This window comes from Actinopolymorpha sp. B9G3, assembly GCF_040120725.1.
Classification (GTDB): Bacteria; Actinomycetota; Actinomycetes; order Propionibacteriales; family Actinopolymorphaceae; genus Thermasporomyces.
The window spans coordinates 112,655-170,325 of record NZ_JBEEAB010000015.1; the positions used below are offsets into that span (position 1 = coordinate 112,655).

Genomic DNA, 57,671 nt, shown 5'->3' on the forward strand with positions numbered 1-57,671 from the left:
GAGCAGCCGCGCCCGGCCGCGGGTCGAATGCTTCTCCTCCTTCGTGACCCGGTAGCTCGGGCACATCACACCACCCTGCGACGCGAGGCACTTGCCGACTCCCATGCAGCGCCTCGTCGCGCCGAAGAAGCCGTCGACGTCATGGGCGAAGGCGAGCGTCGTCTCGGCGGGTCGCACCGTCGGCGGCGCCACGAAGACCCGCAGATCGTCGTCGAGCTTCGCCGGATCGACGATGCGGTGCGGGTTCATCAGCCCGTCGGGATCCCATGCGGCCTTGAACTCTCCGAATGCCGTACGGATGTCGTCGGGGTACATCCGGTCGAGGAGTTCGGCGCGCGCCTGACCGTCACCGTGCTCGCCGGACAGTGAGCCGCCGTGCTCCACAACGAGATCGGCGGCCTCCTCCATGAACCTCCGGAAGCCCGCGACGCCGGGTCTACTCAACAGGTCGAAGTCGATCCGGACGTGGATGCACCCGTCGCCGAAGTGGCCGTAGTAGATGCCGCGCCGGCCGTGCGTACGCATCAATGCGTCGAATCCGCGCAGGTAACTGCCGAGCCGGTGCGGCGGCACCGCGGCGTCCTCCCAACCGGGCCAGGCCTCGCCGCCGTCGGTGAGCCGCGTGGTGCTTCCGGCACCTTCTTCCCGCACCCGCCACAATGCCCGCATGTGCGCGGGATCGGACACGACGAGGTTCGTCGCGCCGACGCCCGCCATCACGCGGGCGACGGCCTCTGCTTGCTGACGGGCGTGTGCGGGTGTTTCGCCGCCGGTCTCGACGTACAGCCAGGCGCCGCCGGCGGGCAAGGTGTCGAGCACCGGGTTGGCGGGGTTCCGGCTGCGGACGATCTCGACGATCGCCGCGTCGACGCTCTCGATCGTGAGGGGAGCGAGATCGAGGAGTGGTAGGACGTTGTCGGCGGCCACGAACTGGTCCGGAAAACCCAACACCGCAAGGGCGCGTGCCGGCGGTGCCTCCACGAGCGTGACCTCGGCCTCGAGCAGGGTGGCGCAGGTACCCTCGGTGCCGACCAGCGCCTTGGCGAGGTCGAATCCGTGTGCGGGCAGGAGTTGGTCGAGGTTGTACCCGGACACCCTCCGAGTGAGCGCCGGTGTCGGTGTCGTCGGGCTGGAGGGCCGACCGGCCAGGTTTCCGCCGTACAGCTGGTCGATCCGGGTGCCGTGGCGGTCGCGGATGGCGGCGAGATCGCGGTAGAGCCGCCCGATCCGTCCGTCGGCGGAGGTGAGGCGGGCGAGGTCGGCGTCCGAGGTGGGGCCAACGGTGAGCTGCGTACCGTCGAGCAGGGCGACCCGCAGCGTGGCCACGTTGTCGACGGTCTTGCCCCACGCCACCGAGTGGGCCCCGCAGGCGTTGTTGCCGATCATGCCGCCGAGCGTGCACCGGCTGTGCGTCGACGGGTCGGGCCCGAACGTCAGCCCATGCGGCCGCGCGGCGGCCCGCAGGTCGTCGAGGACGACGCCGGGCTGGACGCGTGCCTTTCGGGTGTCGGGGTCGATGTCGACTATGGCGTTCAGGTGCCGGCTGAAGTCCAGCACCACGGCCGTGTTGACCGCCTGCCCGCCGATGCTGGTGCCGGCGCCACGGGGGAGTACGGGGATGCGGAGGCGGTGGCAGACGTCGAGAGTGGCGAGGACGTCGTCGGTGTCGTACGGCTGGACCACACCGATCGGCACGTGCCGGTAGTTGGACGCATCGGCGGACCACATCGCCCGGCTGCCCGCGTCGAAGCGCACCGCTCCTCGGACAACCTTCGCGAGCGCGGCATGGACGGCTTCGGCCGGGATGTCGCTGCCGGACGGGTGGTCGCTACCGGTTGGGTGGCCTTGAGGGTGGGACGTACGCGGGTCAGGCGGCACAGCATCGAGCCTTCCACGCCGGCTCTGTTCAGCGCCCACCACCCCAGGGCGCGACAGTACGGCGGGGGCGCGGCCACAGTACGGCGGCGGCGCGGCCACAGTACGGCGGCGGCGCGGCCACAGGACGGCGGGGGCGCGGCGACAGGACGGCGGGGGCGCGGCGACAGGACCGGGGACGCCAGCCCGCGCACACCCGTCGCCGGCGTCCCCTGGACCATGATCATGCGTGGATAAACGGGGCCATTGTGCGGCTCATCAGCCCAGTTTCTGACGCATGATCATGGGAAGGCACCCATGCATGATCATGGGAAGGCACCCATTCAGATCACAGTGATCGTCGCGCGACTCCGGCACATCGTGAGCACGTTGCCGACCACCTGGTGACCCGCGCGGCCGGTCGCCGTCAGGATCGACTCCGGGTGGAACTGCACCGCCCAGCGACGGCGGACCGGATCCTCGATCGCCATCGCGACGGCCGCTGTCCCACCCGAACCAGTCTGGTTCGCGGTCGTCGCCGTCACCGCGAACCCACCGCCAGCACCGCCTCGTACGGTCGTGGCGCGAACCTGGTCGGGCGTGGCGAACAGCGAGTGGTACCGCCCGGCCGTGAAGCTCGCGCCCATGCCGGCCAGCAGTTTGCCACCCAGCACGTGGACCTCGGCCGGCTTGCCGTGCGCGGGATAGGGCAGCAGGTCGAGCGCACCGCCGTCGTACTCCACCATCGCCTGCAGCCCCAGGCACACCCCGAACGCCGGCAGGCCGCGTGCGTCCAGCGCTCCCAGTAGCGACGCACAGTCGAAGTCGGTCGGGCGTCCCGGACCGGGGGAGAGCACGACGAGATCCGGCGCGAGTTCGTCCAGCATCGCCTCGGCGAACCCGTACCGCAGCGTCGTCACGCCGGCACCCTGCTGCCGGAAGTAGTCGCCGAGCGTGTGGACGAACGAGTCCTGGTGATCGACGACCAGGACCCGCATCCCGTTATCAGGAAGGGATTCGACCGCCGCGGGGGCGACACCCCCGGAACCAGCGCCACCCGATCCTGCGCTACCGGACCCTGCGCCACCGGACCCTGCGCCACCAGATCCTGCGGCACCAGATCCTGCGCCACCAGACGGCGCTTCCGCCGCGCCACGGTCGACGTCACCCGGCGTCGCGAGGGCGTCAAGAAGCGCTTGCGCCTTGAGGTGGGTCTCGCGCTCCTCCTCCTCCGGATCCGAGTCGTACAACAGCGTCGCCCCCACCCGCACCGACGCGACACCGCTGGAGATGTGTGCCGTCCGCAGCATGAGCCCGGTGTTCATCGATCCGTCGAAGCCGGCGACGCCGATCGCTCCGCCGTACCACCGGCGCGGCGCGTCCTCGTGGTCCTCGATGAACTGCATCGCCCACTGCTTCGGCGCGCCCGTCACCGTCACCGCCCACATGTGGGTGAGGAACGCGTCGAACGCATCGAGCCCGGGCCGCAGTGTCCCCTCGATGTGGTCGACCGTGTGGATCAGTCTGCTGTAGAGCTCGATCTGGCGACGGCCGATGACCCGGACGCTGCCGGGTACGCAGACGCGGGACTTGTCGTTGCGGTCGACGTCGGTACACATGGTGAGCTCGGCCTCGTCCTTGGTGGAGTTGAGCAGCGTACGAATCTGCTCGGCGTCCTCCAGCGGGTCGGCACCACGGCGGATCGTCCCCGCGATCGGACAGGTCTCGACCCGGGAGCCGGTCACGCGGACGTACATCTCCGGCGACGCGCCGACGAGATACTCACCCTCGCCCAGGTTGAAGAAGAACTCGTACGGCGCCGGATTCCGTTCCCGCAGCCGCGAGTAGAACGCCGCCGGCGACGCGCACGGTCCGTGGACGACATGGCTGGGCGTCACCTCGAACAGGTCGCCCCGGAAGAACCGCTCCTTCGCGTCGCGGACGATCTGCGCGTACCTGCCGGGAACGGGAGCGGGCGGCACCTCCTGGCTGCGTACCACTGGCGTCGGTTCGGTGTGCCGGGGCAGGCCGGCCGTGCTCACGCCGTCGACGATGAAGTCGTACGCATATCGCACGGAAGTCTCGCGCTTCCGGTCGACGACGAGGATCTCGTCCGGGAGGTGCAGCACCAGGTCGCGATGGGCGGCGGCCCCGCGATCGTGCACCAGGCGCAGCGGCTCGAACTGGTGGGCGAGGTCGTAGCCGTACGCACCGTAGAGCCCGAGCTGGTGGTCGCCGTCGTAGGAGAAGAGCGCCACGATCGCCCGCAGGGTCGTGAACACGGTCGGTTGCCGGCTGCGCTCCTCCTCAGCGAACCCGTCACCGGCCGCAGCCGGGACCTCGACCTCGAGGTGATCCGCCGCCGTCGCCACGACCTCGCCGGTGCGACTCATCACGGCCGCGACAGCGGACAGCAGGACCTCACCCCGCGCGTTGAGCGCCGTCGCGGTGACCCTGCGACCGCGCGCCGCGATCTCCAGCGGCGGGTCGACGTAACCAAGATGCCAGCGGCTGTAGCGGCCTGGATAGTCGATGCCGGAGCTGAGGATCCCGCCCCGCCGCGTCTCGACACCGGAGGCGAACTCCTCGAGCTGGTCGCGGATGCCGCGCTCGGCGTAGTCGGTCCGGTCGGGCCGGTCGACGCGGCCGGCGCGGTCGGTGGGGTCGACGGGGTGGTTGGGGTCGGCGCGGTCGACCAGGTCCATACGGTCGGCGCGGCTGGTGGTGCGCGTCACGGCGATCCCGCCGGCGGTGCGGTAGCAGGTCGTGTCGTCCACGGTGGTCGCCCTTTCAGGTGGGCCCGCACCGGTGGGTTGTTCCTGCGTAGGACACAAGAAAGCGACCGCCGGTGAGGGCGGTCGCATCGTTCGATCGTCAGTTGCGTTACGGAACGAGGGCTGCCGCCTAGAGGCGGCGCCACCACTGAAGCTGGAGTGCGTTCCGTCTGCGCATGGGCCGCACCTTAGCACGGGGCGAGGGACATCTCGTTGGTACGAGGGAACCCCGTCGAGGGTGCACCGCTTGGATGAGGGGACCCTTGCGACGGGCCTGGCCTGGGTGAGGGGACCCTTCACACGAACCTATTGGATCAGGGGCACCCTCATGCGAACCGCCATTGGATCAGGGGGCCCCTCATCCAATGGGGAACCCGTCGCCACCCGCGCCGGGGGAGCTGGGGCCGATCGGCGGAGCTACTCGATCGTGAAGCCGAACACGCTGACCAGCGTGTAGAGCCCGAGCAGCCCGATCGCGGCGCTGCTGACGACCAGGACCACGTGGAACGCCCGGCCGCCGTACAGCCGTGGGTCCACATCGACCTTCCGCAGGTACCACACCGCGACGACCACGCCGAGCAGGAAGACGCCGGTCATGACGCCGCCGATCTGCACCATGATCACCGGCGAGCTGATCAGAAGGTACGCGGCACCCCACACGATGGGCAGCACCACGATGAACAGCCGGATCCACCGCTGCCGCGCGAACGGCTCGCGCCAGTCGAGGGCGCCGAGAGTCGCGAGGACGTTGGTGTACATCCGCGCCCAACTCGGCACGGCCGCCCACAGGGTCGAGCCGAGCACGGCGATCGCGCCGATGAGGAATGCGATGGTGGCCCATTCGCCGAGGGTGTCGGTGTACATCCGGGAGAGGGTTGTCAACATGTCGTTGCCCTCGGGTGAGAGCCCTTGCGGATGCAGAACAGCCGCCCCCATGATGAAGAACGCCAGCGTCGAGAAGGTGTAGACCACCCACGAGACAAGGGCATCCTTGTACATCACCTTGATCCAGCCGTTGGCCCGGCGTACCCACGCCTCGCTGCCGTCGTTGGGGCCAACCCAGCGGGCGTACCCCTTCTCCACACACCAGTACGTGTAGAAGGTGATCTCGTCCGCGCCGACGCCGGTGATGCCGAACATCGCCACCGCCGCCCCGACCGCGCCGGCCGGAATGCGGAACGCCAACCCGCCAAGGATCTCGCTGCTGTCGTAGGCGAATGGCGTGAAGGGTAGACCGAAGGCGATCACCACGGTGAGGACCGAGAACACGACGACGAGCACGAACGCGCCACGCTCGATCAGGCTGTAGCGATTGGAATACAGCAGCGTGACCGTGCCCAGGACGATGATCACGGTCCAGATCGCCAGCGACGTCGTACCCAATGGGTCGCCGAACGGCATGAGGATGCTCAAGGCGACCGCGACACCACCGACGATGCCACCCAACTGCAGCACCTTCGACAGGGCGAGCAGGACCCACAGGACGTTGATCCAGCCGATCCGGCCGAACCGTGGCGGGACGCGGTTGTAGCCCGACAGCGCAGGCTCGCCGGTCGAGATCGTCCAGCGCGCCAGCTCGACCTGCAAGGCGACCTTGACAGTGGTCGAGATGATGACCATCCACAGCAGCGCGAAGCCCGCCTGGGCGCCGAGCGTCGTGGTGGCGATGAGCTCACCCGATCCCACGATCGAGGCGCTGACAATGAGTCCGGGGCCGAGGTAGCGCAGGCTCGCGCCCCAACCCGTGGGTGGTTCCTTGATCCCGTCGGCCGTCAGCTTGTACGGATCTGCGGCGAGCCTGGCGTCGATGGCCATCGCTGGTGCTCCTCTCGGAACGCTGGAGACCCGGTGCGTAGTCAGCGTTCGGGTTGTCCCGGTGGATGCGTCGTGCGTGGTGCGTCGGCGGGTCGAGCCTAGGGCGGGTGAACGAACGGCCGTGGTGCCGTTGTCCGGACTCGGACGCCCTTTCGAAACATGGCTTCCGGCACCCGGAAACCATCAGCTCCTGCGTGACTGCTCTGACGCCCCGCGTCGCCGGATCGGTACGCCCGAGCACCGAGTCAGTCTGGGCCCCGGGTCAGTCTGGGCCCCGGGTCAGCCTGGGCCCCGAGTCAGCCTGGGCCCCGAGTCAGCCAGGCCGTCACCTCGGCATCGGTGGGTACGCCGGAACGTCCGTCGACGGCGCGGCACGACAGAGCGGCGACGCCGTTCGCGTACCGCAAGGCGGTTGGGAGGTCGAGCCCGCGGTCGACAGCGACCAGGAGAGCGCCGTGGAACACGTCACCGGCGCCGAGCGTGCTCACCACGTCAACCGTGAAGCCGGGAACGTGCACCGGCTCGTCCCGCGTGTCACCCTGGCGATCTCCATTGGCACTCGCCGGTTCGCTGGCGTACGGATCTCCGGCGGCAAAGGCACCCCTCGCACCATCGGTGGCGACCACACAACGGGCGCCGTCGTCGAGCGCCCGGGCGAGCAGGTCCGGCACGGGAAGATCGCCGTACGCACGTCGCAGCGACACCACTGTCGGCCCGTAGAGGTCGACTCCGGAGGGTGCGAACCCGGGGATCGGGTTGCCCGCATCGACAGACAGCCGTGGTCCGTCCGCCGCGGAAGGGTCGAGGAGCGGACGGACTGCCGCCCACCCGATGTGATCACAGTGCACCCACCCCGCACCGGTGATGAGGTCGCGGGCAGAGCGCTGAGTGTCCGGAATGCCGAATGCCGGGAGCGGCCGCGTACAGATCGCCCGGGTACCCGCCGACCGGTCCACCAGCACGACGCTCGCACCGCCCGTGCCTGCGGGGACAGGGACCAGTCCGCTGGTGTCCACGCCTTCACGAACGAGGTCGGCCCGGATCCGTTCGCCCTGCTCGTCCGCGGCAACCGGCCCGATGAATGCCACGTCACCGCCCAGCCGCGCCGCCGTGACCGCCGCAGTGGCCGAGTTTCCTCCTCCGGCATGGATGACGGCGTCGGCGAGGAGTCGTTCGTCCGAACCGGGGAGTCGGGGCACGACGGCGATGGTGTCGGCGTTCACGGATCCGACGAAGACCAACCTGCTCACGGCCGGTACGCAAGCAGAGCGTGTACCCGCCGGTCAAGCAGCGCCGGGCCAAGCTGCCGGTCACCCAGCATGCGAATGCCCGCCCGCGCCGACGCCCCGCGCCGAGGTGCGCCGTAGGCCCGCGCGACCGCCCCGCGCGACCGCCCCGCGCGGCAGTGCCGGCGCCGACATGTGCCCGGTAGGCCGGTGACCGACTCCGGCGTACCACTCGTCCATGTCCGTTTCCTCAACAAGGATGTCTGTCGAGGCCCCGCGACCTGAACGCCGTGCGCGCCTACGGTCGGGACGTCGGCACGTAGCACGACGTCACCACCTCCGAGACGAGGTGGGAGAGCCGGGAGGAACCATGGTCGACGATGCACAGCTCGCGTCCTATGCCGCGTCCTACGCCGAGGAGGGCTTCGTCCTCGTCAAGGGCCTGCTCGACAAGGCCGAGGCGGCGCAGTACCGCGAGGAGTCCCACGCCCTGATCAAGCGTCTCAACCGGGACGCGGACCCCACCTGGGGCAGCGCCCGAGAGCTGGCGATGGGCAACCAGACGGAGCTCAAGCACTGCCACGACGTGCAGTTCTACGCGGCGGCGTTCGCGAAGCTGATCATCGATCCGCGGTTCACCGACGTGGCCGCGGCGGTGATGGGCACCCCGAATGTGCAGCTCCACCACACGAAGCTGTTCATCAAGCCACCGGAGAAGGGGTCGCCCTTCCCGCTGCATCAGGACCACCCGTTCTTCCCGCACGCGAAGCACTCGATGGGTGCCGCGATCTTCCACTTCGACGACGCTCCGCTGGCGAAGGGCTGCGTCCGGGTGGTGCCGGGTAGCCACAAGAACGGCCCACTGGCGCACGCGTCCGAGGGCAGTTTCCACCTGCCGTTCTCGGAGTGGCCGCTGGAGAAGTCGGTGCCCTGTGAGGCGGAGGCGGGCGACGTCCTCTTCTTCACCTACCTCACGGTGCACGGGTCGGGCGTGAACACGACCGACCAGGCGCGGACGACGCTGCTCGTGCAGTACCGCGATCCCGAGGACCCGCCGACCACGGACATGCACACCGGCTCGCTCGGCCAAGGCATGATCCTCCGCGGTGTGGACCCGACCTGTCGGAGCGAAGCCTCGCCGTGAGTGCGGTTCCGGTTGGCGACACCGTCAACTCCCTGACACCGGACCTTCCGGTCCCGGACCGGTCGGCGACGCACCTGCCGGCCCGGGAGCCGGACGGTCCGGTATTGGCGTACGACGGGCGAGATATCGAATTCCTACATTCTGTACGAATTGGGATGGATGTCGCAGATCACCGCGCCGAATTCCTCTACTGGGGTTTCTACGAACCGCGCCCGTGGCGAAACTTTCTGCATACGCATTCATTCTTCGAGATCTGTTATGCGTACTCCGGAAGCGGGCTCTTCCGTACCGGCGAGCGGGAGTACACCGTCGATTCCGGCACATTGTTCGTTGCCCGGCCTGGAGATGTCCACGAGATCATCTCGAGTACGGATGATCCACTCTGCCTGCACTTCTGGTCCTACACCCTCATTCCCGCGCCCGTTCGAACCACGCAGCGGCACGCCCGTCCCCGTCTCGATCCCGGTCCCGGCGCCGGGTTGACCGCTCACGACTCTGAAATGACCGATCACGGACGCCGGCTGCTCGAAACCTTCGCGAGTCCGGCGACGCCGGTCCTTTCCGGATCCGCCGTACGGGTACCCGCGTTACTCGAACTCCTTGCCCGCGAGGCGACCCAGCCGGGTCCGGCGTTCGGTGAAATCGTCAACCGGCTTGCCGGGATGCTGGTGATCGACACGGCGCGCGCGGTCGTGGACGACCCGACCCTCATCCCGAGTCCCGAGGCGGCGTTGCCGGCCCGCGACGAACAGGTGGCGCGCACGATGGTGCGGTACCTGCAGGACAACTATGACCGGCCGGTCGCGGTCCGCGATGTGGCGGCACAGGTGCATCTGAGCGAGCGCCACGCCGGCCGTGTCTTTCGTGCGTTCACTGGTACGACGGTCCACGGATTTCTCGTCCGGCTCCGGTTGGAGATCGCCGCACAGCGACTCCTGGAACGGGCGGTACCGAAAAGGCCGCCGTCGATTACGGAGATTGCGCGTTCGTGCGGATATCCCGATGTGCGCCACTTCACCACCGCGTTCCGCCGGCACTGGGGTGTCACGCCTGGTGTATTCCGGGCCGGTAATGGCACCGCACACGTCGAGCGCGGACCAGATATGAGGGGCGACGCGCCGACTCCATACTGAAGCGTTGTTGACGCTCCTGCCGAACACTGGCTACGGTCCGTTGATATTCCTTGCGCGCGGGACTCCCGACGCGTGTTTCCTGACCCGCGACTGGTCGCGGTTCGCTCGTTGGGAGGTGGCGTGACCCACGCGAAGCGGCGTACCACCGCAGGGTCAGATGTCCCGGCTCGGATCACCCTCGCCGATGTCGCCGCGCATGCCGGCGTGTCACGTTCGACCGCGTCGCGTGCACTGACCGGTCGTGGCTATGCGGCGCCCGACGTGAAATCCCGGGTGGACGCGGCCGCCGAGGAGTTGGGCTATGTTCCCGACGCCAACGCGCGGAGCCTGAAGGCGCGCCGCACTCCCACGGTCGGCCTGCTGGTGTCGGATCTGCGCAATCCGTTCTATGCGGAGGTCGCGGCAGGGGCCGGCGGTGTCCTGCGCGCGCAGGGCTACACGATCCTCCTGGTCGACGACGCCGGCAGCGAGTTGGAGGAGATGGACGCGGCACGGACGTTCCTCGCCATGCGGGTGGCGGGAGTTCTGCTGACGCCTGTCTCGGCCGCGGCGACGCAGTTCATCGTGCGGCAGGGGGTACCGGTGGTCGAGATCGACCGGCAGTACTGCCGGGGCGAGTGCGACGCCGTCCTCGTCGACAACGTCACGGCCGCGCGTGACCTCACCCGGCACCTGATCAAGCTGGGTCACCGGCGGATCACCCTGATCGCCGACGAGTTGGGGTGGACGACGGGTGCGGGCCGCGCGAAGGGTTACCTGCAGGCGTTGGCCGAGGCGGATCGGCCTGCCGGCGACGACGCGGTGGTGTCGTGCGGCTTCGATCCCGAACGCATCGAGAAGGAAGTTACCGAGCTGTTGTCGAAGCGGCGCCGCCCCACGGCCGTGTTCGCGGCCAACAACCTGGTCGCGGAGATCGTGTGGCGGCAGGCGACCCGGCTCGGGCTGCGGATTCCGGACGACCTGTCCTTCGTGGCGTTCGACGACTCGCCGTGGATGAGCATGGTCCAGCCCGGCATCACCACGGTGGGCCAGCCGTCGGTTGAGGTCGGGGCCCGGGCCGCGCGTCAGCTGGTGAACCGGATCGGCAAGCCTGGCAGGCCGCGTACCATCCGCCTCGACTGTCCGCTGATCGAGCGCGGCTCCACCGCCCGGCTCGGCCGCCGCCGCGCGTCGAGCCGCACGAGTTCCTGACCTACGTCCGGCCGGCCCTGGTTGCCCGCTGACCTGTGCCGCCGCTGCAAATGACCACGCTGAGCATGCCTGTGAACCAAATCCAGGCATCGACGCCTTGTCACCATGACATTCACCTGCCCAGCGTGGTCATTCGCGGTGCTCAGCGTGGTCATTCGCGGTGCTCAGCGTGGTCATTCGCGGGCTGTCCCGGGTGCAAGGCCGCCCCGCGAGCTCTGCTGCAGCGTTTGACGGTGAGCGACAGGCGCCCGTACCTTCAACGTGGTAACGATTCCAGATCGCCACGCCGTCGGGCAGACGGGATCCGCAGCCATGAAGGAGGAGTGCCAGTCCATGCCGAGGCCCGCCGCCGCACCGCACCGGATCCTGCACATGATCGGCAACGCCCACATCGATCCCGTGTGGCTCTGGCAGTGGCCCGAGGGCTTCGCCGAGGCGCGCGCGACGTTCGCCTCGGCGATCGACCGGATGGCCGAGCATCCCCGCTTCGTCTTCACCTGCGACCAGGTTGCCCTGCTCGCCTGGGTCGAGGAGAGCGATCCCACCCTTTTCGAGGCGATCCGCAAGCGCGTCGCCGAAGGCCGCTGGGTCAACGTCGGCGGCTGGTGGGTGGAGCCCGACTGCAACCTGCCGACCGGCGAGTCGTTCGTACGACAAGGGCTCTACGGTCAGCGTTACCTGCGGGAGAAGTTCGGCGTCGCAGCAACCGTCGGCCTCAACGCCGACCCGTTCGGCCACCACGCCAACCTTCCGCAGATCCTGCGCCAACAGGGCATGGAGGCCTACTGCTTCCTCCGCCCGGGACCGCATGAGGCGGAGCTGCCGGGTAACCCGTTCTGGTGGGAGTCGCCGGACGGGTCGCGGGTTCTGGCGTACCGCATCCCCCACGAATACTGCAGTCCCCGCGCCGACATCGCCTACCACACGGACAAGGCGATCGCACAACTGCCGCCCGGACTCACCACGGCGATGGTGTTCTACGGCGTCGGCAACCATGGCGGCGGGCCGACCAAGGCCAACCTCGCCAGCATCCGCCGGCTCGACGAGCTCGGTGCGTATGGCGAACTGCGCCTGTCCAGCCCGCCCGCCTACGTCGAGGATGTCAAGAACTCCGGTGCCGAGATCCCGACCTGGCGCGGCGACCTTCAGCACCACGCGGCCGGCTGCTACGCCGCGCACTCGGGCATCAAGGCGTGGGTACGCAGTGCCGAGCACGCCCTGATGACGGCCGAGAAGTGGGCGACCGTCGCGGCTCACGTCGCCGGCACGCGTTACCCCCACGAGGAACTCACGCACGCCTGGAAGCAGGTGCTGTTCAACCAGTTCCACGACATCCTGCCCGGCACGTCGATCGAGCCGGCGTACGACGATGCCCGCGACCAACTCGGCGAGGCCCGCTCGATCGCCCGGCGTACTGTCAACCTCGCCTTGCAGACGATCGCGCGCGACGTGGACATCCCCTTCGGGGAGGGCGACCAGCCGGTCATGGTCTTCAACCCGCACCCGTGGGCGGTGCGTACGTACGTCGAGTGTGAGTTCGGCCTGAGCGGTGAACGCGGGCGCGTCGAGGACGCGGAGGGTCGTCCGGTGCCGGTGCAGTACGCCCAGGCGCTCGCCACCACGTCCAACCCCCGCCGACTGGTCTTCCCTGTCGACCTGCCGCCGCTCGGGTACCGCCTCTACCGGATCTGCCCCGGCGACGCTCCGACCAGCGCCGCCGGTCCCAGTGCCGCCAGCCCCAGTGCCGCCAGTCCCAGCGATCCGGGCTCGCAGACCGTCGTGGAAAACGCGCACCTTCGCGTCGAGGTCGACCCGACCACCGGCTGGCTGCGCAGCCTCGTCGACAAGAGCACCGGGCGTGACCTGGCCCACGGCGTCAACCGCCCGCACACCGTCGTCACCGACGACCCGACCGACACCTGGGGACACCGCGTCGTGTCCTACGCCAAGCCGGGCACGCCGTTCACCGCTCGGTCGGTACGCCTCGTCGAGCACGGCCCGGTCCGCTCGATCGTGCGGATCGAGAGCACGTACGGCGCCTCCACTCTTGTCGAGGAGCTGGTCCTCGCAGCGGACGCCCGACATCTCGAGGTTCGCGTCACCCTTGACTGGCACGAACGCCTGAAGCTCCTCAAGCTGCGCTTTCCCACCGCGCTGCGCCGGCCGACCGCGACCTACGAGATCCCGTACGGCCATCTCGAACGCCCCGCCGACGGCGCCGAGGAACCCGGGCAGACGTGGGTCGACGTCACCGGTGAGCTGCCGGACGGCTCCCGCGCCGGGCTGACGGTGATCAACGACGCGAAGTCCGCGTACGACGTGAGCACGTCCGCCGGCGCGGTCCCCGATACGTCCGGCGCGGTCCCCGATACGTCCGGCGCGGTCCCCGATACGTCCGACGCAGCCGAGGGCACCGGCGACATCGGCATCACCGCGGCCCGCAGCCCGGTGTACGCCTGGCACGAGCCGCGGGAGCTCGACGCCGACCAGCTCGGCCCGGCCAGTCCGTACAGCTTCCAGGACCAGGGTCGCCAACAGTTCCGGTACCTGCTGGTGCCGCATGCCGGTGACTGGGGGGCGGCCGGCGTTGTTCGGCTCGCCGCCGAACTGGCGCAGCGTCCGGTCGCGATGTACGAGTCGTTCCACGCCGGCACGCGCCCGCCGACGGCGTCGTTCGTGGCGGTGTCCGACGGTCCGGTGGTCCCCACCGTGGTCAAGCGTGCCGAGGAGGGCGGCGGCCACGTCGTGGTGCGGGCGTACGAGTCGACCGGGGTGGCGGGAACGATGCGGCTGGACCTGCCCTTCCTCGGGCGTACGGTCGAGGCGGATTTCGGGCCGCACGAGATCAGGACCTTCCTCGTCCCCACGGCCGCGGGCGAGCCGGTCGTCGCGGCCAACCTGCTCGAGGACCCGAGCGAGCCGAGTGGGCCGTGACCGACACGATGACCGAGACCGAGACCGAGACGAGCTGAACCGATCAAACTGTCCAGTTATGGGCGGGGCGATCCGTTTGGACGTGGACGCGGAGGTAGGTCGGGTCCCTGCGCGATAGCCTCCAGAAGCCGGGCACCACTGCCCGCAGAAACGTTGTGGAAGGTGCGAGATGCGTGATCTGCTTGCCCGGCAGGTTGCTGACCATCTGGAGACCGCTCGAGCTGTCGAAGCTCTGCTTCCCTCGGTCGAGGACGTCGGCCGGCAGCTGTGCCAGGCGTTCGAGAGTGGTAACCGGGCATACACGTTCGGCAATGGTGGCAGTGCGGCCGACGCACAGCATCTTGTCGCCGAACTCATCGGTCGCTACCGCCGTGAGCGTCGGCCACTGCCCGCTGTCGCGCTGACGGTCGATCCCTCGGTGGTCACCTGCATCGGCAACGACTACACGTTCGACGAGGTGTTCGCCCGCCAGGTGACGGCGCTGGCCGGTCCCGGGGACGTGGTCGTCGGATTCACCACCAGCGGTCGCTCGGTCAACGTCGTCAAGGGCCTGGAGGCGGCGCGGACCGCCGGTGCGACGACGGTCCTGTTCGCGGCGGGTGACGGTGGTGAAGCAGTCCAGTACGCGGACCTGGCGCTGCTGGCTACGTCCATGACGACGGCGCGTACGCAGGAGATGCACCTGTTCCTGCTGCATCTGGTGAGCGAGTGGGTCGATGCCTGGGCTGCCGGCGAGGTGGACGAGGACGGCAACTACCTGGCGGCCGACGTCGGCTGACGTGCTCGGGCGGACCGCGCCCGTGGAACTCCGGAGGTCGACCCGTGGTGACGATCGTGTTGACCTGCCTCGCTGTCGTCATGTTCGGCGTACTCGCCCTTCTCGGCCGGTCGGCCGGGTGGCGTCGCCGGGCGGGAGGCGTGAGCTGGTGGCTGCGGATCGTCGCCCTCGGCTACGTCGTGGTCATGACGGTCGTGGCAGGGCTGGCGCTCATGGGCGGGACGGTCGACCTCGGCGTCGGTGTGGTCGGTACGGCCGTCGTCCTGGGCACGCCGGTCGTCGTGACTGTTCTTGCCGTGGCGACGTCCCTTCTTCCCACGGCGCTTCACGTGCCGGTGCTGTGGACGATCGCCGTCCTGGCGCTGGCCGGCGTCGTCATCACCGGGCTGAGCGTCGGGCTGTTCTACTCACCGGCGGCGCTGTGCCTGCTGGCGGCGGCGTTCGCCGCTGGCCAGGCCACGCCGGTTCGGGGTGGTCGTTCGCCTGAGCCGTCGTACGACCATGATGGGTGACATGCGGACAACCACTCTTGGCGCAGACGGCGTACCAGTCGGTTGGATCGGCCTCGGCTGCATGGGCATGTCCTGGGCGTACGACGAGGCGGGTCGCGACGATGCGACCTCCCTCGACGTCATCCACCGGGCCATCGACCTCGGCGTCACGCTGATCGACACCGCCGACGTCTACGGCCCCTACTCGAACGAACAGCTGGTCGGCCGAGGGCTGGCTGGTCGCCGCGACGAGGTCGTGCTCGCCACGAAGGTGGGGTTGCTCACCGACGGCGCCCGCGCGATGCACCGCAACGGCCGGCCGGAGTACGTCAGGGGCGCCATCGACGGCAGCCTCGCCCGGCTCGGTGTCGACCACGTGGACCTCTACCAGCTCCACCGGATCGACCCGGCCGTACCGCTCGCCGAAACCTGGGGCGCGATGGCCGAGGTCGTCGCGGCGGGCAAGGCGCGGGCGATCGGACTGTCCGAGGTCGACGTCGACGACATCAAACAGGCGCAGGCGATCAACCCGGTGGCGAGTGTGCAGTCCGAGCTGTCGTTGTGGACGCGGGGCCAGCTCGCCGATGTCGTGCCGTACTGCGAGGAGCAGGGCATCGCGTTCCTGCCGTTCTCGCCGCTGGGGCGAGGGTTCCTCACTGGTGCGATCGCCTCGGCGGAGGATCTGCCGGAGGGCGACATGCGGCGCCAGATGCCGCGCTTCCAGGCCGACGCGGCAGAGGCCAACCAGGCGATCGTCGCGGGTGTCCGTGCGGTCGCCGAACGCGTCGGTGCCACGCCGGCGCAGGTGGCGCTGGCCTGGGTTGTCGCGCAGGGCCGCTATGTCGTGCCGATCCCGGGGACCAAGCGGCTGCGCTACCTCGAGGACAACGCCGGGGCCGGCGACCTCGAGCTGCCGGCCGACGCGCTGGCGGAGCTCGACGGTCTCCCGGAGCCGGTGGGCGACCGGTACGGCACCTCGCTTCCTGGGGTTACCGGCCGCTGAGGTCGTCGAGGATGCGCGCGAGCTGCTCCGGTTCGGAGAACATCGGCCAGTGACCGGTCGGCAGTTCGGCGTACGACCAGTCCTGGTCGGCGGTGAAGGCGGCGAAGAACGGATGCTTCGCCGCGATCATGGCCCGCACCTGTTCCAGCGGGAACAGGCAGGTGATGAGGGTGTGGGGGATCGCGTTCCGGCGCTTGTCGTCGACCAGGTGGAGCGGTTGCGCGTTGGCGCCGAGTGGTTGGGCAGTGGCGCGGGCCGCGATCCGCGCCCACGCGGCCTCGTCGAGTCCGCCGCCGGTGCCGTCCGCCTCGACCGCTGCCCAGGTCGGAAGCGGCTCGCGCCAACCGTCGTCGGGGTCCGCTCCCATCCGCGCGAGGATGGCGTCTCGTCCCTCGGGCCCGAGCGTGTCCAGCTGTGACGACCCGTCCGGTAGCGGGCCACTGTCGACGTAGACCACCCGCGCCAGCCGGTCGGGCACCTTGTCGGCCGCGCCGGTCACCGGGAACCCGCCGTAGCTGTGCCCGACCAGGATCACGTCGTGCAGGTTTTCGTACTCCATCGTGTGGACGACATCGCTGATGTGCGTGTCCAGGTCGACCGTGGACGACGCCAGATGCACCCGGTCGCCGACCCCGGTCAGCGTGACGGGATGGGCGTCGTGGCCGGCGGCGCGCAGGTGGCGGGTCACGTCGGCCCAGGCCCAGCCGCCGAGCCAGTTGCCGGCAACGAGGACGTATGTAGCCATGTCGGGCTTCCCTTCCGGTTTGTCGCCCCTTGGCGGACGGTCTGTACGTACCGTAGGAGTTAATCCGGACCGACTCCGCCCGCATTGCACGGCATTCTTGTCTCCGTGTCCACGATCGAGAGCCAGCACCCGACGACCCGGATCCTCGCCCTGCTCGAACTACTCCAGGCCCACCACCGGCTGACCGGGGTCGACCTGGCCGAGCGGCTGGGCGTGGATCCGCGAACGGTCCGGCGGTACGCCACCCGGCTCGCCGACCTCGGGATCCCGGTGGAGGCCGATCGCGGGAGGTACGGCGGCTACCGGCTGCGACCTGGCTACAAGCTGCCGCCGCTGATGTTCACCGACGACGAGGCGACCGCGGTGGTGCTCGGGCTGCTCGCGGCGCGGGCGGCCGGTGTCGCGACCACGACCAGCGCCGTCGCCACCGAGAGCGCGCTGGCGAAGATCACCAGGGTGCTGCCCGACGCGCTGCGGGACCAGATCACCGCGGTGCCCGACACACTGGGATTCGGGCTCACACCGCGCCCCGGTCACGCCCCGCCGACGGCTGTCGTGTTGCGGCTCGCCACCGCCGCGCACCAGCGACACCGGGTGCGGATGTCGTACGCATCGAGAGCCGGCGAACGCAGCGTCCGCGACCTCGACCCCTACGGCCTGGTTGTTCAGGGTGGCCGGTGGTACGTCACGGGCCACGATCACCGGCGGGGCGAGATCCGTACCTTCCGGGTCGATCGGATCGCGGACGTCGAGGTCCGCGCCGAGGGATTTACGCCGCCGGCCGACTTCGACGCCGTCGACCATGTCCACCGGTCGCTGGCGCGGGTGCCCTGGACCCACGAGGTGGAGGTGGTCGTGCGGGCACCGCTCGCGGAGGTCCGCCGCCGACTCCCGCCGTCGATGGCCACCCTCACCGAACTGGCGGGCGGGCCCGATGTGGCCCGACCTGGTGTGGGTGGTGACGCTCCAGTGGACGACTCCGGCGCGGCTGGTGGCGTGGTCGTGACGCTCCGGGCGGAGCGGCTGGATGGCGTGGCCCAGATGCTGGCCGGGCTCGGCTGGCCGTTCGTGATCAGGCGGCCGGCGGAACTACGGGACGCGGTCCGGGCCCTGGCGGGCTCCCTCCACACGTATGCAGGGGATACGCCTCATGAGCCCGAGTAGCCTCCCCGGTCAGGCGTTCCGGCGGCGACGGCTGCGATAGGCGGGCACCGCGACGAGCAGGACACCTGCCACCCCCATCGAGGCCAGGAAGCCGTAGCCGAACATCTCGGCCAGCCTTCCGCTTTTCCGGGCGGGCACTGCTGCCGGCCGCTCACTGGCCATCGACCTGATGCCCGCGAGTACGTACGTCGGCTCGGGATGCGGGTTGCTTCGGACCTTGTGCGTGACCACGACCGTGAAGGAATCCGAAACCGAGGGGGCGCAGCCGTCACCGTGGTAGCTCGCCGTGAAGGTGTGTTCGCCCGCTGCTGGGCCGGCCCTCTGCTGGGCGGCCTGGCGCTCCGGCGGCTCGATGGTGCCGGGCGCCTCTGGCGTTCCAGCGAGAAGGAACAACGGAGCCAAGCCAATGGCGACGACATTGAAGAGCTGCTTCATTTCCGCGCCCTGATTCTGATGATCGGCGAGAGATCCCGCCACGGCACATTGGGTGGCGCAGACTTCGTTTCCGGCCAAGACGCAGGAGTTTGGCTGTCGCACCCGAAGTGTGGCCTTACCGGAAAGGTCTCGCCGGAAACCTGGGCCTCACCGTCGCGGGTCGTGACCATCAGGTGCGTCGCCGCGCGGCCGGGAGGGCCCTCGCGCTCGTGCCAGGACGTGCCGGCTAGTCTCACGGACATGTCCGATGCTTCTGTCGTACGCCCTGTGCACGTGACCATCAGCGGAGCGGCCGGCAACGTCGCCTACCCGCTGCTCTTCCGGATCGCCTCCGGCGAGGTCTTCGGGCCACGGACTCCGGTGGTGCTGCGCCTGCTCGAGATCGAGCCGGCCATGCCCGCGCTCGAGGGCGTGGCGATGGAACTCGAGGACTCGGCGTTCCCACTGCTGCACGACATCGTGGCGACGGCGGACCGGGACACGGCGTTCGACGGTACGTCGTGGGCGTTGCTGGTCGGCGCGATGCCGCGCAAGCAGGGCATGGAGCGCGGCGACCTGCTCGGCGCCAACGCCGGCATCTTCGGACCGATCGGGACCGCGCTGGCGTCACAGGCCGCCGACGACGTACGCATCCTCGTCGTCGGCAACCCCTGCAACACCAACTGTCTGATCGCGCGTGCGCACGCGCCGGAGATCCCCGACGACCGGTGGTTCGCGATGACCCGGCTGGACGAGAACCGCGCGAAGGCGCAGCTCGCGAAGAAGGCCGGCGTGCGGATCGCGGACGTCAGCAACGTCACGATCTGGGGCAACCACTCGGCGACGCAGTACCCCGACGCGTTCAACGCCCGGATCGGCGGCCGCCCAGCGCACGAGGTGATCGACGACCACGCCTGGCTGCGTGGGGAGTTCATCGAGACGGTCCAGAAGCGTGGTGCGGCGATCATCGCGGCACGGGGTGCGTCCTCGGCCGCGTCGGCGGCGAACGCGATCGTCCACTCGGTGCAGGCCCTGCACGGCGGTACGCCGGCCGGCGACTGGACGTCGATGGCCGTGCTGAGTCGTGGAGAGTACGGCGTACCGGAAGGGTTGTCGTTCAGCTTCCCGGTCACGTCCGACGGCACGAAGTGGCGGGTCGTCGAGGGCCTGACACACGACGCGGAGGCCCAGGAGCGGCTGCGCGTGACGACCGAGGAGTTGGAGCAGGAGCGCTCTCTCGTCGCCGACTGGCTCCCCAAGCCCTGACGTCTCGACGGAGCCGATGGTCTCCGCTGGGCTTCCGCCCGCCACCCGAGTTGTTGGAGGTTTTCCGGCTTCTATGCCGAAAGACCTCCAACAACTCGGGCCAGACCGTCGAGCCGCTTGAGCATGCTCCTCGGCTGGCGCGGGCTCAGTCGAACCTCCGTCGCGTGAGGTGTTGCAGGTCGAGGTGGTCGAGCACGTGGCCGCCCGGTGTCCGGCACCACTCGCCGACGCCTGCCGCGCAGGTCGGACATACGCGGGACAGGACGCGGCTGGTCGTCTCCAGGTCGAGGTCGGTGTAGCCCTGCTCGCCTAGCTCACCGTTCCAGATCCAGTCCAGTCGTCCCGAGTCGATCGGTTCGCGGGTCATCGGACCACCGCCGTCAGCAGCAGGCCGAGCGTCACGCACACCAGCCACAGGCAGATTCGCCAGCCCACTCGTATCGCCTCCCCGTATCGAAGGAACGCGGGCGGCCCGCCTCCAGGTCGCCCGCCCTCCTGCCGAGGATTCGAACTGTAACGCCTTCAGTAGTCGTACGTCTAGACCAGTAGCGACCGGTAGCGCTCATGGTCGCTCGGTAGCGCATGGGAGTACGACAGGGCGCGATACGTAGGTTCATCGAATGGATCCTGACGCCACCATCGATCACGGCGCACCGCTCACGCCGTATAAGCAGCTGGCCGGGATCATCGTCGCGAGGATCGATCGCGGTGACTGGACTCCGGGCCGAGCGATCCCGGCGGAGGAGCGACTCGCCTCGGAGTACGGTGTGGCGCGGACCACCGTGCACAGAGCTATTCGCATGCTCGTCGCTGACGGAGTTCTTTTCGTCGTTCCGGGCCGCGGCACCTATGTCGCCGAGGAAGACGGCGGTCCAGAGGCGACCTGAGGGAGTCGGCGGCGGCTGGGTGAGCTCCGCGGTGGTGGACGACGTCCGGCTTCTCCGCGGGCGTATTTCCGAAGCTCTGCTACCGCAGGTATGGACGGACACGCGGGGACGTAGAGGGGGCGTCATGACGCAGGGATCAACTGGTCGCCACCCGGAACTCCTGGATGTCCTCGCCCGGCACCGGCCTGCCGCAACGCATCGCGAGGTGTGGGGCGCCGGGACGCTTCCGTTGGAGTTCTCGGCGTATCTCACGACGGCGCGGGTGCCTGACGAGCTCGTGACGTCCGTACGCTGCATCGTCACCGCCCCCGGCGGCATCGTCGTCTGCGAGAACCGCCGGGAACAGCACGTCCTGCCCGGCGGTCGACTCGAGTCGGGCGAGACCATGACCGAGGCCGTCGTCCGCGAGATCGCGGAAGAGACCGCCTGGCAGCTCGATCCGCAGACGCTCACTTACCTAGGCTTCGTCCACCTCGCCCACCTCGGCCCGCGCCCGGACGGCTATGCGTACCCCTATCCCGACGGCGTCCAGCTGATCTTCGGTGGCACCGCCCGCAGCCGATCGGTCGGCGTCGACGCCGCCTGGACCGACACGGAGGGGTGGGAGCTCGCCAGCCGGGTCGTCCCACCGGCGGAGCTCGACGAGAGCGTCCTGTCGCCGATCCAGATCCCGTTCCTCCGCCGGCATCTCGACGGCCAGCGCAGGCCATAACTGCCTACGCTACGTACGTCTGCCAGCCACGCATGGTGAGCATCGAGGCGTACGCACGACAGGGGTGGGAGCAGACCTCTACCACTACCGCCGAACCAGGGCCTCGCCCGGTTGGCGTTCATGGGGGCTCGCCCGGTTGGATGGCCCGCATGGATGGCATCGCGCCAGGGAACGCGCCTCGTCCCCGTCCGGGCCTGCCCGCATCATCCGGGACACCGCCGTGGCCCGAGCCTGGTCCAGGGTCCCCGCCGTGGCCCGAGCCCGAGCCTGGGCAGACGCCATGGCCCGAGCCCGAGCCTGGGCAGACGCCGTGGCCGGAGCCTGGGCAGACGCCGTGGCCAGCGCCCGCCCCCACGCCCGGGCCCGAGCCAGCCGCCCCCACCCGACGACCTGGGCAGGAGCCGACGCCACCACCTGGAGCCGAGCCTCCTCCCGGGCCTCCGCCGTGGCCCGAACCCGAGCCCACCCCACAACCCACGCCAACGCCCTCGCCCACACCCACGCCGAAGCCCGCCCCTGGGCCTCCACCGGAGTCCGCGAGCCGGGTGATCGGCCTCATGTCCGGCACGTCGTACGACGGGATCGACGTCGCGGTGGCGGACCTGAGTGTCAACGGCGAGGAGGTCGTTCTCACGCCACTCGGTGCGTTGGAGCACCCGCACACCGCCGAGACGCGGGAGCTCATCGACCGCGTACTCCCTCCCGCCAAGGTGACCCTCGACGACGTCTGCCGGCTGGACACGCTGCTCGGCCAGACGTTCGCCGCCGCCGCCGCACGGGGGATCGACGAGCTGGCCGGTGGACACGCCGATCTGGTGGTCTCCCACGGCCAGACCGTCTTCCACTGGATCGAGAACGGCGCCGCCAAGGGCACGCTCCAGCTCGGCCAGCCGGCCTGGATCGCCGAACGCACCGGCGCACCCGTCGTGTCCGACCTCCGCGCCCGCGACATCGCGAAAGGCGGCCAGGGCGCACCCCTGGTGAGCATCCTCGACGTCCTCCTGATGCCGCCCGGTACGGCACCCAAGGCCGCGCTGAACCTGGGCGGCATCGCCAACATGACTGTCGTACGACCGGACGGCGGCGTCCTCGCCTACGACATCGGCCCGGCCAACGCGCTCATGGACCTGGTGGCGCGGCGGCACTTCAACCAGCCGTACGACCTGGGCGGCCGGCACGCCGCCAGCGGTCAGGTGGTCGTGGAGCTGCTCGGTGCCCTGCTCGAGGAGCCGTACTACGGGAGACCGGCGCCGAAGTCGACCGGCAAGGAACTGTTCCACGGCGGCTACCTCGACGCGAAGCTGTCGGCGTTCCCCGACGTCTCCCCACCCGACCTCATGACGACGCTGGCGGAGCTCACGGCGATCGTGGTTGCCGAGGAGTGCGAGGAACACGGCGTGGGCGAGTTGCTCGTGTCCGGTGGCGGCGTACGCAACACGTGGTTGATGCGGCGCATCGGCATCCTGGCCGATCCCGGCATGTCCTTACGCCCGATCGACGACCTCGGGCTGCCCGCCGATGCGAAGGAGGCGTACGCGTTCGCGTTGCTCGGATTCCTTACGTCGAAGGGGATTCCGGCGACGGTGCCGGCGTGTACGGGTGCGAGCGCTCCTTCGATCCTCGGCAGCATCACTCCGGGTACAGACCCGATCACTCTCGACCAGCGGCCCGGTGTCGCGCCGACCCGACTACGCATCCAGGCCTAGAAGGCGAGAGGATCGTGGCATGACGGAGACGACGGAGACGACGACCGAGTCCCCCGAGGTGGCGAGCAGCGGCGGCGAGGCGGCCGCCTCGCAGGGGGATCAGCTGGCCGACATCGCGGTCACCGGGCTCGCCACGATGGGCCGTAACCTCGCGCGCAACCTGGCACGTCACGGCCACGCCGTTGCCGTTCACAACCGGACGAAGACGCGCACGGACACGCTGGTCGCGGAGTACGGCGACGAGGGGCGGTTCGTTCCGGCCGCCTCCCTCGACGAGTTGGTGGCCTCCCTGAAGCGGCCGCGCACGGTGATCGTCATGGTGCAGGCCGGCGCCGGCACCGACGATGTGATCGACCAGCTCGCCGACCTTCTCGAGCCCGGCGACATCGTGGTCGACGGCGGCAACGCGCACTTCATCGACACCAGGCGGCGCGAGTCCGCGCTGCGGGAACGCGGCCTGCACTTCGTCGGCACCGGCATCTCCGGCGGCGAGGAAGGCGCGCTCAACGGCCCGAGCATCATGCCGGGTGGCACACCCGAGTCCTACGAAACGCTCGGCCCGATCCTCGAGTCCATCGCGGCCAACGTCGACGGCACACCGTGCTGCGTCCACGTCGGCCCCGACGGTGCCGGGCACTTCGTCAAGATGGTCCACAACGGCATCGAGTACGCCGACATGCAGCTCATCGCCGAGGCCTACGACCTGCTGCGTACCGTCCTCGACCGGTCGCCTCAGGAGCTGGCCGAGGTGTTCCGGAGCTGGAACGAAGGCGACCTCGAGTCGTTCCTCATCGAGATCACCGCCGAGGTCCTCGCCACGTCCGACCCGCGCACCGGCGGACCCCTGGTCGACGCGATCCTCGACGAGGCCGAGCAGAAGGGCACCGGTCGCTGGACCGTGCAGATCGCCCTCGACCTCGGCACGCCCGTGTCGGGCATCGCCGAAGCGGTCTTCGCGCGGTCGCTGTCCGCCCACGCCGAGCAGCGGGCAGCCGCCCGGGAGGCGCTTGCGCCACCGCCCGCGCGGAAGCCGACCAACCGCAAGCCGGAAAGCTTCATCGACGACGTACGCCGCGCGTTGTACGCCTCCAAGGTCGTCGCCTACGCGCAGGGCTTCGACATGATCCGGGCGGGATCGCAGACCTACGACTGGGAGATCGACCTCGGCGACATGGCCACGATCTGGCGCGGCGGCTGCATCATCCGGGCGCGGTTCCTCGACCGGATCCGCGAGGCGTACGGAAAGAACCCGAACCTGCCGTCGCTGCTGGTCGACCCGTACTTCGCGAAGACGGTCAGCGACGGGCAGGAGTCCTGGCGCCGGGTGGTGTCGGTCGCGGCGACCGCGGGGGTCCCGGTGCCGGGCTTCAGCGCCGCGCTGGCCTACTACGACGGCCTGCGACGTGACCGGCTGCCGGCGGCGTTGGTGCAGGGGCTGCGGGACCTGTTCGGCGCCCATACGTACCGTCGGGTCGACGCGGACGGCACCTTCCACCTCGACTGGTCCGGGAACAAGACCGAGTCCGAGGCCTGACGAGCGGCCCTGCTGATTCCGGCGTCCGGGGTAGCGTCGTACACATGCGAATCTCGGTGTCGTCCGACATGTCCGCAGGTGTTGCGGTCCGCCTCGCCGACGAGCTGCGCCGCCGCGGCCACCAGGTCGTCGCGCACGGGGCGCTGAACCCCGACGAACGCGATGACTGGGCGTGGGCCAGCGAGGCGGCGGCGCGTGACGTGGCCGAGGGGCGGGCCGACCAGGCGGTCGTGTGCTGCTGGACCGGTACCGGTGCGTCGATCGCGGCGAACAAGGTGCCGCGCGTGCGGGCCGCCTTGTGTGCCGACGCCTACACCGCCGACGGCGCTCGGCGCTGGAACGACGCCAACGTCCTGGCGCTGAGTCTGCGGGTCGTGTCCGAACCGCTGCTGGGCGAGATCCTCGACGCGTGGTTCGCGGGAAGCGCGAGCGAGGACGCCGACAACCGGGCCAACGTCACCCACGTCGACGAGATCGCCGCTCGCTGAACGACGGCGTTTCCCTTTCGGCGGCGCTGGGCGAGCCTGGCCGGCCGCGCCCGGCCCGGGCCCGCGCGGCTGTTCTTTTGGGATGAGGGGCACCTTCTGGCAATCGGCGTCTGGGTGCGGGGCGCCATCGCGCAACGGGCGTTCGGGTGAGGGGCGCCTTGATCCAATCGGCGTTGCGATGAGGGGCGCCTTGATCCAATAGGTTCGTGTGAGGGGTCCCTCGTGAGACCGGCGTGAGGATTCCGGGCGCGCTAGGGACGCTTTGGTGCGTACGCCTGAGCTGATCAGGCGCCTGTGAGCCAGGCCAATCGTGTGGCGACACGACGAGGTACGAGGGCGGGTCGATGCGGGCGCGGCTCGCGGCTGGCTCTACGCTCGACAGCGTGACCGGAACCCCATCGCCGCGCTACGCCTACCTCGGGCCCGAGGGCACCTTCACCGAGGCCGCCCTGCGGACCCTGCCGGAGATCGCGCGGGTGGATCCCATCCCCCTCGCCACCGTGCCCGCCGCGCTTGACGCCGTACGCAACGGAGAGGCAGAAGGGGCCGTCGTCCCCATCGAGAACTCCGTCGAGGGCGCGGTGTCGGTCACCCTCGACACCCTCGCCGGCGGTCACCTCGTGATCACCCGCGAGATCCTGCTGCCCGTGTCGTTCGCTCTGCTCGCCCGCCCTGGCACGCAGCTCGCCGACTGCAAGCGGATCACGACGCACCCGCACTCCGCGGCCCAGTGCCGCAGGTGGCTGGCGGCGCACCTGCCGCAGGCCGAGGTGATGCTCGCGTCGTCCAATGCCGTCGCGGCTGCCGCCGTCGCCGAACCGGGCTCGGAGTTCGACGCCGCGATCGCGTCGCCGATCGCCGCCGAGCACTATCCGCTGGTGGTGCTCGCCGAGGAGATCGAGGATGTGCGGGACGCCGTGACCCGGTTCGTTCTCGTCGCTCGGCCCGGCCCGCTACCGTCGCCCACCGGGTCGGACAAGACGTCCATGGTGGCGTTCATCCGCGACGACCACCCGGGCGCGTTGCTGGAGATTCTGGAGGAGTTCGCCGTACGCGGGGTGAACCTGACCCGGATCGAGTCCCGGCCGACCGGCGACGGCCTCGGGCGCTACTGCTTCTCGATCGACTGCGAGGGGCACGTTGCCGAAGCGCGGGTCGGAGAGGCGTTGATGGGATTGCGTCGGGTGTGCGCCGATGTTCGCTTCCTCGGGTCCTATCCTCGCGCCGACGGCGCTCGACCCAACCTGCGGGTGGGAACGACCGACGCCGACTTCGAGAGCGCGGCTTCATGGCTCGCCCAACTCAAGGAAGGCCGGTAACCCCGAACCACACAACCGCCGCCGCGGACACGGCGAGGAAAGGTGGCCCGGTCACCTGGGGGCGCGCAGGCGATGCGCAAATGACCACGCTGAGCAGGCGTGTGGTATCCGAGCTAGGCATCGACGCCCCGCCGGATACCAAAGACCTGCTCAGCGTGGTCATTCGCCGTCAGGCTCGGCGGGCTCGTCAGGCTCGGCGGGCCGGGTGAGGCGGGTCGGGATCAGTTCTTGCGGAGCACGGCCCGCGACTCGACCACTGTGAGGTCGACGGACGGGCTGTCCTGCGCCTGGATCGGGTTGGCGATCGTCTGCCAGCCGTCCCCGCCGAACTGCCAGTCGACCTGGTAGTGCACAGTCACCGACACCTGGTAGGTCCCCGTCGTGTCGTACGTGTGCAGGACGGTCCCGTCCGGGTACGGCGCGCCCGGCGTCGACGTGGTCCGGGACTCACCACCGCCGAAGTGCCATTCGTAGGACTCCGGTGTCGCTCTGACCTGGACCGTGAACGGGCCGACGGGAAGGTTGAATGGATCGATGGCACCGCGGGTGGTGTAGAAGTTGGTCGGCAGGTTGATCAGCGTGCGCCCGCCCGGCGGGTTCAGCTCGGTCCGGCCGCCCGGCAGCCCGAACTCCACGATTGCGTCGATGACCTGCTGCTCGGTCGGCCGGGCAGGCTCCTGGTCCGGCATACAGACCGGCGGCGGTTGCAGCTGCCACGGACCCTGCGGGACCCAGGCGCTTCCGTTCCACATCTCCTGGCGTACGTAGTGGTTGTAACGCACCGGGTCGTCACCTGGACATGGTGCGAGAACACCGCAACCGACGCCGACCTCGTCGCAGGGATTGCGGTAGTCGTGGGCCGTCTTCGTCTGACCCGGGGTCGGTTCGGGAGCCGGCTCGCCGCCGGGTTCCGGGTCGGGATCGGGGTCGGGCGTGGGGATCCCGATCTGGCACTGTCCGGTCACCGGGTCGCGGCCGTTCTCGCAGACCTCGGCGGCGGCTGGGCCGGTGACGAGACCGCTCAGCACGAGGACCAGAGCCGTGAGGAGGCCGGTCGCCAGCGCACCCGCCCGGACCGAGTGGGTCCCGTGTGATCGGGACGCTTGTGAGCGGGAACCCAGCGTGCGAGACCGCCGCAACCGGGACCCGCGAGCGCGCGCGAGCGAGGTGAACCCGAAGCTGAAGGCTGTGAACGAGGTGCGGTCACCTAGCCCTGGGTGATCTGCGCGACGGTCCACGAGTCCCCTCTTTTCTCCAGTTCGAACGTCAGGAACAACCGTCTGGCCTTCTGTGGCTCCGGCTTGGCGCCGGCGCGTGGCACGAGGTCGAAAGCGCTGAGGCTGCTCTCGGCCTGGACGACCGGGCGGTCGCCCTCCGACACGAGGGCGATCTTGTCGATCTTCTGCTCGAAGCCGTCGTAGCGGCCGCCGGCCTTGTCGAGCTTGGTGATGACGTCGGCCGTCCCCTGGCAGCTCGTACAGTCAGGGCTCGCGGCGGCCAGGAGCGGATCGGGATCGAGGGTGGCGAAGGCGCGGTTGAAGACGTCGTTGTAGTGACGGACCGCTTCGATCTCGGCGCCCTTGGACGTGGCGTCGGCCGATGGTGCGGGTGAGGACGGAGTAGAGGTCGCCTTCGGCGTCTTCTCGGACGTCGACGAGCCGGGAGTGATCGGGGTGTTCGCGCAGCCGGTCAGCGGCGCGCTCGCCACCACCAGAATCAACGCTCCCAGCACGATCCGCCGTACCACGCGTCATCTCCCTCGTCGGCCGGTGCGTTCCACCGGAGGATATCGCCTCCTGATGACGTACGACTGTCACCGATGTCCGCCTGCGGGCAGCCGGCCGAAATGGCTCGCTGAGCGGTTCTGGGAGCATCGCCGGTGTGGATGACTCCCGATCATGCCCGACCAGCGGTCTCCAGACCGGGTTTCTCGAGCGGGTGGCCCGCGAGTTCGAGCTCGGTACGCCGGTCGCCGCCGAGCCGCTCCGCGGCGGGGGTGCGGAGGTCGTCAAACTCACCACCCCGCAGGGGAGCTTCGTCGTCAAGCCGGTCTACCGGGTGCCCGACTGGGAGCTGTACGCCGTGGTCGAGCGGGCCCTCAACGCTCGGGGCGTGAGACAGGCGCGGCTCTTCCGCACTCCCTCCGGCGCAGTCGCGAGCGCGTCGGGCCACTGCGTCCAGGAGTTCCTGACCGCAGTGATGACCGAACGGCCGAATCGCCGGCAGACCGACCGGGCGATGCGCCACCTCGCGGCGTACGACGAAGCGCTGGCGACGATTCCGCTGACCGCCGATCACGTGCCGGTCGATCAGGTGCTCGTCGATCCGGTCCCCGTCGATCCGGCCCCCGTCGCCTGGCTGACCGCCGACACTCTCTGGACGCGCGTCGTGTCGCCGACGTACCTGGGCGAGAACCTGCCTCGGCTGGTACGGGACCACGCGCCGAGGTGGGTCGATCCGAACACAGTCGCGGAAGGGTTGGCCCTGCTCGCGGCCGCCGCGCCGGAGATCGCCGCCCTGCCTCGGCAGCTCGTCCACGGCGACATCGGACCCGACAACGTGCTCTATGACGGCGACGAGGTGGTGGCGATCGTGGACTTCACGCCGTACCACGAGTCCGCGTTGTTCGGGTTGGGGTCGGCGTTGTACTGGTTCCACGTCCATCCGGGTGGTTCCGACCAATCTGGTGGCCCCGTCCATCCTGGTGGCCACCGCCGTTCCGGTGGCCTCGACGTCGACCAGGTCCGGGCGAGTGTGGCGGCGTACGACGAAGGCCGAGCGCTGACCTCGACCGAACGTACGCTGGTCGTCCCGATGCTTCTCCGCGAAGCGCTGCGCCGGTTCGCCACACCGCTCGCGGGCGCGGAGGCACTCGGTGGACCGGTGCCCGAGGGCGCGACCCACCAGCGGTACGACGCCCTGCTGGAGGTCCTCGCTCTCGCCCGCGATTGCCCATTCATCAGCGGAGATAGGGTCCACGACACAGACGGCGACCTGCGTCCCGAAAAGGAGCACTGATGCGGGAAGAGAGGGCGCGGGACGAGGCGTGGCAGGCACGGACCGCGGATCTGCGACAGGCGCTGGCCACGAGCGACGTGCCGTTCGTCGTCGCCCTGGCGCATGGCTCGATGCGGGTGGAGCTGTTCGCGCCGCGTGGCGTCGACACGCAGAGCCCGCATCCCCAGGACGAGCTCTACCTCGTCAGTCGCGGCACGAGTCGGTTCGTCAACGACGGTGTGGAGACGCTCTGCCAGGCGGGCGACGTGCTGTTCGTCAAGGCGGGCGTGGAGCATCGCTTCGTCGACTTCAGCGCCGACTTCGAGACCTGGGTGATCTTCTGGGGACCCGACGGCGGCGAGTGCCGGTCTGATGGCTAGTAGAACGGCCCGGGTGCGACGCCGCATGGGCGGTGCGGTCCCCTGATCCGCAGCGCGCCGACCCCTGCTGGCCAGCGATAGACGGGCGCGAATCCGCCAAAGGTTCAATAATCACCCGGGTGACTGATCCCTTCGCGACGGCAGCTACCCGCGACCGGGTGCTCGCTGCCTGGTCGGCTTCGCCGGTCCGGTTCCGGGAGGACGCCAATGCCGAGGAGGACCTGGCGCTGGGCGGTTACCGCGACCGGCTCGTCGTCGAGCTCGCCCAGAACGCCGCCGACGCGGCCGCACGCGCCGGCGTACCCGGTCGGATGAGGCTCACGCTTCGTGACGATCCGCAGACGCGTGCCGAGTCGGGCGGTCCGGTCCTCATCGCGGCGAACACCGGTGCGCCTCTGAGCACCGCCGGTGTCGAGGCGCTGGCCACCCTCCGGGCTTCCGCGAAGCGGGACGAGTCCCCGACGCCGGGGCCCGACTCGACCCCTCCGACGTCCGGTCTGGATCTGACCGTGGGTCGCTTCGGCGTGGGCTTCGCGGCGGTGTTGGCCGTGACGGACGAACCGACGATCGTCTCCCGTACCGGAGGCGTCCGCTTCTCCCGCGACGACACCGCGGCCCTCGTCGCCGAGGCCGGGGAGGCCGCCCCAGGGTTGGCGGCCGAGCAGCGCCGCCGGGACGGGCACGTCCCCGTGCTGAGGCTGCCGTTTGCCGCGGACGGCGAGCCGCCGGAGGGCTTCGACACCGCCGTGCTGTTGCCGTTGCGCGACGAGGCGGCCGCTGACCTGGTACGCCGGTTGCTGGCCGAGGCCGACGACGCGCTGCTCCTCGCGTTGCCGCACCTGGACCGGATCGAGATCGACCCCGGCGAGACCGGTCGTGCGGATGCCGGTCGTGCGGATGCCCGTGGTGGGGGTGAGGACGGCGACGGCGTGCGGGTGCTCACCGGCGTCGGCGAGCGGTGGCACGCCCACCGCGCCAGCGGCGTCTGGACGCCGGCTGAACGTGCGGAGCTGCTGGCCGACCGCCCGACCGAGGAGCGGAGCCGGCCGTCGTGGACCGTGCTGTGGGCTCTTTCGCGTACGCCCACGACCGTGGATCCCTTCGGCGGCCCGAGCGTGACCGGCCCGAGCGCCGGTGGAGCGGGCATCGGCGCGCGCTCCGGCGATCTGCCCGCAGTCGTCCACGCGCCCACACCGACCGACGAGCCGCTGTCGCTGCCCGCGATGCTGCTGGCGTCGTTCCCGCTCGACCCGACCCGGCGCCATGTCGCGGAGGGCCCGCTCACCGACCGGCTGGTGGAGGAGGCGGCGCGCGCCTACGCGGACCTGGCCCACACCCGCGCCGAGGCAGGCGAGAGCGTGATCCACCTCGTGCCCGTGGGCCTGCCGGCCGGGCGGCTCGACGGCGCCATTCGCGAGGCGATACTGCGCCGGCTTCCCGACACCCCGCTGCTGCGTACCGTCGAGGACCACACGCTGATCCGGGCCCGAGACGCGGTCGTCGTGGAGGGTGCCGACGACGAGGTGGTCCGGGCGCTGGCGCCGCTCATGGCGGGGCTGGTGGCCGAGCGCCGCGGTGACCGGGCGGCCCACGACGCCCTCGGCGTACGACGGCTCTCCCTGGCCGACATCGTGGAGGAGCTCTCCGGTGTCGCGGCCGCGCATCCGCCGGAGTGGTGGCGGGACTTCTACGCCGCGTTGGGGTCGACCGTCGCCGATCCGGTACGCCGGGAGGCTCTCGGCGCGCTGTCGGTACCACTGGCCGACGGCCGCATCGTCCGGGGTGCGCGCGGGCTGCTCCTGCCGGACGAGGCGCTCGGCCTGGACACCCATCGCACCGCGGCCGACGGCGGCCTGTCGGATGACGCGCTCGGCCTGCTGGCGTCGTCGGGACTCCGACTCGTCCATCCGCAGGCGGCGACGGGTACGGCAGCGGGCGTCCTCGAACGCCTGGGTGCCCAGCGGGCCGGCCCGCGCGTCCTCCTCGAGGACGGTGCCGTGCAGGCGGCGGTCCATGACGCGGCCGAGTCCGACGACCCGACCGTCGCCGAGGGCGTACTCGCCTTGGTGGCCGCCGCGACCTCCGCCGGTGAACTGTCCCCGGGGGAGTTGCCGTGGTTGGGGGAGCTGCTTCTGTCCGACGCGGGCGGCCACCTGGCGGCGGCGAACGCGCTGGTCCTGCCCGGCTCCGAGGCCGAGGCGGTGCTGGACCCGGAGGAGTTCACGCCGGTCGCGGCAGAACTCCTCGACCGGTGGGGTCCTGACGTCCTCGAGGCCGTCGGGGTGGCGAGGACGCTCGGCGTGGTGACCGCGTCCGACGTCCATCTCGACGTCCTCCCCGATGAGCTCGCCGAACTCGACGACATCGATGCATGGGCCGGCGAGACCCTGGAGGCCGCGTCGAGCGCTGGCGATGACCGGGGCCCGGGAGAGGGAGGCGGACCCGCCGCCGCGCGGATCGACGAGGTGGTCGCCGTCCGGGACCTGGACTTCGTACGCGACGACGCCTGGCCGCGGACCCTGCGGCTGCTCGCCGGTGAACGCGCCACCCGACGGGCCCTGACCGAGCAGGTCCGCGTGCACGCAGTCGCCCGGCCGGATCGGGCCGCGACCCCCGCGCTGTCCTACACGGCCTGGTGGTTACGCCGCCACGTCCGCATCGACGGCGTACCGCTGACCGACTTCGCCGATCCGGACGCCGACCCGGCCGTTGCCGCCCTGCTGACCCCGCCGCCGGGGTGGGTTGCCGAGTTGGACACCGGTGTCCGGCGCGCGCTCGGCCTGGTGGGCCGGATCGCCGACCTGGATCCCACCGGTATACACACGCTCCTGGATCGGCTCAGCGATCCGTCGCTCGAGGTGTCGGCGACCACCATGCTGGCGCTCTGGGCGCAGTTCGCCGACCTGGCGCCGCCGACGGACGACGCGCGCCCGACCCCGCCACGACAGGTCCGCGTCCTCACCGACCCGGCAACCGGCGCGAGCGGCACGCGGGTGGTCGACAGTTCCGCCGCCGTTGTCGTCGACGGTCCGATGTGGATGCAGCGGACCGATCTGGGTGGCCAGGTCGTCGCGCCGGGCGCGGCCGCCGAACGGCTCGCCGACCTGCTCGACCTGCCACTGGCGTCCGAGGCGGCGGCCGGTGCGGTCGACGACGATGACGAGCGCGCCGAACGGGAAGTACCCGAGGCGGCACGCATCCTGGTTCCGGGCGTACCGACTCGATGGTGGGAACACGACGACCTCCGGGTCGACGGCCAGGAGGTCGACTGGTGGGTCGACGAAGGCGGGGCCGCCCACGCCGCGACAGGCGAAGGTCTCGCCCGCGCCCTCGCCCACGCCGCCGCCCGTTGGGACCAGCGGCACGCGCTGACGGTGATCCTCCTCGAGCCCGACCGCCTGGCCGAGCTCCTCACCGAGTCCGCGTACGACGAGGCTCGGCAGGTCCTGCGGGATCCCTAGAAGTTTGCGCGCCTGGGAACACGGACCAGGAGGACGCCGGGTTCCACCTCGCACCGCAGCTCGTGACCGGTCGAGATGACGTCTCCGTCCAGCTGCCGCGGACACGCCTCGACCGAACGTACGACGACCCGTTCACCGCGCCAGGTTCGCAGCCGGTCGTCCTGGGCGGCTGACCTGGAGACGACGCGCCACGCGAGCCCCGGCCAGTCGGTCAGCCGGCGAGGCGCCACGGCCACCACGTCGAGCATCCCGTCGTCCGGCCGGGCGTCGGGCAGCAGCGACAGCCCGGCATGCAGGGTGCCGACGTTGCCGATCAGGACCGTACGGACCCGCAGCCGGACCGGCGACTCGTCATCGACGGAGATCTCGGCGCGCACCGCCGGGAACGACAGGTTCCGCGCGATCGATACGACGTAGGCCCCCCACCCCATCCGCGCCTTGAGCTTCGGCGGTGCCTCACCCACGACCGCGGCGTCGAGGCCGAGCCCGGCCATCACCGCGAACCGGTCGGTCGGTACGCCGTCGCCTTCGACGCGGACCAGGTCCAGCTGCCGGTCCTGCCCGGTGAACGCCACCCGGAGCGCGGCCGCTCGGTCCAGCGGCAGGCCGAGGTTGCGGACGAGCAGGTTGCCGGTGCCGACCGGCACGATCCCGAGGGGTACGCCGGTACCTGCGAGCCCGGCGCACACCACGCGGACCGTCCCGTCGCCGCCCGCCGCGATCACCAGCTTGACGTCGGCGTCGACGGCGGCGCGGATCATCTCCTGGCCCGGGTCGTCGCGGGTGGTCTCGAACCACAGCGGTGTCGCCCATCCTTCGCGGGTGGCGTGGCGTTCGACCTGTGCGCGGAAGGCCGCGGCGTCGTCGATCTTGGACGGGTTGACGATCACGGCGACCCGCTGTCGCGAGCGTCCGCGCCGGCGCGTCATCCGCGTACGGGCCCGGCCGATCCCGAACGCCGCGGTCGTCGCCCCCAGCAGAGCCGCCGCCAGGCACCAACCCGCCAGGACGTCGGAGACGTGATGGACACCCAGGACTACCCGGTCGAAGCCGACGAGGACGACCACGCAGGCGCCCGAGGTCCAGAGGGTGATCAGCAGGCGGCGGGTCACGTTGAGCTGCGACACGACGATGAGGAGTGCGCCGACCAACAGTGCCGAACCCAACGCATGCCCGGACGGGAAGCCGTGCCCGCCGATCTCGACGAGTCGGTCGGAGACCTGCGGGCGTGGACGCGCGACGGCGCGCTTGAAGACGTACTCCGCACCGGCGCCGGCGATGACGACGGCGACGAGCCACCAGCCGAGCCGGATGAGGTCCTGCCGGACGAAGGCCTGCGGGGTGAGGCCCCGGTCGATGGTGTCCTGGTGGGCGCGCCCTCGCCGGATGAGGAGTGCGGCAACGATCACGACGGTTCCGCGCAGCACCCACGGCTGCGTCAGCTCCTGGACCACGACGAACAGCCCGACCAGCGCAGGATGCGCGGCGAGATCGGCGGGAAGCTCGGCCGCGACATTCCGGTCGAACCCCACGAGCGGCGCCCATCCGGACTGGACGAGGACCAGGAGAACGACGAAACCGACGCCGCCCACACAGATCGCCACCGGCGCACCAATGCCACTCAGGCCACCGCCGGCCAGGTCAATGCCGGACAAGCCATGGCGGGTCGGGCCACCGCGATGAGTCGCGACATGCGGCGGTCTCATGACCTCTCCCAGTCACCGCGACGTCCGACACCCGCGTCCACGGAAGCAATGTCTACCCTCCGGTAGGCAGTGCGGCCACGCCGGGTCGCACCTGGCGTACACGCACTTCGCCGCCCCGAGAGGAAACCGGTGGCGGACCCTCCCGTACTCCCGGTTAATCTCGAGGCGTGATCGACCCCAAGGTGCTCCGTGAAGACCCTGACCGCGTACGCGAGAGTCAGCGGCGCCGTGGCGCCTCCGTCGAGCTGGTCGACGAGGTGCTCGCCGCGGAGGAGCGCCGGCGGTCGTCGATCGCCGCGTTCGAGCAGCTCCGGTCCGAACAGAAGACACTCGGCAAACAGATCCCGCGTGCTGCCGGTGAGGAGAAGCAGGCCCTGCTGGCGCGCGCGAAGCAGCTCGCCGCCGACGTCAAGGCCGCCGAGGCCGCGCAGGACGAGGCCGCCCAGGCGTACGACCGGCTCATGCTCCAGATCGACAACCTCGTCGAACCGGAGGTGCCGGCCGGCGGCGAGGACGACTACGTCGTGCTCGACGAGGTCGGCCAGCCGCGCGACTTCACCGCGGAGGGGTTCGAGCCGCGGGACCACGTGGAGCTGGGGCGGGTGCTGGGCGCGATCGACATCGAACGCGGCGCGAAGGTCTCGGGCTCGCGGTTCTACTACCTCACCGGCGTGGGCGCCCTCCTCGAGCTGGCCCTGATCAACATGGCGGTCGACCAGGCCATGAGCTACGGGTGTACGCCGATGATCCCGCCGTCCCTGGTGAAGCCGCGGGCGATGCAGGGCACCGGCTACCTCGGCCAGGCTGCCGAGGACGTCTACAAGCTCGAACGCGACGACCTGTATCTCGTCGGCACGTCGGAGGTCCCGCTGGCGGCGTACCACATGGACGAGATCCTCGCCGCCGACCAGCTCCCGCTGCGTTACGCGGGTTTCAGCCCGTCGTTCCGTCGTGAGGCTGGGTCCCACGGCAAGGACACCCGGGGCATCATCCGCGTGCACTGGTTCGACAAGGTGGAGATGTTCTCGTTCGTCCATCCCGACGAGGCACGTGCCGAGCACCAGCGGATCCTCGCCTGGGAACGCGAGTTCTGGGACAGGCTCGAGGTGCCCTACCGCGTCATCGACACCGCCGCCGGCGATCTCGGCGCGAGTGCCGCCCGCAAGTTCGACATCGAGGCGTGGATCCCGACACAGGGCAGGTACCGCGAGGTCACGTCGACGTCGAACTGCACGGAGTTCCAGGCCCGTCGGCTCGGCGTCCGGTTCCGTACCGACGACGGCACCCGGCACGTGGCGACGCTCAACGGCACCGCGATGGCGACCACCCGGACGATCGTGGCGATCCTGGAGAACCACCAGGACGCCGACGGAGGCGTACGCGTCCCGAAGGCGCTGCAGCCGTTCCTCGGTGGGCGGAGCCACCTGGAGCCGCTCGCGTGACGGCCCGCGTGACGAGCGACCGTGACCCGGACCACTCGCCCGGGGCGTGGCGACCGCGCCTGGTGGCGCTCGACATCGACGGGACGCTCGTCGACGTGCAGGACCAGATCACGCCCGCCGTCGACGCTGCCGTACGTCATGCGGCCGAGGCTGGTGCGTACGTCGTTCTGTCGACCGGGCGCGGGCTCACGGCGACGAGGCCGCTCGCGCTGCACTTCGACCTGTCGCTGCCGTACCTCGTGTGCAGCAACGGTGCGGTGACGGTACGTCTGCACCCGGACGGCGCTCCCGCTGCCGGGCCCGATGGGCGCCCTCACCCGATCGAGCGGGGCAACCCGGGCCTGGCCGCCGGCCCGGACGTCGAACTCGTCGACGTCGTGACCTTCGACGCGGCGCCGGTCCTGCGGATGCTGCTCTCCCACCTCCCGGACGTGCTGGTGGCCGTCGAGGAGCTGGGCGTGGGATACCGGGTCAACGCGCCGTTCCCGCCGGGTGAACTCACCGGTGAGCTCAGCGTCGAACCTCTGGAACGCCTGATTGCCGACCCGGTGACCCGCGTGATCCTGCGGGAGCCGTCGATCGAGGCCGAGCACTTCCTCGAGGTGATCGAACGGGTCGGCGTCCACGGTGTGGCGTACTACATCGGCTTCACGGCCTGGCTCGACCTCGCGCCCGAGGGTGTCAGCAAGGCGACGGGCCTTGCGAAGGTGGCCGAACGGCTCGGGGTCCGGCGCGAGGACGTGCTCGCCATCGGCGACGGGACGAACGACGTCGAGATGCTGCGATGGGCCGGGCGTGGGGTCGCGATGGGCAACGCCGCGACCGAGGCGTTGGCGGCCGCCGACCACGTGACCGCGCCCCTGGACGAGGACGGAGTGGCCGTCGAGCTGCGCCGTTGGTTCGCCGACGTCCCCACTCCCTGAAGCGTGAAGGGCTTCGGCCTCCGAGGGGCCTGAGGCGGACCAGATGTCGGCGTAGCTGAACCATGATCATGCGCGGGAAGTCGGGGAATTTCGTCGCCTGAACCGCCCGCTTGTCCGCGCATGATCATGGTCGCCCCTGGCGGCCGGCGTTGGTCAGGAATGTCGCCAGCTTCCAGCGCACTGCTCGGCCTCCTCGCGGCGTGGGTTGGTACGGCGGCCGGGACCGAGGGCCGGGGTCGGGGTCGGGCAGGTCAACCAGCCGCCGCACCGATAGCGAGCACCGTAAGCTGCGCTGAGCTAGCCACGTCTAGGCACGTGGATGGAGGGGGAGCATCGTGGCCAGACGCCTAACTTCTGCAGGCATGGATTTCGGACCGGACGCCGAGATCGACCATGGCCACATGGTGCCGCCGTACCGACAGCTTGCATCGATCCTGCGGGCGCGGATCGACCGCGGGGACTATCGGCCGGGCCGTGCGATCCCGTCGGAGGCCAGGCTGGTGCAGGAGTTCGGCCTCGCCCGAGACACCGTGCGGAAGGCGGTCCGCCTTCTCGCGGACGACGGGCTGGTGATCATTGTGCCGCAGCGCGGAGTCTTCGTCGCCGAACACCCGTCGCACGGCAAAGGTGACCGGAGCGAGTGACGGGGATAGGTGACCCCATGTCTGCGCGGCGGCAGCGGGTCGGTGCGTACGCCCTGTCCATCGACGAGGCGGGCGGCGTGCTGTTGTGTCGGATGTCGCGACGGTCGCGTACGCCCGGGACTCTGACCCTCCCCGGCGGCGGGGTCCGGCACGGTGAGGACCCGGGCGACGCGGTACTCCGGGAGCTGGCCGAGGAGACCGGTCTCACCGGACGGGTCGAGGCGCTGCTCGGCGTCCATGCCAACGTCTACGACAGCGACGGGGTCTCGATCCATGGCGTACGTCTGCTCTACCAGGTGACGATCGTCGGCGGAACACTCCGGGCCGAGCAGGGGGACGCCAGCACCGACGGAGCGACCTGGGTCGCCCCGGAAGACCTCGGTGGAGTGACCCTGTCCGCGCACGCGCGGCACGCCCTGGAGCTCCTCGCTGCCGCAAGTGCCGGAACGTCGCGCTCCTGACTGCCCGTACGCTCCTCTCGAGGAGGCACGTACGGCACCGGTGGGGCGAGGAGAGCGAGGAGAGCACAAGCGATGGCGGTGAGTCGGCGGGAGGCGGACGAGGCTGCGGAGCCGCAGTCCCCGCGCCGGGTGGTGGTTTTGGGTACCACCGGTACCGGGAAGTCCACACTTGCCGGTGAGGTCGCCCCACTCATCGGCGCCGATCATGTGGAGCTCGACAGTCTCGCCCACGGACCGAACTGGTCACCGCGGCCGGTTGAGGAGTTCACCAGCGCGGTCGAGGAGCTCGCCCGGCGGCCGCGATGGGTGTTCGACGGCAACTACATCGATCGGGTGAGCGGAAGCCTGTGGCCCCAGGCCGACGTCGTGGTCTGGCTGGACCTGCCGCTGTGGGTGATCGTCCCCAGAATCGTCCGGCGGACGGCCGTACGCATCGTTCGCCGGACCGAGCTGTGGAACGGCAACCGGGAGCACTGGGCCGCGCTGTTCGGCCGGAACTCGCTTCTGGTGTGGGCGGTCAAGTCACACCGCCGGCATCGCCGTGAACTGCCGGGCCGGCTGTCGGAGCTCAGCGCGTCCGGGGTGCGGGTCGTGCGACTGCGCTCGGCGGCGGACTCCAAGCGTTGGTTGGCCGACCTCGCCCGATCGCTGTCGTGACGCAGCCCAGGCGCGGGTTGCCGTCCCCATGCCCTCGCTCCGTCCGCTGGACCAGCGGGCGAACCCTCAGCCGGCTGGTATTCTCACCCCATGACCATCCGGCACCACAGTCCACGCCCGGCGCGCATCGCCGGTGCCGAGGAGATGATGCGGCCCCGCTAGGGGCCGCCTACGTGCCGTACTCACTGCCCGAAGGCCCCTCGCGGAGGGGCCTTTTCTCATGTCACCGCAAAGTCTGTGGCCGGCGCCCTCTCGCGAGCACCACCCGTGAAAGGAAGCCCGATGCCCACCGCACTGAAGCGGTACTACGTCACCACGTCGATTCCGTACGTCAATGCCGACCCGCATCTCGGGCACGCCCTGGAGCTGGTCCAGGCGGACGTCCTCGCTCGACATCGCCGCCTGCGCGGTGAGCAGGTCCGGCTCCAGTCCGGGACCGACGACAACGCCCTCAAGAACGTCCAGGCTGCCGAGCAGGCCGGCGTTCCCGTGCAGGAGTTCGTCGACGACCACGCGGCGGTGTTCGAGTCGCTTCGCGATGCCCTGAACCTGTCGTACGACGACTTCATCCGTACCAGCCGCGACCCGCGTCATCGTCCCGGCGCCGAGCGGCTGTGGCGGGCGTGTGCGGAGGCGGGCGATCTCTACCGGCGCCACTACGAAGGGCTCTACTGCGTCGGCTGCGAGCAGTTCTACACGCCCGACGAACTGGTCGACGGCCTTTGCCCCGACCATGAGCGCGCGCCGCAGCTGGTCAGCGAGGAGAACTGGTTCTTCCGCCTGTCCCGCTACCAGGACCAGCTGGCGGATCTCCTCGGCAGCGGGCGGCTCCGCATCGAGCCAGCCGTGCGCGCCAACGAGGTCAGGGCGTTCGTCGCCGCCAGTCTGGAGGACTTCTCGATCTCGCGTTCGGCCGAACGCACCCGTGGCTGGGGCGTTCCGGTGCCCGACGATCCGACCCAGGTGATGTACGTCTGGTGGGACGCGCTCGGCAACTACATCACCTCGCTCGACTACGGCACCGGTCCCGACGCGGACGCGTTTCGTACCTGGTGGCGCGAGAGCGACCGGCGCGTCCACGTGATCGGCAAGAACATCCTGCGCTTCCACGCGGTCTACTGGCCGGCGATGCTGCTGTCGGCCGGACTGCCGCTGCCGCACGAGATCTTCGTCCACGACTTCCTCACCGCGAACGGGCGCCGGCTCAGCAAGACGCTCGGCAACATCGTCGACCCCGCGCAGCTCGCCGCCGACTTCGGTACGGATGCGGTGCGCTGGTGGCTCGTCGCGAAGGTACCGAAGGTCGGCGACACCGACTTCACGGTTCAACGCCTGGTCGACGCTGCCAACCGCGACCTGGCGGGCGGGATCGGCAACCTTTCCCAGCGGGTGGTGAGCATGGTGCACCGCTACCGGCAGGGGGTCGTCCCGCCGCCTGCTGAGGGCGGGTACGCCGACACCGACGCGAAGCCGCTGCTGTCCGCGTGTACCGAACTACCGGCGCGGATCGACGCCGCGCTGGAGCGGTTCGACCTGCGCGGTGCGGCCGCTGCGGTGACCACGGTGGTCAATGCGGCCAACCGGTACGTCGAGCAGGCCGCACCGTGGCTGCTGGCCAAAGCCGAACGCGGCGGCGACGGCGACGCGGGACTACGGCTCGACACGGTGCTCGGAGTTCTGGTGGCGGCGCTTCGGGCCCTCGCCGTCGAACTCCAACCGTTCACGCCGGGGATCGCCGGACGCCTGGTGGCGCAGACCAGGATCGTCGGTCCGGGCGGGGACCTGCCGACGCCCGAGCCCGTGTTTCCTCGTGTGGAGGCCCATGGCTCACCGTGACAGTGCGTACGCGCTTCGCAGGAGAGCCGCGCATGACCACGCTGGGTATGCCTTTGGTCGTTGGACAGGTACCGACACCTGTTCCGGCTTGCACAGGCATGGGTAGCGTGGTCATTTGCACCGCGGGCGGCCCGGGCCTGTCGGCGCTCGGCGGATCTTCGTTAGAGTGCCGACCCGTGCCTAGAACCCGATATGTCCTTTCCGTGCTCGCGGTCGGCGTGTTGATGCTGGCCGGCTGCAGCTCGGACGAGCAGGGGTCTCCCGAGACCGCCTCCCGGTCCGACAAGCCAGCGGCGAAGCCGGTCGGTGACAAGCCGAAGCCCGAACGGAAGATGACCGCGGCGGAGCTGAAGGCCGCGATAGGTGTCATCGTGCTGGGCGAAGGTGACGTCGGCCGCGAGGTGGAGGTCCAGGACCAGGACGACTCCCTCGACGCACCGACCAACGACATCTGCGCGCGGAAGTCGGCGGCCGATGGTGACCGGCTCGCCCGCAACCAGGACTTCTTCTGGAAGTCGGCGAACGTGGCCGAGCTCGTGGTGAGCAACGAAGCGGTCGCCTACCAGCCCGGCAAGGGCAAGGCGGCGTTCGCGGAGATCAAGAAGGCGGTCGGGGGCTGCGACGGTTGGGAGCACAGCCAGGGCGAGATGGCGGACGTCGAGGTGGTCGATCCGCCGACCGGTACCCTCGGCGACGCGTTCGCGTGGCGTGGTCAGGACAGCCGGAAGAGCGGTACCGACTACTCCTACCTTGCGGTCTACCAGCGCAGGGGCGACCTGGTCAGTGCCGTCTACGTCTGGTCGACCAGCGAGGACGAGGCACGCGAGGTCGCCGACGAGGTGGCGCCGAAGGCAGCCGCCCGATTGGAGCGGGCCGTCAGCTGACGCGCTGCCAGCTCAGCAGGCCTGGAACCGTCCGTTCTTCCGGTACGCGTTCCATAGGGAGAGCGCCTCGTCGACGTACGGGTTCCGATCGTCGGGCAGTTCCTGCGGCGCGAAGAAGCTCAGCTCCAGCGCCTCACCATCGCACGGCGTCAGCGCGCCGGTCCACCTGAAGACAGCGAAACACATGACGAACGCCTGCACCTTGTCACCGTTCGGGTACGTCGTCGTCGAATCGGAAACACTGGCGAACGGCTCGAGACCAGAAGGATCGGCGCGAAGGCCGGTCTCCTCCTCGAGTTCACGGATCGCCGTCTGCGCGAACGTAGAACCAGGCTCAGCGCAACCGCCTGGCACCGACCATCGCCCGGTATCCGCACGCCGCATCAGCAGCAAGCGTTCAGCGTCGTCGAAGGCCAGGACCTCAGCACCCGGAAGGAGGAGGAGCTCGTTGCCGACCTTCTGCCGCAGCCGCCACAGGTATGACCCTTCGAATCCCACGCCGGCAACGGTAGCTGTGATCTCCCGCGGCCAGGTCCGGGACGGAGCGGGTTTCCGTACTTGACAGGATGGGGGTATGTCGTCGCCACCTCTGCGCCCGCACCGCCCCCCGAGCGCCGGTCGGCCTCGGCTGGTGGCGAGCGACCTCGACGGCACTCTTCTGCGTACGGACGGAACGGTGTCGCCCAGGACCCGCCGTACCCTCGCCCGCGTCGAGGATTCCGGCACCACGGTGGTGTTCGCCACCGGCAGGCCGCCCCGGTGGCTCCGCCACATCGCCGACGCCACCGGACACCGCGGCATCGCGGTCTGCTCCAACGGAGCCCTTGTCTACGACCTGCACAAGGAGAGCGTCGTCGACAGCTATCCCCTCGCTCCCGAGATCGGGCTCGCGGTCGTCGACGCCATTCGGGCGGCGATACCCGGGGTGAGCTTCGGGGTGGAGTTCGGTGAGACGTTCGGTCACGAGCAGACGTACGAACCACTCGGCGACTTCGCCAGCCAGACCTTTGTCGGAGAGGTCACGGAACTGTTCGGCAGCCAGCCGGCCGTCAAACTGCTGGCCAAGCACAACGGGCATGACGCGGACGTGCTGTTCGCCAAGGCCAGTGAGGTCGCCGGAGACCTGGCCGAGCTGACGTACTCCGGAGGTGCCGGACTGCTCGAGATCTCCGCGCCCGGGGTGTCGAAGGCGACCACCCTTGCCGCGTTCTGCGCCGAGCGGGGTGTCTCGGCGGAGGAGGTGGTGGCGTTCGGTGACATGCCCAACGACCTGGCGATGCTGTCATGGGCAGGCACGGCCTATGCCATGGCCGGCGCGCACCCCGACGTGCTGGCAGCGGTCGAGCGCCGGTGCCCCGGCAACGACGACGATGGCGTCGCAGCCGTCCTCGACAAGCTGTTCGGCTTCTCGACGGTATGAGCGAGGCCTCAGCCTCTGCGTACCGTCTAGAGGTACATGCCGCCCGGGCGGTCGTGGTCGGCCGGCGGCTGCATCTGCGGGGGGATCGGGGTACCCGGCGGCAGCGTCCGCCGCATCTGCTCGAGCTGTGCCCGCGCCGCCATCTGTTGCGCGAACAACGCGGTCTGGATCCCGTGGAAGAGGCCTTCGAGCCAACCGACCAGCTGCGCCTGCGCGACCCGAAGCTCCGCTTCGCTCGGCACCGTACCCTCGTCGAACGGTAGCGACAGCCGCTCCAGCTCCTCCACCAACTCGGGGGCGAGGCCCTTCTCGAGTTCGGAGATGGACGACTTGTGGATCTGGCGTAGCCGCTGCCGGCTCGCCTCGTCGAGCGGGGCGGCCTTCACTTCGTCGAGCAGTTGCTTGATCATGCTGCCGATCCGCATCACCTTGGCCGGCTGTTCGACAAGGTCGGTGACCGAGCGTTCCTCGTCGTCGCCGTCGGACTCCTTGGCGGGCGGACCCTCCACCGCCATGCCGTCCGGACCGACGATCATGACGCGGGGAGACTCGTCGCGGCGTTGCTTGTCCTGCCCGTCGCTGTCCTCGTCGTGGGGGACGCCAGGGCTCTGGGGAGCATCGGTCATGGCCCCATCCTTACCCCATGTCGTACGCAATGCGAGGACGGCCCCCTCGACGAGGACGCCACGGTAGGAACTGCCCAGGTCAGAGCTGACGCCTGCCCAGGTCAGGAGCCCGATCCCGGAGAACCACCGGGTGTGTAGGTACGGACCGATCCAGCGGACCGGCCGCCCGCTCGCTGTCCGGTGCGCATGCGTTCGGAACGCCTGCGGGCCACCTCGGCGCGGATCCGGATGCGGGCGAGCCGGCGTTCCCTCAGTGCGTGGTCGATGTTCATCGGTCGCCTGCCTCCCTCATTGCCGAACTACCTGGCATCGCGTACGCGTCCCGTGCGGCCACACCGCGCGCGACGGGAGTGGCACGGCGTGCCATGGCTATCTGGCTACGACGCGGCGAACCGCCCGAACGGTTTCCCCGGAGCCACCAGAATCTGACCGAATTCCGACAAGCCACCCAGACTGGATCATCCGGTCCGAGCGCGCACTCAGCCTGCCGCGACGGCGAGAAGGACCTTGCCGACGTGCTCGCTCGCCTCCAGGACGCGGTGGGCTTCGGCGGCTTCGTCGAGCGGAAGAACCCGGTCGATCACCGGGCGGAGGTGGCCGTCCGCGACCAGCGGCCAGACGTGCTCGGCGACGCTGGCCACGATCGCGGCCTTCTCCGGGAGCGGGCGTCCACGCAGCGTGGTCGCAAGGACCGCGCCCCGCTTGGCGAGCAGCGTGCCGAGGTCGATGTCGCCCCGGCGACCGCCCTGCAGCCCGATGACGACCAGCCGTCCCGCGGTGGCCAGCGCGTCAAGGTTGCGGGCAAGGTACGGAGCTCCCACGATGTCGAGGATCACGTCGGCACCGTGGCCATCGGTCTCACGCCGGACGAACTCGACGAAGTCCTCCTGGCGGTAGCTGGCGACCGCCGAGGCGCCGAGCTCCAGGCAGCGTGCGGCCTTCTCCGCACCGCCGACAGTGGCGAGCACCCGGGCACCAAGGGCGCGCCCGAGCTGGATCGCCGTCGTACCGATCCCGCTCGCGCCACCGTGGACCAGCAGCGTCTCGTCGGGACGCAGGCCGGCCAGCATGAAGACGTTGGACCAGACGGTGCAGACGGTTTCGGGAAGTGCCGCGGCCTCGACCAGCGAGACGCCCTCGGGGCGGGGGAGGACCAGACCGGCGGATGCGACGACCCGCTCGGCGTAGCCGCCGCCCGCCAGCAGGGCGCACACCTCGGCACCGGGCGCGAGGTTCGGCACGTCTGGGCCGACCTCGGCGACCCGGCCGGAGCACTCCAGGCCGAGGATCTCGGACGCGCCGGGCGGCGGCGGATAGTTGCCCTGACGCTGCACCAGGTCGGGGCGGTTGACACCGGCCGCCGTGACCGCGATCGCGACCTCGCCGGGGCCCGGGGGTGCAGGATCTGGCACCTCCGCGACGGTGAGGACCTCCGGACCGCCTGTGCCGGTCGCCACGACCGCCCGCATCATCGATCAGCTCCCCGGGCCGGGACGGTCGCCGGTCGACGAACCCGGCCGGCCCGGACCATCCCCCTCCTCGTCGGGCGCGATCGCGTCGTCGTCGCCGTTGGCGCCTGGTCGCGGCGCCCAAGGCAGCTCCTGGGCCGGGCGTACGACGACCACGTGGTCACCGCGCAGCAGTTGGGAGACGGTGGGGTCGTAGTAGCGGTAGACCTCGCCGTCTCGGACGACGGCCACCGCGACGTCGTCCAGTTGGCGCGGCGAGCAGCCCTCCTCGCGGGGCAGCACCGAGCGCTCGGCCACTTCGAGGCCTTCGCCGTAGGTGAGCAGGTCCTCGAGCACGGCGCCGAGTGCCGGACTCACCGTCGACAAACCCATGATCCGGCCGACCGCGTCCGAGGACGTGACGGTGATGTCGGCGCCGCTCTGCCGGAGCAGCGGGATGTTCTCTGCCTCGCGGACCGCGACCACGACCGTGGCGTCGGGGTTGAGCTGGCGGGCGGTGAGGGTGACCAGGACGGCGGCGTCGTCGCGGTGGGTGGTGACGATGACCCGGCTCGCCGTCTGCGTCTCGACCCGGCGCAGCACGTCGGCACGAGTGGCGTCGCCGACGATGCCGCCGAGCCCGGCGGCGTTGGCCTCGTTGATCGCGGACTGCTGCGGGTCGACGACGACGATCTGCTCGGGCGGTATCCCGCCGTTGACCAGGGTGTCGACCGCGCTGCGGCCCTTCGTACCGAATCCGACGACGACTGTGTGATCGCGCAACCGACTCCTCCATCGCGAGATGCGCCACTGCTCGCGGCTCCGCGTCGCCAGCACCTCCAGTGTGGTACCGACCAGGACGATCAGGAACGCGACCCGCAGCGGCGTGACGAGCAGGATGTTGGTAAGACGCGCGCCCGGAGTCACCGGCGTGATGTCGCCGTACCCGGTGGTCGTGAGGCTGACCGTCGCGTAGTACACCGCGTCGAGCACGCTGAGCGGGCCGCCGGCGCTGTCCTTGTAGCCGTCACGGTCGAGGTAGACGATGAGGACCACGAGCCCCAGCAGGATGAGTGCTGCGGCGATCCTGGTCCCGATCTGACGCAGCGGCGACACGTAGGCGGCGGGAAGCCGGACGTCCGGCAGGCGGGCCGACGCGGACGACACGCTGGACAGGCGGGATGTGGACATGGCGGGACGACAGTAGCCGAGGTCAGGACTCCGTGGTGCCACCCGCCGCCCGGTGTTCCCAGGTGGCCGCGAGGTCGCGGGCGACGGCGGCGCAGGCGGCGAGACTCGTGGCCCCGCCGCCACGTTGGGCAGCCGCATAGCCGACGAGGAACGTCGTCAAGGGCGCCGCCGGCCGGTCGACCGCATGCGCCGCGTCTCGGGCAAGGTCGAGGACGAGGTTCACGAGGTCGGCGTCCGGGTCGGACGGGTGGGACGGGTCGGGCGGGCCGGATGGCGGAGTGATGTCCAGAGCCGCGGACAGTTCCTGGACCCAGTCGGTGAGCACGGTCAACCCTCTCGTTCGATCTCAGCCGTCCCGCCGGTGGGAAGCCTTCACCATGCGTGGCAATTGCCCACGATGCACGGCGAATGTGCCGCGTGTTGTGGGGAATGATCACGCGTACGTGATCATTCCCACCGGCGCGGAGCGGACAGGGGATTGGTGGCCATCTCGTCGGCGCGGGCGAGGTTCTCGGGGGTGTCGCAGTCGAGGACCGCGCGAGGGTCGCGGACGGTGGCGAGACGGAGCTCGTCCAGCAGCAGGCGCATCGGCAGGTCGCGCGGATCGCCGATGGCGGCCAGGGCGCGACCCAGCGAGTCGCGGACGTACGCACCGGCCAGGAGCTGCCGCCGCCCCTCCGCGTCGCCGAGGACGGCCCCGTCGACATCCGCCGCCTCGCGCGCGGCCTGAACCAGCTGGCGTACGACGGTGGAGTCGAGCAACGGCATGTCGCCCGCCAGGATGACGACGATCGCCGAACCGCAGAGTTCGAGGCCGGCGGCCACGGCCGCGAGGGGGCCGGAGCCGGCAGGCCGTTCCCGGGTCCACCGCACGGTCGGCGCGCCAATGGGGAGCGGCCGCTGCGGTCCGACGACCACGACCGTCCGCGCCGCCGCACCGGCACCGATCACCCGCTCCAGCATCGGCCGGCCAGCCACGGGCAGCAGGACCTTGTCCGCGCCGCCGAACCGTCGCGCCGTCCCACCGGCGAGAACGACGACGTCGAAGTCCGCGGTTCCCTGGTCGCCCACGGGTCGAGTCTTTCACCCTCACCGGGCAGACTGGCGTACGTGCGTATTGCCCTGTTGCAGTTCCGTGCCAGCCTCGACAAGGCCGAGAACCTCGCGGAGATCCGACGCCTCGCCCAGGCCACGGCGTGGGCGGCGCCAGACGTGGTGGTGTGCCCGGAGGCGAGCATGTACGACTTCGGGACGCCGGACACGTCGCTCGGCGACGCCGCGGAGCCGGTCGACGGTCCGTTCGTCCAGGCGCTTGGCGGGCTCGCGAAGGACCTCGGCGCCGCGGTGATCGCCGGCATGTTCGAGACCTGTGACGATGATCGCGCGCGGGCGTACAACACCCTGGTCGCGCTGGGGCCCGACGGTTCGCTGATGGGCACGTACCGCAAGATCCACCTCTACGACGCGTTCGGCTACCGCGAGTCCGACCGGCTGGTGTCGGGCGGCAGCGAGCGGGTCATCGTCCCCCTCGGGGGCCATCGGCTCGGCCTGCTCACCTGCTATGACCTGCGGTTTCCCGAGCTCACCCGCGCACTCGCCGATGACGGTGCCGACGTCCTCGTGGTCCCGGCGGCGTGGATGCGCGGGCCGCTCAAGGAGGACCACTGGTCGACCCTCCTGCGGGCCCGGGCGATCGAGAACACCTGCTACGTCGCGGCGGCGGCCCAGTCCCCGCCGGCGTACTGCGGGCGGAGCATGGTCGTCGACCCGATGGGCGTGGTGGTCGCGAGCCTGGGCGAGGAGCCAGGCAGCTGCGTCGGCGAGATCGACGCGGCCCGGGTGGAAGCCGTACGCCAGCGTAATCCCACCCTTGCCCACCGCCGGTTCGCCGTCGTCGACCGGTACATCTAGGGTGTCCGCGGGCGCGCGACAGGCAAGGGCGGCGAGGATGGCACTGGTCAGCGAGGGACGCAGGATGCGGATCCTCGGTGTTCCGGTCGACGCCGTCGACATGCACGAGACCCTCGCCTGGGTCGAGGAACGGATCGCCGCACGTGGGCCGGGCACGCATCTGTGCGTCAACGCGGCCAATGTCGTACGCGCGAACGACGACCCCGACTATCTCGCCCTCCTCGAACGCGGCGATCTCGTCGGGTCGGACGGGCAGCCGTTCGTCTGGGCGGCGCGGATGCTGGGGCAGCCACTACCCGGACGCGTCGCCGGCATCGACCTGATGGAGCAGGTGCTGCGGCTGGCGCGCGACGCGGGCTGGCGCATCTATCTGCTCGGCGGCCGCGAACACGTCGTCACCCGCCTCGGCGAACGTCTCCGTGCTGAAGGCGTGCAGGTCGCCGGGCTCCGGAACGGCTACTACGCACCCGAGGAGGAGCCGGCGATCCTCGCCGAGATCCGCCGTAGCGCCGCGGACGTGCTGTTCGTCGGGATGCCGACACCGGCGAAGGAACGCGTCGTCGTCGCCGGACCGGAGTCCACCGGCGTACCCGTCTGCATCGGCGTGGGCGGCAGCTTCGACGTCCTGGCGGGTGAGCTCCGGCGCGCTCCGGTGACCGTGCAGCGGCTGGGGATGGAGTGGTTGTTCCGGCTGGCGCAGGAGCCGCGCCGGCTCTTCGGGCGGTACGCCGTGACCAACACCCGGTTCATCGCCCTCGTCGTCCGCGACGTCGTACGTCGGCTCCGGCCGTCCCGCGTGGCGCGACGTTCCTGACCACCCGTTCCGGGTCTGCGGCACCGCCAACGCGTTTGTCCGAGGATGCGGCCGCCACCTGCTGGGTTGGAGTGACGCCATAGGGTGGGACCACGTGTCACTATCGCCGCGAGTCCCCGCACCCTCCCTGCCAGCACAAGTGAACTCCGCCCCGGAGGCGGACGACGCCGCTGACGCGGCAGGTGCCGCTGACGCGGCAGGTGCCGCTGACGCGGCAGACGCCGCTCAATCCCCAGACGCCGCAGGGGATGGCGTCCCCGCGGCGGGCGTTCGTCCCGCCGGGAGTGTGAAGGCGTGGCCGGGCTGGCTGCTCCTCGCGGCGGTCGTTCTGCTGGCGTTCAATCTTCGTTCGGCGGTCGTCAGTGTCGGTGCCCTTCTTGCCGACATCCGCGGCGGCCTCCACCTGACGCCGACAGTCGCGGGTGTGCTCACCACCCTGCCGCTGGTGTGCTTCGCGGCGTTCGGTGCGGTGGCGGCCGGGTGGGCGCGCCGGTTCGGCGCCCGCAACGTCCTCACGGTCGCGCTGACGGTCGTGGTGGTGGGCCAGGCGGTCCGGGCCGTGGTGCCGTGGAGCACTGTGTTCCTGCTGGCCACGACGCTCGCCCTGGCAGGCATGGCGGTCGGCAACGTCGTGCTGCCGGCGTTCGTCAAGGAGTACTTCCCGAGGCGGGTCGGCCTCGCCACGGCCGCCTACACGACGTCGATGGCGGCGGGGGCAGCGATTGCGGCGGCGCTGACGGTGCCGCTCGCCGCGACGCTCGGTGGCTGGCGGTCCGGTCTCGGCGTCTGGGCGGTCATAGCCGGTGTCGCGCTGGTCGGCTGGCTGCTGGTGTTCGGTGGAGCGCGTGGCCACCGCGACTCCCGTCGTAGGAACGGAAGGAAGCGCGGCTTCGCCGACCTCCGGCACTCGCCGTTGGCGTGGTCGCTGGCGCTCTACTTCGGTCTGCAGTCCCTTCAGGCGTACGCCGCGTTCGGTTGGTTGGCGCAGATCTTCCGTGATTCCGGTGTCTCGGCGGCGTCGGCGGGTCTGCTGTTGGCGGTCCTGCCGCTGATGGGGATCCCGCTCTCGCTGGCGTTCCCGACGATCGCGGCCAGGCTCCCTGACCAGCGCATTCTCGTGTGGGCGTGCGGGGTGGCGTTCCTCGTGGGTTACGCCGGACTCCTGCTCGCGCCCCGGGCCGGTGCGGTGGCGTGGGTGGTGCTGCTCGGGCTGGGCGGCGGCGCGTTCCCGCTGACGCTCACGATGATCGGGCTGCGGTCGCGGTCGTACGACGTGACAGGCCCGCTGTCGGCGTTCACACAGAGCATCGGGTACCTCATCGCCGCCATCGGTCCGCTCGCCCTCGGGGCACTGTTCGAGGTGACCGGCGGGTGGACGATCCCGATCGGGTTCCTCCTGGTACTGGTCCTTCCGCAGATGGCCGCGGGGCTGCTGGCCGCGCGGCCGAGGTTCGTCGACGACGAACTGCCTCACGGCCCGGGACCGGCGCACGCCGGCGCCGCCGGTGCTGGCCGATGACCGCTGCCCGGCACTCCGGAGGACTGATTCGGAGCGGAATCACTCATCTAAGCTGAGGCCGCATGACGGAAACCACGCCGTGCGTCGGGCTGGTCGGTACCGGCCTGATGGGCAACCAGCACACGGTCGCGTGGCAGCGACTCGGCATCCCGGTCGTCGTGCATTCCCGTGACAGGGGCCGTGGGGAGGCGTTCGCGGCCGAGCACGGGATCACCGCGGTCGCCGATTTGGCGGAGTTGCTGGACCGGGTGAGCATCGTCGACATCTGCACGCCGACCGACACCCATGCCGAGTGGGCATTCGAGGCGGCGGCCAAGGGCCGGCACGTGATCTGCGAGAAGCCACTCGCGCGGACGCCGGCCGAGGGGCGGGCGATGATCGAGACCTGCCGGTCGGCGGGAGTGGGACTGTTTCCCGCGCAGGTGCTGCGCTTCTTCCCGGCGTACGTACGCACCCGCGAGGCAGTACTCTCCGGCCGGATCGGCGCGCTCCGCAAGCTGAGGTTCTTCCGGATCAACGCGAGCCCGGGTCGCGGGACCTGGTTCGTCGACGTCGCACGGTCCGGCGGCGTGCTGGTCGACCTCGCCATCCATGACCTCGACTTCGCCCGCTGGGTGGCGGGCGAGGTGACCCACGTGGTCGGCCGGTCCGAGCCCCTCACGACGTCGGAGCCAGGCGCGGGCCCCGACGAGTACGTCCACGCCTCTGCCACGCTCACCCACGCGAGCGGGGTGGAGTCGGAGGTGACGGGGATCTGGGACGTACCCGGCACCGAGCTGCGGTCGACGTTCGAGATCGAGGGCGACGAAGGCGTGCTGCGGTTCGACTCGAAGCCGTCGGCAGTGGTGACCGACGGCGCGGGTGACGTGGTCTACGCCGACGACGGTGCGGTCGATCCGTACGCCGAGCAGTTGGCGGAGTTCGTCGCGGCCTTCGAGGGGCGCGCCGAGTCGCGGGTCACTGCCGAGGACGGGCTGGTGGCGCTGACGCTCGCCCTGGCCGGCGGGGAGTCGGCCCGCCTCGGTACACCGGTGGATCCGGCGTCGTTGCGCTGAACCCGGGACGAGCTCCGAGGCACAGCACTGCCCAAGGCACAGCACTGTCTGTCCCACGTACGTCACCAGGGAGGGGACCGAAGCGGTGATCGTGGTCGGCGAACACGCTCATGAGCGCGAGCGCTTGGCGGCGGCGGAGCTGCGGCGCTACCTGTACCACCTGACCGGCCAGGCGATGGAGATCGGGCCCTATCCGGGCGACGGAACCGATCCCGTGCTCGCGGTCGGCGACCGGAACTCCAACGCCGTGATCGCGGCTCTCGTCGAGGCGGGTGCGCTGCCACCGGAGGCACCCGCGCCGGAGGGCTACGTCATCCGGACCGCCACGCTGGCGGGCCCGCGCCCGGTGATCGCCGTGATGGGCGGGAGCCCGCTGGGCACGCTCTATGGTGCGTACCGGCTGCTGGAGAAGTACGGCGTCCGCTTCCTGCTGAGCCGCGACGTCCTGCCGCCGCGGGTGCCGGCCGACCCGGACGTCGCCGCAGACCGCCCGGACCGCGCTGACAGCGCAGGCCGCGCTGGCCAGCCCGGGGCGGAGGCGGTGCGTCCGGCGGCGTTCGTCGTGCGCGACCTCGACCTCACCGAGCAGCCGGCGGTGGCGCGGCGTGGCCTGCTGCCCTGGCACGACTTCCAGGGCGGCCCGTCGGCGTACTCCCTCGAGGATTTCCAGCGGTACGTCAACCAGCTGGTGAAGCTCCGGATGAACACCCTGGTCCTGCACTGCTACCAGGGCGGCTACCCCGGAGAGGACATCAACGAGCCGTTCGCCTGCGCGGCGCGCGACGAGGACGGCCACGCCCGCTACGACGCATGGCTGGACACCTCGGTCGACCACCAGCGGTGGGGACTCGCGGCGAGCCGGGCCGACGACCTGGCGTTCGGGGCGGGGGATCTGCTGCCCTTCGACGTCCTCGGTTCAGACGCCGCGCGCGACGTGGCGAGCCAGCCGGACGCGCGCGACCATGCCTACGCCAAGGCGGCCACGATGCTGCGGCAGGTGATCGCTTACGCCCGCGAACGCGGGGTCGAGGTCGTGCTCGGCACCGACTTCGACATCGTGCCGGAGGCGTTGCGCGACGAGCTGGACCCGCTGGATCCGGCCGTGCTGACCGGACGGGTGGACGACATCCTCGACACCTATCCCGACCTGAGCCATGTCCAGCTCTACTTCAGCGAGGTCAACGAGGTCACGACCGCCGACGGCGCCAAGGCGTACACGATCGTCCGCGATCATCTGGCGAAGCGCGCACCGCAGGTGCGGCTGGTCACCGGGTCGTGGTTCCAGGAGGAACGCTTCCCGGAACTGGCGGCGGCGGTGCCGGGCGACGTGGTGTTCTCCACGCTGATGCCGCACGACATGACCGTACGACCGGAGTGGGCACAGGTCGCCGCCGACCGGGAGGCGTGGGCGGTGCCGTGGCTGGAATTCGACGGCGGACTGTCCGAGCCCCAGTTGGCGGTCGAGTTGATGGAGCGCCGGCTGCCGGAGCTGCGGGCGACTGGCGTGCACGGCGTGATCGGGATCCTGTGGCGCGAACGCGCGGCCGATGCCAATGTCGCCTACCTGGCAAGGGATCTGTGGCAGGCACCCGGCACGGTGGTTCCGGCGGAGGGGTTCTACCGCGACTTCGCGGCGGCGACGCTGGCCGGGACCGAGGCGGCCTCCGCCGACGTGGCGGATGCCGGCGCCGCGGCGCTGTCGGCACTGGAGGCCGCGGGTGTCTACGGGTTCGCGGGCGGTGGCATGAAGACCTCGGAGTTCCACGGCTGGGGCTTCGCCGGTGAACCGGGGGCGAGCGAGTACGCCGAACGCTACGCCCGTGTACGCACGGAGTTCGAACGCCTGGCCGCGCTCGTGCCAGGCGGCGCGGAAGGCAACGACGAGCTGGCGTACTGGTTGGCGTTCCTGCGGTGGCTGGAGTCGTACTGGACCGCGCGGGCGATCGTGCCAGGCGCGAGGACGTGGGCGGACCTGCACGGGAGCGGGTTCCGGGAGGCGATCGTCGCCTACCAGGACATGGTGCGCGACCTGCCCGGGCTGGGTGGGTTGGTGTCGGCGGCGGGTGGGCGGTGGTACTTCGGCGACCCGGCGTGGCCGCGGTGTGTCAAGGACCCGTTGCGGTCCTACCAGGACACGTTCGTGGCGGGCCTCCCGGTGGCTCCGCCGATCGATGTCATCGTTCGCAGCACACCCGACGGCGCGGCGCTCACGTGGAAGGCCTACCCCGGCCGCGAGGACGAGGTGGCCGGGTTCCACGTCGACCGCGCGCCGGAGGACGGATCGGAGCAGTTCGTACGCCTGACCGAGGAGCCGGTGAAGGACCAGACCTACGACGACGAGGTGTCGGGCCACTACCGCTACCGCGTCACCGCCGTGGGTGCGGCCGGCTCGGAGAGTCCACCCTCCTGCGTCGAATCCGTCCAGGCCGGTGACGCCGACGACGCACCACCGCCACGCGTGCTCCTGCTGCCGGCGCGCGACCAGGCCTACGCCGACGCGGCCTTCCCCGTGTCGGCGACGGTGCTCGGCAGTCGCGTGACGAGTGAGCTCGGCGCACACCTGCGCTACCGCATCATCGGCGAACGTGACTGGCACAAGGTCGCGATGTGTCCCAACGTCCGCGGCCGGGCGCGGACCTTCGTCGCGGCGATGCCGGCGTGGGCGCTGACCGAGCGCGGTGTGGAGTACGTCGTGGTCGCGAGCGACGGTCGTCACGAGACGGTGGCGCCTTCGGGAGTGCCGCGGTCGGTGACGGTCCTGCCGCAGCCGGACCCGCCGGTGGGCGTGCCGCAGAACGTCACCGTCACCGTCGACGACACCCGCGCGCGGGTCGTCACCTGGGAGCCGGCGAGCGGTCCGGTCGTGGCGTACCGGATCTACCGCGGGGCCACGCAGGGCCTTCCGCCAGGCCCGGACACCTACCTCACCTACGTACCCGCCGACTGTCAGGTCTTCCGCGACGCCACCGCGTTGCCACATGCGTCGTACAGCTACACCGTTGTCGCCGTGACCACCCACGGGCGGACCAGTGCCGTGTCGTAGCGCGCCGCCGTGCCCAGGGGCCCGCCGCGCGGAATGATCACGCGTGCTCGGCAATTCCCCACGATGCACGCCAGGTTCGCCGGGTCTCGTGGGGTCTCGTGGGGAATGATCAGGCATGCGTGATCATTCCCGGGGGCGGGCATGGTTGCTGCGGGCGCGGCGCGGATGACCAACTCCGGCCTGGTCTGCGAGGTGTCGCGCGTCGCCTGCGTGGTGTCGTTAGTTTGTGCCGGAATCCGAGCGCTGTTCGTCAGGAAGTGTTACTTGTTCGTTCAGGTCGTGTCTTCGCGGGGGCGGTGAGATGGCGCTCGCATCTCGTGCTCGTGAAGGGAGCCGTTCGTGCTACGACGTACGCTGCGCCGGAGGCGCGTTCTCGCCATGGTGGGTGTGATGGCCGCGGGTGCCGCCGGCGCGCTCGGCCCCGTCGCCGGATCGGCGGCCGCGCAAGACACGGACTCCGACCTGGTGAAGATCCGCGTCGCCACCTACAACATCCACCACGCCGCCGGGCCTGACGACGTTCTCGACGTCGCGCACACGGCGAAGGTCCTCTCCTCGATGCACGCCGACGTGATCGGTCTGCAGGAGGTCGACCGGCACTGGGGCGAGCGGAGCGACTTCGCCGACCAGGCGCGAGAGCTCGCCGAGCGACTGGACATGTACGCCGTCTACGGCGCCAACCTCGACCTCGACCCGGCAGAGCCCGGTCAGGAGCGCCGTCAGTACGGCACCGCGATCCTGTCCCGCTCCCCGATCACCTCGTGGAGCAACACGTACCTTCCGAAGTTCGGTAACCATGAGCAGCGCGGTCTGCTCGTCGCGAACCTCAAGATCCGTGGCGTTGCGATGCGGGTCGCCAACACCCACCTTCAGCACAACGACAACCTCGAACGGGAGGCGCAGGCGGCCGCGATCGTCGAACTGCTCGGCAGTGACCCGCGGCGCACCCTCCTCACCGGAGACCTCAACGCCCTTCCGGATACGCCGGAGATCGCGACGTTGACGAACGTGTTCGCCGACGCGTGGGCGGAGGTCGGCGAGGGTGCCGGCCCGACGTACCCGGTGGAGAACCCGGTGAGCCGGATCGACTACGTACTCGGTTCCCGCGACCTGGTCTTCCGCCACGCCGAGGTCGTGCCCACCGACGCGTCGGACCACCTGCCGTTGTTCGTGGATCTTCTCGTCCGCCGCTGATCCTGCGTGTTTCCGTGCGGTTAAGGAAATTCCGGTCATTTGCCTCGGAATTTCCTTAACCGGGCTGATCGCCTTTAGGCTCGCCGGGTTATTGGTAAAAACCACATTCCATAACGATCAGGTTTGGTACGAAATCGAAGCTTCGTCGTCTCATTATCGTGACCTACAGGCTTCTGTCCGGCCTAATGAGCCTCTAATCTGCCCAAGCACGGGAGCGGCTTCAGGGCAAAGGGAAATCTGGTGGCAGGCGGGCGTAGGAAAGCGATTCATCGCAAACGGGGCAGAAGGCTGGCAATTGGGATCAGCGTCCTGATTGTGGCAGGTGCGACTGGATTGGGCTGGCTTCTCCTCGCACCTCGAATCGGCATCGGCACGTGGGCGGCCGAAAATGCCGGAGCGACGGTGAGTCCGACGGCAACCAGATCCGCACCACGCGAAACGTCTCGTGGCGACGTGGACGCGACGATTGTCGAGAGTCCGTCGGCCAAAGCAGTCGAGAAGTGTCGATCGGCCGCCCGGGTGGGTGTCGACGCGGTCGAGGCGGCCGATGATTCCGTCGACGACTGGGCGGCGCACATCCAGGCGATGGCCGACCTCGAGGCGGGCAGGAACACCGAGGCCGAGACCAAGGCGATCTGGACCGAGACGCGGACCGCGGGGCCGGGCCGGGTCACGCTCTTCGAGCAGGCGGCTGCCGACTACCAGGACGTCCGTGCGCTGTGCGCCGACGTCGACGCGGTGGACATGACGGCCGAACAGCAGGGCGCCATCGACGGGTGTCGGGTGCTTGGCGAGGAGACGGACAAGGCGCTCTCGGCCGCCCGGAACGCGGTCGCCGAATGGAAGGCGCACCTCGCCGCGATGGCTCACCGGCGCTCCGGTCATCTCGACCCGGGCGCCGCGACGACGCTCTGGCTGGCGGCGTACGAGAAGGCCCCGGTCAACATCGATGCTTTCCACGACGCCGAGGCTGCCTTCCGCGCGGCGAGGGCGGACTGCAGTACGCCGAAGCAGTAGGGTTCTGCGCTTTTCAGGCGTACGGACGTATGTCGGGGATGGCGGTCGGGTATGGCGATCGGTATGGTCCCGGATATGGCAACGACGAAGAAGATCACCGTGAGCATGTCGGGTGACGCCCTGTGGCTCGCGGAGAAGGCCGCGGTGCAGGCCGACATGTCGTTGTCCGCCTGGCTGTCCCGGGCCGCCTGCCACTACGCCCTGTGGCAGTCGCCGAGCCCGGTCAGCGACGATCGGCAGCTGCGCGACGAAGAGGACCGTTCGGCGGAGGAAGCCGCCTACCGTGCGGCGGGGTGAGGTCTGGCGGTACGTCTCCAAGGGCCTGAACCGCGAACGGCTGATCGTCGTCGTCAGCACCGATGCCGTCAACGCCGCCCCTGACCAGGGCTGGTTCCTCGCCGTGGAGGTCAGCCCGGACGACCCCGGCCATCTGCTGGCCGTGGAGCTGCCGCGGCACGGATGGG

At 70.3% G+C, this 57,671-nt stretch carries 52 protein-coding genes (2 of these 52 running past the window's edge); 35 read left to right on the forward strand and 17 right to left on the reverse strand.

Going from position 1 to position 57,671, the window contains the following annotated elements; translation table 11 throughout:
* From ABNF93_RS23945 to ABNF93_RS23960, 4 genes are all read right to left on the reverse strand, one after another.
* A protein-coding gene (locus ABNF93_RS23945; protein ID WP_349330400.1) for an FAD-binding and (Fe-S)-binding domain-containing protein crosses the window boundary here: on the reverse strand, nt 1-1,878 show its 5' portion. Its footprint begins 1,143 nt before the window's first position; 1,878 of the gene's 3,021 nt are visible here — the first part of the coding sequence; it begins with the start codon at nt 1,876-1,878; its stop codon lies beyond the left edge, outside the window.
* Nucleotides 1,879-2,198: 320 nt separating this feature from the next.
* Nucleotides 2,199-4,631 (reverse strand): anthranilate synthase component I, encoded by a 2,433-nt coding sequence (locus ABNF93_RS23950; protein WP_349330401.1) that lies wholly within the window; start codon nt 4,629-4,631, stop codon nt 2,199-2,201.
* A 414-nt stretch (nt 4,632-5,045) separates the two neighbouring features.
* The gene (locus ABNF93_RS23955; protein ID WP_349330402.1) at nt 5,046-6,443 is read right to left on the reverse strand and encodes an Nramp family divalent metal transporter; all 1,398 of its coding nucleotides are present in this window, start codon (nt 6,441-6,443) and stop codon (nt 5,046-5,048) included.
* 296 nt (nt 6,444-6,739) lie between these two features.
* A complete protein-coding gene (locus ABNF93_RS23960) occupies nt 6,740-7,693 on the reverse strand; it encodes a carbohydrate kinase family protein (protein WP_349330403.1) in 954 nt (317 codons plus the stop codon).
* A gap of 346 nt (nt 7,694-8,039) precedes the next feature.
* Between ABNF93_RS23960 and ABNF93_RS23965 the strand changes: the two genes are divergently transcribed.
* The 7 genes from ABNF93_RS23965 (at nt 8,040) to ABNF93_RS23995 (ending at nt 16,343) form a co-directional block, all read left to right on the forward strand.
* On the forward strand, nt 8,040-8,813 hold the full coding sequence (locus tag ABNF93_RS23965; RefSeq protein WP_349330404.1) for a phytanoyl-CoA dioxygenase family protein: 774 nt from the start codon (nt 8,040-8,042) through the stop codon (nt 8,811-8,813).
* Nucleotides 8,814-8,968: 155 nt separating this feature from the next.
* Nucleotides 8,969-9,946 carry a helix-turn-helix domain-containing protein gene (locus ABNF93_RS23970; RefSeq protein ID WP_349330405.1) on the forward strand — a complete coding sequence of 326 codons (978 nt, stop codon included), beginning with the start codon at nt 8,969-8,971 and terminating at the stop codon, nt 9,944-9,946.
* A 120-nt stretch (nt 9,947-10,066) separates the two neighbouring features.
* Nucleotides 10,067-11,137 (forward strand): LacI family DNA-binding transcriptional regulator, encoded by a 1,071-nt coding sequence (locus ABNF93_RS23975; protein ID WP_349330406.1) that lies wholly within the window; start codon nt 10,067-10,069, stop codon nt 11,135-11,137.
* 333 nt (nt 11,138-11,470) lie between these two features.
* Complete coding sequence (locus ABNF93_RS23980; protein WP_349330407.1) at nt 11,471-14,071, forward strand: alpha-mannosidase; 2,601 nt, start codon at nt 11,471-11,473, stop codon at nt 14,069-14,071.
* A gap of 169 nt (nt 14,072-14,240) precedes the next feature.
* On the forward strand, nt 14,241-14,849 hold the full coding sequence (locus ABNF93_RS23985) for a D-sedoheptulose-7-phosphate isomerase (RefSeq protein WP_349330408.1): 609 nt from the start codon (nt 14,241-14,243) through the stop codon (nt 14,847-14,849).
* Nucleotides 14,850-14,893: 44 nt separating this feature from the next.
* Nucleotides 14,894-15,361 carry a hypothetical protein gene (locus ABNF93_RS23990; RefSeq protein WP_349330409.1) on the forward strand — a complete coding sequence of 156 codons (468 nt, stop codon included), beginning with the start codon at nt 14,894-14,896 and terminating at the stop codon, nt 15,359-15,361.
* 1 nt (nt 15,362) lies between these two features.
* Entirely contained in the window at nt 15,363-16,343 is a 981-nt protein-coding gene (locus ABNF93_RS23995; protein WP_349330410.1) for an aldo/keto reductase, read from the forward strand.
* Here the strand turns inward: ABNF93_RS23995 and ABNF93_RS24000 are convergent.
* Nucleotides 16,330-17,088 carry an alpha/beta fold hydrolase gene (locus tag ABNF93_RS24000; RefSeq protein WP_349330411.1) on the reverse strand — a complete coding sequence of 253 codons (759 nt, stop codon included), beginning with the start codon at nt 17,086-17,088 and terminating at the stop codon, nt 16,330-16,332. The genes ABNF93_RS23995 and ABNF93_RS24000 overlap by 14 nt on opposite strands.
* 105 nt (nt 17,089-17,193) lie before the next feature.
* Between ABNF93_RS24000 and ABNF93_RS24005 the strand changes: the two genes are divergently transcribed.
* Complete coding sequence (locus tag ABNF93_RS24005) at nt 17,194-18,252, forward strand: helix-turn-helix transcriptional regulator (RefSeq protein WP_349330412.1); 1,059 nt, start codon at nt 17,194-17,196, stop codon at nt 18,250-18,252.
* A 9-nt stretch (nt 18,253-18,261) separates the two neighbouring features.
* Here ABNF93_RS24005 and ABNF93_RS24010 read toward each other — a convergent pair whose 3' ends face one another.
* On the reverse strand, nt 18,262-18,687 hold the full coding sequence (locus tag ABNF93_RS24010) for an Ig-like domain-containing protein (RefSeq protein ID WP_349330413.1): 426 nt from the start codon (nt 18,685-18,687) through the stop codon (nt 18,262-18,264).
* A gap of 240 nt (nt 18,688-18,927) precedes the next feature.
* On the opposite strand from ABNF93_RS24010, the gene ABNF93_RS24015 reads away from it, so the two are divergent.
* Complete coding sequence (locus tag ABNF93_RS24015) at nt 18,928-19,932, forward strand: malate dehydrogenase (RefSeq protein ID WP_349330414.1); 1,005 nt, start codon at nt 18,928-18,930, stop codon at nt 19,930-19,932.
* Nucleotides 19,933-20,077: 145 nt separating this feature from the next.
* Here the strand turns inward: ABNF93_RS24015 and ABNF93_RS24020 are convergent, their stop codons facing one another.
* Entirely contained in the window at nt 20,078-20,299 is a 222-nt protein-coding gene (locus ABNF93_RS24020) for a zinc finger domain-containing protein (protein ID WP_349330415.1), read from the reverse strand.
* A 253-nt stretch (nt 20,300-20,552) separates the two neighbouring features.
* Here ABNF93_RS24020 and ABNF93_RS24025 point away from each other — a divergent pair, with 253 nt between their 5' ends.
* The 6 genes from ABNF93_RS24025 (at nt 20,553) to pheA (ending at nt 26,578) form a co-directional block, all read left to right on the forward strand.
* Nucleotides 20,553-20,819 (forward strand): GntR family transcriptional regulator, encoded by a 267-nt coding sequence (locus ABNF93_RS24025; RefSeq protein WP_349330416.1) that lies wholly within the window; start codon nt 20,553-20,555, stop codon nt 20,817-20,819.
* A gap of 124 nt (nt 20,820-20,943) precedes the next feature.
* Complete coding sequence (locus tag ABNF93_RS24030; protein WP_349330417.1) at nt 20,944-21,531, forward strand: NUDIX hydrolase; 588 nt, start codon at nt 20,944-20,946, stop codon at nt 21,529-21,531.
* A 545-nt stretch (nt 21,532-22,076) separates the two neighbouring features.
* A complete protein-coding gene (locus ABNF93_RS24035) occupies nt 22,077-23,237 on the forward strand; it encodes an anhydro-N-acetylmuramic acid kinase (RefSeq protein ID WP_349330418.1) in 1,161 nt (386 codons plus the stop codon).
* A gap of 19 nt (nt 23,238-23,256) precedes the next feature.
* Nucleotides 23,257-24,771 (forward strand): NADP-dependent phosphogluconate dehydrogenase, encoded by a 1,515-nt coding sequence (gene gnd / locus ABNF93_RS24040; RefSeq protein WP_349330419.1) that lies wholly within the window; start codon nt 23,257-23,259, stop codon nt 24,769-24,771.
* Nucleotides 24,772-24,815: 44 nt separating this feature from the next.
* Nucleotides 24,816-25,259 carry an RpiB/LacA/LacB family sugar-phosphate isomerase gene (locus ABNF93_RS24045; protein ID WP_349330420.1) on the forward strand — a complete coding sequence of 148 codons (444 nt, stop codon included), beginning with the start codon at nt 24,816-24,818 and terminating at the stop codon, nt 25,257-25,259.
* A 383-nt stretch (nt 25,260-25,642) separates the two neighbouring features.
* Nucleotides 25,643-26,578 carry a prephenate dehydratase gene (gene pheA / locus ABNF93_RS24050; RefSeq protein ID WP_349330421.1) on the forward strand — a complete coding sequence of 312 codons (936 nt, stop codon included), beginning with the start codon at nt 25,643-25,645 and terminating at the stop codon, nt 26,576-26,578.
* A 221-nt stretch (nt 26,579-26,799) separates the two neighbouring features.
* On the opposite strand, the gene ABNF93_RS24055 is transcribed toward pheA, so the two are convergent.
* Nucleotides 26,800-27,816 carry a PKD domain-containing protein gene (locus ABNF93_RS24055; protein ID WP_349330422.1) on the reverse strand — a complete coding sequence of 339 codons (1,017 nt, stop codon included), beginning with the start codon at nt 27,814-27,816 and terminating at the stop codon, nt 26,800-26,802.
* The gene (locus ABNF93_RS24060) at nt 27,786-28,325 is read right to left on the reverse strand and encodes a hypothetical protein (RefSeq protein ID WP_349330423.1); all 540 of its coding nucleotides are present in this window, start codon (nt 28,323-28,325) and stop codon (nt 27,786-27,788) included. Before ABNF93_RS24060 ends, ABNF93_RS24055 begins: the two co-directional genes overlap by 31 nt.
* Nucleotides 28,326-28,459: 134 nt before the next feature.
* Here ABNF93_RS24060 and ABNF93_RS24065 point away from each other — a divergent pair, with 134 nt between their 5' ends.
* The 3 genes from ABNF93_RS24065 (at nt 28,460) to ABNF93_RS24075 (ending at nt 33,416) form a co-directional block, all read left to right on the forward strand.
* Nucleotides 28,460-29,596: a phosphotransferase enzyme family protein gene (locus tag ABNF93_RS24065; RefSeq protein WP_349330424.1), complete on the forward strand. Its 1,137-nt coding sequence runs from the start codon at nt 28,460-28,462 to the stop codon at nt 29,594-29,596.
* A complete protein-coding gene (locus ABNF93_RS24070) occupies nt 29,596-29,955 on the forward strand; it encodes a cupin domain-containing protein (RefSeq protein WP_349330425.1) in 360 nt (119 codons plus the stop codon). Before ABNF93_RS24065 ends, ABNF93_RS24070 begins: the two co-directional genes overlap by 1 nt.
* Nucleotides 29,956-30,074: 119 nt before the next feature.
* Complete coding sequence (locus ABNF93_RS24075; protein WP_349330426.1) at nt 30,075-33,416, forward strand: sacsin N-terminal ATP-binding-like domain-containing protein; 3,342 nt, start codon at nt 30,075-30,077, stop codon at nt 33,414-33,416.
* On the opposite strand, the gene ABNF93_RS24080 is transcribed toward ABNF93_RS24075, so the two are convergent.
* On the reverse strand, nt 33,413-35,122 hold the full coding sequence (locus ABNF93_RS24080; protein WP_349330427.1) for a bifunctional phosphatase PAP2/diacylglycerol kinase family protein: 1,710 nt from the start codon (nt 35,120-35,122) through the stop codon (nt 33,413-33,415). The genes ABNF93_RS24075 and ABNF93_RS24080 overlap by 4 nt on opposite strands.
* Nucleotides 35,123-35,289: 167 nt before the next feature.
* Between ABNF93_RS24080 and serS the strand changes: the two genes are divergently transcribed.
* From serS to ABNF93_RS24115, 7 genes are all read left to right on the forward strand, one after another.
* Nucleotides 35,290-36,564 carry a serine--tRNA ligase gene (gene serS / locus ABNF93_RS24085; protein WP_349330428.1) on the forward strand — a complete coding sequence of 425 codons (1,275 nt, stop codon included), beginning with the start codon at nt 35,290-35,292 and terminating at the stop codon, nt 36,562-36,564.
* Nucleotides 36,561-37,487, forward strand: a complete 927-nt coding sequence (locus ABNF93_RS24090) for an HAD family hydrolase (RefSeq protein WP_349330429.1) — start codon at nt 36,561-36,563, stop codon at nt 37,485-37,487. The genes serS and ABNF93_RS24090 overlap by 4 nt, the downstream gene beginning before the upstream one ends.
* A 362-nt stretch (nt 37,488-37,849) precedes the next feature.
* Nucleotides 37,850-38,131 carry a GntR family transcriptional regulator gene (locus ABNF93_RS24095; RefSeq protein ID WP_349330430.1) on the forward strand — a complete coding sequence of 94 codons (282 nt, stop codon included), beginning with the start codon at nt 37,850-37,852 and terminating at the stop codon, nt 38,129-38,131.
* A gap of 17 nt (nt 38,132-38,148) precedes the next feature.
* A complete protein-coding gene (locus tag ABNF93_RS24100) occupies nt 38,149-38,592 on the forward strand; it encodes an NUDIX hydrolase (RefSeq protein WP_349330431.1) in 444 nt (147 codons plus the stop codon).
* A gap of 72 nt (nt 38,593-38,664) precedes the next feature.
* Complete coding sequence (locus ABNF93_RS24105; RefSeq protein WP_349330432.1) at nt 38,665-39,249, forward strand: P-loop NTPase family protein; 585 nt, start codon at nt 38,665-38,667, stop codon at nt 39,247-39,249.
* Nucleotides 39,250-39,531: 282 nt separating this feature from the next.
* Complete coding sequence (metG, locus tag ABNF93_RS24110; RefSeq protein WP_349330433.1) at nt 39,532-41,085, forward strand: methionine--tRNA ligase; 1,554 nt, start codon at nt 39,532-39,534, stop codon at nt 41,083-41,085.
* Nucleotides 41,086-41,261: 176 nt separating this feature from the next.
* Nucleotides 41,262-41,969: a hypothetical protein gene (locus ABNF93_RS24115; protein WP_349330434.1), complete on the forward strand. Its 708-nt coding sequence runs from the start codon at nt 41,262-41,264 to the stop codon at nt 41,967-41,969.
* A gap of 12 nt (nt 41,970-41,981) precedes the next feature.
* On the opposite strand, the gene ABNF93_RS24120 is transcribed toward ABNF93_RS24115, so the two are convergent.
* A complete protein-coding gene (locus ABNF93_RS24120) occupies nt 41,982-42,467 on the reverse strand; it encodes an NUDIX domain-containing protein (protein WP_349330435.1) in 486 nt (161 codons plus the stop codon).
* A gap of 76 nt (nt 42,468-42,543) precedes the next feature.
* On the opposite strand from ABNF93_RS24120, the gene ABNF93_RS24125 reads away from it, so the two are divergent.
* The gene (locus tag ABNF93_RS24125) at nt 42,544-43,389 is read left to right on the forward strand and encodes an HAD family hydrolase (RefSeq protein WP_349330436.1); all 846 of its coding nucleotides are present in this window, start codon (nt 42,544-42,546) and stop codon (nt 43,387-43,389) included.
* A 26-nt stretch (nt 43,390-43,415) separates the two neighbouring features.
* On the opposite strand, the gene ABNF93_RS24130 is transcribed toward ABNF93_RS24125, so the two are convergent.
* The 6 genes from ABNF93_RS24130 to mobA all read right to left on the reverse strand — a co-directional run bounded on the left by ABNF93_RS24130 (nt 43,416) and on the right by mobA (nt 47,725).
* A complete protein-coding gene (locus ABNF93_RS24130; RefSeq protein ID WP_502877623.1) occupies nt 43,416-43,925 on the reverse strand; it encodes a bacterial proteasome activator family protein in 510 nt (169 codons plus the stop codon).
* A 191-nt stretch (nt 43,926-44,116) separates the two neighbouring features.
* The gene (locus tag ABNF93_RS24135) at nt 44,117-44,287 is read right to left on the reverse strand and encodes a hypothetical protein (RefSeq protein WP_349330437.1); all 171 of its coding nucleotides are present in this window, start codon (nt 44,285-44,287) and stop codon (nt 44,117-44,119) included.
* Between the two features lie 207 nt (nt 44,288-44,494).
* Nucleotides 44,495-45,484: an NAD(P)H-quinone oxidoreductase gene (locus ABNF93_RS24140; protein ID WP_349330474.1), complete on the reverse strand. Its 990-nt coding sequence runs from the start codon at nt 45,482-45,484 to the stop codon at nt 44,495-44,497.
* A gap of 6 nt (nt 45,485-45,490) precedes the next feature.
* Nucleotides 45,491-46,654 (reverse strand): potassium channel family protein, encoded by a 1,164-nt coding sequence (locus ABNF93_RS24145; RefSeq protein ID WP_349330438.1) that lies wholly within the window; start codon nt 46,652-46,654, stop codon nt 45,491-45,493.
* Between the two features lie 22 nt (nt 46,655-46,676).
* A complete protein-coding gene (locus tag ABNF93_RS24150) occupies nt 46,677-46,979 on the reverse strand; it encodes a DUF6457 domain-containing protein (RefSeq protein ID WP_349330475.1) in 303 nt (100 codons plus the stop codon).
* Nucleotides 46,980-47,101: 122 nt separating this feature from the next.
* Nucleotides 47,102-47,725, reverse strand: coding sequence for a molybdenum cofactor guanylyltransferase (mobA, locus tag ABNF93_RS24155; RefSeq protein WP_349330439.1), 624 nt, complete (start codon nt 47,723-47,725; stop codon nt 47,102-47,104).
* A gap of 39 nt (nt 47,726-47,764) precedes the next feature.
* On the opposite strand from mobA, the gene ABNF93_RS24160 reads away from it, so the two are divergent.
* The 9 genes from ABNF93_RS24160 to ABNF93_RS24200 form a co-directional block, all read left to right on the forward strand.
* Nucleotides 47,765-48,565 (forward strand): carbon-nitrogen hydrolase family protein, encoded by an 801-nt coding sequence (locus ABNF93_RS24160; RefSeq protein ID WP_349330440.1) that lies wholly within the window; start codon nt 47,765-47,767, stop codon nt 48,563-48,565.
* A gap of 37 nt (nt 48,566-48,602) precedes the next feature.
* Entirely contained in the window at nt 48,603-49,379 is a 777-nt protein-coding gene (locus ABNF93_RS24165; RefSeq protein WP_349330441.1) for a WecB/TagA/CpsF family glycosyltransferase, read from the forward strand.
* Nucleotides 49,380-49,518: 139 nt separating this feature from the next.
* On the forward strand, nt 49,519-50,898 hold the full coding sequence (locus tag ABNF93_RS24170; protein ID WP_349330442.1) for an MFS transporter: 1,380 nt from the start codon (nt 49,519-49,521) through the stop codon (nt 50,896-50,898).
* Nucleotides 50,899-50,960: 62 nt separating this feature from the next.
* Nucleotides 50,961-51,953: a Gfo/Idh/MocA family protein gene (locus ABNF93_RS24175; protein WP_349330443.1), complete on the forward strand. Its 993-nt coding sequence runs from the start codon at nt 50,961-50,963 to the stop codon at nt 51,951-51,953.
* An 85-nt stretch (nt 51,954-52,038) separates the two neighbouring features.
* Nucleotides 52,039-54,996 (forward strand): hypothetical protein, encoded by a 2,958-nt coding sequence (locus ABNF93_RS24180; RefSeq protein ID WP_349330444.1) that lies wholly within the window; start codon nt 52,039-52,041, stop codon nt 54,994-54,996.
* 339 nt (nt 54,997-55,335) lie between these two features.
* Nucleotides 55,336-56,190 (forward strand): endonuclease/exonuclease/phosphatase family protein, encoded by an 855-nt coding sequence (locus ABNF93_RS24185; protein ID WP_349330445.1) that lies wholly within the window; start codon nt 55,336-55,338, stop codon nt 56,188-56,190.
* Between the two features lie 453 nt (nt 56,191-56,643).
* Nucleotides 56,644-57,207: a hypothetical protein gene (locus ABNF93_RS24190; RefSeq protein WP_349330446.1), complete on the forward strand. Its 564-nt coding sequence runs from the start codon at nt 56,644-56,646 to the stop codon at nt 57,205-57,207.
* A 75-nt stretch (nt 57,208-57,282) separates the two neighbouring features.
* Complete coding sequence (locus ABNF93_RS24195) at nt 57,283-57,504, forward strand: hypothetical protein (RefSeq protein ID WP_349330447.1); 222 nt, start codon at nt 57,283-57,285, stop codon at nt 57,502-57,504.
* On the forward strand, nt 57,491-57,671 hold the 5' portion of the coding sequence (locus tag ABNF93_RS24200) for a hypothetical protein (RefSeq protein ID WP_349330448.1). The gene runs 119 nt beyond the window's last position; 181 of the gene's 300 nt are visible here — the first part of the coding sequence; its start codon is at nt 57,491-57,493; its stop codon lies off the right edge, out of view. Before ABNF93_RS24195 ends, ABNF93_RS24200 begins: the two co-directional genes overlap by 14 nt.

Bases quoted from the DNA above. Each gene is read 5' to 3' on its own strand.
- ABNF93_RS23955 (WP_349330402.1), bottom strand. From the start codon at position 6,443: ATGGCCATCGACGCCAGGCTCGCCGCAGATCCGTACAAGCTGACGGCC.
- ABNF93_RS23965 (WP_349330404.1), top strand. From the start codon at position 8,040: ATGGTCGACGATGCACAGCTCGCGTCCTATGCCGCGTCCTACGCCGAG.
- ABNF93_RS23970 (WP_349330405.1), top strand. From the start codon at position 8,969: ATGGATGTCGCAGATCACCGCGCCGAATTCCTCTACTGGGGTTTCTAC.
- ABNF93_RS23980 (WP_349330407.1), top strand. From the start codon at position 11,471: ATGCCGAGGCCCGCCGCCGCACCGCACCGGATCCTGCACATGATCGGC.
- ABNF93_RS23985 (WP_349330408.1), top strand. From the start codon at position 14,241: ATGCGTGATCTGCTTGCCCGGCAGGTTGCTGACCATCTGGAGACCGCT.
- ABNF93_RS23995 (WP_349330410.1), top strand. From the start codon at position 15,363: ATGCGGACAACCACTCTTGGCGCAGACGGCGTACCAGTCGGTTGGATC.
- ABNF93_RS24000 (WP_349330411.1), bottom strand. From the start codon at position 17,088: ATGGCTACATACGTCCTCGTTGCCGGCAACTGGCTCGGCGGCTGGGCC.
- ABNF93_RS24010 (WP_349330413.1), bottom strand. From the start codon at position 18,687: ATGAAGCAGCTCTTCAATGTCGTCGCCATTGGCTTGGCTCCGTTGTTC.
- ABNF93_RS24015 (WP_349330414.1), top strand. From the start codon at position 18,928: ATGTCCGATGCTTCTGTCGTACGCCCTGTGCACGTGACCATCAGCGGA.
- ABNF93_RS24020 (WP_349330415.1), bottom strand. From the start codon at position 20,299: ATGACCCGCGAACCGATCGACTCGGGACGACTGGACTGGATCTGGAAC.
- ABNF93_RS24025 (WP_349330416.1), top strand. From the start codon at position 20,553: ATGGATCCTGACGCCACCATCGATCACGGCGCACCGCTCACGCCGTAT.
- ABNF93_RS24030 (WP_349330417.1), top strand. From the start codon at position 20,944: ATGACGCAGGGATCAACTGGTCGCCACCCGGAACTCCTGGATGTCCTC.
- gnd (WP_349330419.1), top strand. From the start codon at position 23,257: ATGACGGAGACGACGGAGACGACGACCGAGTCCCCCGAGGTGGCGAGC.
- ABNF93_RS24045 (WP_349330420.1), top strand. From the start codon at position 24,816: ATGCGAATCTCGGTGTCGTCCGACATGTCCGCAGGTGTTGCGGTCCGC.
- ABNF93_RS24070 (WP_349330425.1), top strand. From the start codon at position 29,596: ATGCGGGAAGAGAGGGCGCGGGACGAGGCGTGGCAGGCACGGACCGCG.
- ABNF93_RS24080 (WP_349330427.1), bottom strand. From the start codon at position 35,122: ATGAGACCGCCGCATGTCGCGACTCATCGCGGTGGCCCGACCCGCCAT.
- ABNF93_RS24095 (WP_349330430.1), top strand. From the start codon at position 37,850: ATGGATTTCGGACCGGACGCCGAGATCGACCATGGCCACATGGTGCCG.
- ABNF93_RS24100 (WP_349330431.1), top strand. From the start codon at position 38,149: ATGTCTGCGCGGCGGCAGCGGGTCGGTGCGTACGCCCTGTCCATCGAC.
- ABNF93_RS24105 (WP_349330432.1), top strand. From the start codon at position 38,665: ATGGCGGTGAGTCGGCGGGAGGCGGACGAGGCTGCGGAGCCGCAGTCC.
- metG (WP_349330433.1), top strand. From the start codon at position 39,532: ATGCCCACCGCACTGAAGCGGTACTACGTCACCACGTCGATTCCGTAC.
- ABNF93_RS24125 (WP_349330436.1), top strand. From the start codon at position 42,544: ATGTCGTCGCCACCTCTGCGCCCGCACCGCCCCCCGAGCGCCGGTCGG.
- ABNF93_RS24130 (WP_502877623.1), bottom strand. From the start codon at position 43,925: ATGATCGTCGGTCCGGACGGCATGGCGGTGGAGGGTCCGCCCGCCAAG.
- ABNF93_RS24135 (WP_349330437.1), bottom strand. From the start codon at position 44,287: ATGAACATCGACCACGCACTGAGGGAACGCCGGCTCGCCCGCATCCGG.
- ABNF93_RS24140 (WP_349330474.1), bottom strand. From the start codon at position 45,484: ATGCGGGCGGTCGTGGCGACCGGCACAGGCGGTCCGGAGGTCCTCACC.
- ABNF93_RS24145 (WP_349330438.1), bottom strand. From the start codon at position 46,654: ATGTCCACATCCCGCCTGTCCAGCGTGTCGTCCGCGTCGGCCCGCCTG.
- ABNF93_RS24165 (WP_349330441.1), top strand. From the start codon at position 48,603: ATGGCACTGGTCAGCGAGGGACGCAGGATGCGGATCCTCGGTGTTCCG.
- ABNF93_RS24175 (WP_349330443.1), top strand. From the start codon at position 50,961: ATGACGGAAACCACGCCGTGCGTCGGGCTGGTCGGTACCGGCCTGATG.
- ABNF93_RS24195 (WP_349330447.1), top strand. From the start codon at position 57,283: ATGGCAACGACGAAGAAGATCACCGTGAGCATGTCGGGTGACGCCCTG.